The organism is Kribbella sp. NPDC059898, assembly GCF_042730855.1.
GTDB lineage: Bacteria > Actinomycetota > Actinomycetes > Propionibacteriales > Kribbellaceae > Kribbella.
Map to the genome: position 1 here is coordinate 1 of NZ_JBHWKR010000015.1, position 55038 is coordinate 55038.

Annotated in this window: 61 protein-coding genes; 37 read left to right on the forward strand and 24 right to left on the reverse strand. The window is 70.1% G+C overall.

Going from position 1 to position 55038, the window contains the following annotated elements; all coding sequences use genetic code 11:
• Positions 1 to 403: 403 nt before the first annotated feature.
• Positions 404 to 778, reverse strand: coding sequence for a DMT family transporter (locus ACFV9C_RS35100; RefSeq protein ID WP_380200470.1), 375 nt, complete (start codon positions 776 to 778; stop codon positions 404 to 406).
• Positions 775 to 1095: a DMT family transporter gene (locus ACFV9C_RS35105; RefSeq protein WP_380200472.1), complete on the reverse strand. Its 321-nt coding sequence runs from the start codon at positions 1093 to 1095 to the stop codon at positions 775 to 777. The genes ACFV9C_RS35100 and ACFV9C_RS35105 overlap by 4 nt, the downstream gene beginning before the upstream one ends.
• 74 nt (positions 1096 to 1169) lie before the next feature.
• On the opposite strand from ACFV9C_RS35105, the gene ACFV9C_RS35110 reads away from it, so the two are divergent.
• Positions 1170 to 1514 (forward strand): MerR family transcriptional regulator, encoded by a 345-nt coding sequence (locus tag ACFV9C_RS35110; RefSeq protein ID WP_380200474.1) that lies wholly within the window; start codon positions 1170 to 1172, stop codon positions 1512 to 1514.
• On the opposite strand, the gene ACFV9C_RS35115 is transcribed toward ACFV9C_RS35110, so the two are convergent.
• Both ACFV9C_RS35115 and def (ACFV9C_RS35120) read right to left on the reverse strand, forming a co-directional pair.
• Complete coding sequence (locus tag ACFV9C_RS35115; RefSeq protein WP_380200476.1) at positions 1504 to 1635, reverse strand: hypothetical protein; 132 nt, start codon at positions 1633 to 1635, stop codon at positions 1504 to 1506. The genes ACFV9C_RS35110 and ACFV9C_RS35115 overlap by 11 nt on opposite strands.
• Positions 1636 to 1965: 330 nt before the next feature.
• Complete coding sequence (gene def, locus ACFV9C_RS35120; protein WP_380200478.1) at positions 1966 to 2595, reverse strand: peptide deformylase; 630 nt, start codon at positions 2593 to 2595, stop codon at positions 1966 to 1968.
• A 54-nt stretch (positions 2596 to 2649) separates the two neighbouring features.
• Here def (ACFV9C_RS35120) and ACFV9C_RS35125 point away from each other — a divergent pair, with 54 nt between their 5' ends.
• The 5 genes from ACFV9C_RS35125 (at position 2650) to ACFV9C_RS35145 (ending at position 5344) form a co-directional block, all read left to right on the forward strand.
• Positions 2650 to 3117: a helix-turn-helix domain-containing protein gene (locus ACFV9C_RS35125; protein ID WP_380200480.1), complete on the forward strand. Its 468-nt coding sequence runs from the start codon at positions 2650 to 2652 to the stop codon at positions 3115 to 3117.
• Between the two features lie 68 nt (positions 3118 to 3185).
• The gene (locus ACFV9C_RS35130) at positions 3186 to 3563 is read left to right on the forward strand and encodes a hypothetical protein (RefSeq protein ID WP_380200482.1); all 378 of its coding nucleotides are present in this window, start codon (positions 3186 to 3188) and stop codon (positions 3561 to 3563) included.
• A 44-nt stretch (positions 3564 to 3607) separates the two neighbouring features.
• Entirely contained in the window at positions 3608 to 4654 is a 1047-nt protein-coding gene (locus tag ACFV9C_RS35135) for a DNA glycosylase AlkZ-like family protein (protein WP_380200484.1), read from the forward strand.
• A complete protein-coding gene (locus tag ACFV9C_RS35140; RefSeq protein WP_380200486.1) occupies positions 4654 to 4917 on the forward strand; it encodes a YchJ family protein in 264 nt (87 codons plus the stop codon). The genes ACFV9C_RS35135 and ACFV9C_RS35140 overlap by 1 nt, the downstream gene beginning before the upstream one ends.
• Before the next feature lie 76 nt (positions 4918 to 4993).
• Positions 4994 to 5344, forward strand: a complete 351-nt coding sequence (locus ACFV9C_RS35145; RefSeq protein ID WP_380200488.1) for a hypothetical protein — start codon at positions 4994 to 4996, stop codon at positions 5342 to 5344.
• Here ACFV9C_RS35145 and ACFV9C_RS35150 read toward each other — a convergent pair whose 3' ends face one another.
• Positions 5345 to 5875, reverse strand: coding sequence for a YbhB/YbcL family Raf kinase inhibitor-like protein (locus ACFV9C_RS35150; protein ID WP_380200490.1), 531 nt, complete (start codon positions 5873 to 5875; stop codon positions 5345 to 5347).
• A gap of 316 nt (positions 5876 to 6191) precedes the next feature.
• Here ACFV9C_RS35150 and tnpB point away from each other — a divergent pair, with 316 nt between their 5' ends.
• The 6 genes from tnpB (at position 6192) to ACFV9C_RS35180 (ending at position 11697) form a co-directional block, all read left to right on the forward strand.
• Complete coding sequence (gene tnpB, locus ACFV9C_RS35155) at positions 6192 to 7532, forward strand: IS607 family element RNA-guided endonuclease TnpB (RefSeq protein ID WP_380200492.1); 1341 nt, start codon at positions 6192 to 6194, stop codon at positions 7530 to 7532.
• Positions 7533 to 7593: 61 nt separating this feature from the next.
• Positions 7594 to 8628: a nicotinate-nucleotide--dimethylbenzimidazole phosphoribosyltransferase gene (gene cobT / locus ACFV9C_RS35160; protein WP_380200494.1), complete on the forward strand. Its 1035-nt coding sequence runs from the start codon at positions 7594 to 7596 to the stop codon at positions 8626 to 8628.
• Positions 8625 to 9833: a uroporphyrinogen-III C-methyltransferase gene (gene cobA, locus ACFV9C_RS35165; RefSeq protein WP_380200496.1), complete on the forward strand. Its 1209-nt coding sequence runs from the start codon at positions 8625 to 8627 to the stop codon at positions 9831 to 9833. The genes cobT and cobA overlap by 4 nt, the downstream gene beginning before the upstream one ends.
• Positions 9830 to 10633 carry a TrmH family RNA methyltransferase gene (locus tag ACFV9C_RS35170; RefSeq protein ID WP_380200498.1) on the forward strand — a complete coding sequence of 268 codons (804 nt, stop codon included), beginning with the start codon at positions 9830 to 9832 and terminating at the stop codon, positions 10631 to 10633. Before cobA ends, ACFV9C_RS35170 begins: the two co-directional genes overlap by 4 nt.
• A 9-nt stretch (positions 10634 to 10642) precedes the next feature.
• A complete protein-coding gene (locus ACFV9C_RS35175) occupies positions 10643 to 11161 on the forward strand; it encodes a GNAT family N-acetyltransferase (protein WP_380200500.1) in 519 nt (172 codons plus the stop codon).
• Positions 11149 to 11697 carry a hypothetical protein gene (locus ACFV9C_RS35180; protein ID WP_380200502.1) on the forward strand — a complete coding sequence of 183 codons (549 nt, stop codon included), beginning with the start codon at positions 11149 to 11151 and terminating at the stop codon, positions 11695 to 11697. Before ACFV9C_RS35175 ends, ACFV9C_RS35180 begins: the two co-directional genes overlap by 13 nt.
• Before the next feature lie 4 nt (positions 11698 to 11701).
• On the opposite strand, the gene def (ACFV9C_RS35185) is transcribed toward ACFV9C_RS35180, so the two are convergent.
• On the reverse strand, positions 11702 to 12304 hold the full coding sequence (gene def, locus ACFV9C_RS35185; protein WP_380200504.1) for a peptide deformylase: 603 nt from the start codon (positions 12302 to 12304) through the stop codon (positions 11702 to 11704).
• A 52-nt stretch (positions 12305 to 12356) separates the two neighbouring features.
• The gene (locus ACFV9C_RS35190) at positions 12357 to 13172 is read right to left on the reverse strand and encodes an LLM class F420-dependent oxidoreductase (protein ID WP_380200506.1); all 816 of its coding nucleotides are present in this window, start codon (positions 13170 to 13172) and stop codon (positions 12357 to 12359) included.
• A gap of 70 nt (positions 13173 to 13242) precedes the next feature.
• Between ACFV9C_RS35190 and ACFV9C_RS35195 the strand changes: the two genes are divergently transcribed.
• Positions 13243 to 14628, forward strand: coding sequence for an AAA family ATPase (locus ACFV9C_RS35195; protein ID WP_380200508.1), 1386 nt, complete (start codon positions 13243 to 13245; stop codon positions 14626 to 14628).
• Between the two features lie 111 nt (positions 14629 to 14739).
• Here the strand turns inward: ACFV9C_RS35195 and ACFV9C_RS35200 are convergent, their stop codons facing one another.
• Both ACFV9C_RS35200 and ACFV9C_RS35205 read right to left on the reverse strand, forming a co-directional pair.
• Positions 14740 to 15153 carry an SRPBCC domain-containing protein gene (locus ACFV9C_RS35200; RefSeq protein WP_380200510.1) on the reverse strand — a complete coding sequence of 138 codons (414 nt, stop codon included), beginning with the start codon at positions 15151 to 15153 and terminating at the stop codon, positions 14740 to 14742.
• A 38-nt stretch (positions 15154 to 15191) separates the two neighbouring features.
• Entirely contained in the window at positions 15192 to 15530 is a 339-nt protein-coding gene (locus ACFV9C_RS35205; protein ID WP_380200512.1) for a winged helix-turn-helix transcriptional regulator, read from the reverse strand.
• Positions 15531 to 15595: 65 nt separating this feature from the next.
• Between ACFV9C_RS35205 and ACFV9C_RS35210 the strand changes: the two genes are divergently transcribed.
• Positions 15596 to 16231, forward strand: coding sequence for an NADPH-dependent F420 reductase (locus ACFV9C_RS35210; protein ID WP_380200514.1), 636 nt, complete (start codon positions 15596 to 15598; stop codon positions 16229 to 16231).
• Here the strand turns inward: ACFV9C_RS35210 and ACFV9C_RS35215 are convergent.
• Genes ACFV9C_RS35215 through tkt form a run of 8 tightly spaced genes read right to left on the reverse strand, consistent with a single transcriptional unit; the run spans position 16169 to position 25805 of the window.
• Complete coding sequence (locus ACFV9C_RS35215; RefSeq protein ID WP_380200516.1) at positions 16169 to 16693, reverse strand: hypothetical protein; 525 nt, start codon at positions 16691 to 16693, stop codon at positions 16169 to 16171. The two genes, ACFV9C_RS35210 and ACFV9C_RS35215, sit on opposite strands and share 63 nt — an antisense overlap.
• On the reverse strand, positions 16683 to 17510 hold the full coding sequence (locus tag ACFV9C_RS35220; protein ID WP_380200518.1) for an isocitrate lyase/phosphoenolpyruvate mutase family protein: 828 nt from the start codon (positions 17508 to 17510) through the stop codon (positions 16683 to 16685). Before ACFV9C_RS35220 ends, ACFV9C_RS35215 begins: the two co-directional genes overlap by 11 nt.
• A gap of 33 nt (positions 17511 to 17543) precedes the next feature.
• Complete coding sequence (pgl, locus tag ACFV9C_RS35225) at positions 17544 to 18263, reverse strand: 6-phosphogluconolactonase (protein ID WP_380200520.1); 720 nt, start codon at positions 18261 to 18263, stop codon at positions 17544 to 17546.
• Positions 18260 to 19348 carry a glucose-6-phosphate dehydrogenase assembly protein OpcA gene (locus ACFV9C_RS35230; RefSeq protein WP_380200522.1) on the reverse strand — a complete coding sequence of 363 codons (1089 nt, stop codon included), beginning with the start codon at positions 19346 to 19348 and terminating at the stop codon, positions 18260 to 18262. The genes pgl and ACFV9C_RS35230 overlap by 4 nt, the downstream gene beginning before the upstream one ends.
• Positions 19345 to 20895, reverse strand: coding sequence for a glucose-6-phosphate dehydrogenase (zwf, locus tag ACFV9C_RS35235; RefSeq protein WP_380200524.1), 1551 nt, complete (start codon positions 20893 to 20895; stop codon positions 19345 to 19347). The genes ACFV9C_RS35230 and zwf overlap by 4 nt, the downstream gene beginning before the upstream one ends.
• A gap of 28 nt (positions 20896 to 20923) precedes the next feature.
• Positions 20924 to 22498, reverse strand: coding sequence for a glucose-6-phosphate isomerase (locus ACFV9C_RS35240; RefSeq protein ID WP_380200526.1), 1575 nt, complete (start codon positions 22496 to 22498; stop codon positions 20924 to 20926).
• Positions 22495 to 23604, reverse strand: coding sequence for a transaldolase (tal, locus tag ACFV9C_RS35245; protein ID WP_380200528.1), 1110 nt, complete (start codon positions 23602 to 23604; stop codon positions 22495 to 22497). Before tal ends, ACFV9C_RS35240 begins: the two co-directional genes overlap by 4 nt.
• A gap of 38 nt (positions 23605 to 23642) precedes the next feature.
• A complete protein-coding gene (gene tkt / locus ACFV9C_RS35250) occupies positions 23643 to 25805 on the reverse strand; it encodes a transketolase (protein WP_380200530.1) in 2163 nt (720 codons plus the stop codon).
• A gap of 230 nt (positions 25806 to 26035) precedes the next feature.
• Here tkt and ACFV9C_RS35255 point away from each other — a divergent pair, with 230 nt between their 5' ends.
• Positions 26036 to 27013, forward strand: a complete 978-nt coding sequence (locus ACFV9C_RS35255) for a heme o synthase (protein ID WP_380200868.1) — start codon at positions 26036 to 26038, stop codon at positions 27011 to 27013.
• A 102-nt stretch (positions 27014 to 27115) separates the two neighbouring features.
• Positions 27116 to 28195 (forward strand): ScyD/ScyE family protein, encoded by a 1080-nt coding sequence (locus ACFV9C_RS35260; RefSeq protein WP_380200532.1) that lies wholly within the window; start codon positions 27116 to 27118, stop codon positions 28193 to 28195.
• Here ACFV9C_RS35260 and ACFV9C_RS35265 read toward each other — a convergent pair whose 3' ends face one another.
• Positions 28196 to 28726: a helix-turn-helix domain-containing protein gene (locus ACFV9C_RS35265; RefSeq protein WP_380200534.1), complete on the reverse strand. Its 531-nt coding sequence runs from the start codon at positions 28724 to 28726 to the stop codon at positions 28196 to 28198.
• Positions 28727 to 28799: 73 nt separating this feature from the next.
• On the opposite strand from ACFV9C_RS35265, the gene ACFV9C_RS35270 reads away from it, so the two are divergent.
• Positions 28800 to 29513 carry an ABC transporter ATP-binding protein gene (locus ACFV9C_RS35270; protein ID WP_380200536.1) on the forward strand — a complete coding sequence of 238 codons (714 nt, stop codon included), beginning with the start codon at positions 28800 to 28802 and terminating at the stop codon, positions 29511 to 29513.
• Positions 29510 to 30307, forward strand: coding sequence for an ABC transporter permease subunit (locus tag ACFV9C_RS35275; protein ID WP_380200538.1), 798 nt, complete (start codon positions 29510 to 29512; stop codon positions 30305 to 30307). The genes ACFV9C_RS35270 and ACFV9C_RS35275 overlap by 4 nt, the downstream gene beginning before the upstream one ends.
• Here the strand turns inward: ACFV9C_RS35275 and ACFV9C_RS35280 are convergent.
• Genes ACFV9C_RS35280 through ACFV9C_RS35290 form a run of 3 tightly spaced genes read right to left on the reverse strand, consistent with a single transcriptional unit; the run spans position 30304 to position 32742 of the window.
• On the reverse strand, positions 30304 to 31230 hold the full coding sequence (locus ACFV9C_RS35280; RefSeq protein ID WP_380200870.1) for a heme A synthase: 927 nt from the start codon (positions 31228 to 31230) through the stop codon (positions 30304 to 30306). The genes ACFV9C_RS35275 and ACFV9C_RS35280 overlap by 4 nt on opposite strands.
• A gap of 19 nt (positions 31231 to 31249) precedes the next feature.
• Complete coding sequence (locus tag ACFV9C_RS35285; protein WP_380200540.1) at positions 31250 to 32026, reverse strand: ABC transporter permease; 777 nt, start codon at positions 32024 to 32026, stop codon at positions 31250 to 31252.
• Positions 32023 to 32742: an ABC transporter ATP-binding protein gene (locus ACFV9C_RS35290; RefSeq protein WP_380200542.1), complete on the reverse strand. Its 720-nt coding sequence runs from the start codon at positions 32740 to 32742 to the stop codon at positions 32023 to 32025. The genes ACFV9C_RS35285 and ACFV9C_RS35290 overlap by 4 nt, the downstream gene beginning before the upstream one ends.
• Before the next feature lie 127 nt (positions 32743 to 32869).
• Here ACFV9C_RS35290 and ACFV9C_RS35295 point away from each other — a divergent pair, with 127 nt between their 5' ends.
• The 11 genes from ACFV9C_RS35295 to ACFV9C_RS35345 are packed head-to-tail and all read left to right on the forward strand — an operon-like array spanning position 32870 to position 40780.
• A complete protein-coding gene (locus ACFV9C_RS35295; protein WP_380200544.1) occupies positions 32870 to 33595 on the forward strand; it encodes a helix-turn-helix transcriptional regulator in 726 nt (241 codons plus the stop codon).
• A complete protein-coding gene (sufB, locus tag ACFV9C_RS35300; RefSeq protein WP_380200546.1) occupies positions 33592 to 35004 on the forward strand; it encodes a Fe-S cluster assembly protein SufB in 1413 nt (470 codons plus the stop codon). Before ACFV9C_RS35295 ends, sufB begins: the two co-directional genes overlap by 4 nt.
• Complete coding sequence (gene sufD, locus ACFV9C_RS35305; protein ID WP_380200548.1) at positions 35004 to 36206, forward strand: Fe-S cluster assembly protein SufD; 1203 nt, start codon at positions 35004 to 35006, stop codon at positions 36204 to 36206. The genes sufB and sufD overlap by 1 nt, the downstream gene beginning before the upstream one ends.
• Before the next feature lie 58 nt (positions 36207 to 36264).
• Positions 36265 to 36603: a non-heme iron oxygenase ferredoxin subunit gene (locus ACFV9C_RS35310; protein WP_325041444.1), complete on the forward strand. Its 339-nt coding sequence runs from the start codon at positions 36265 to 36267 to the stop codon at positions 36601 to 36603.
• A 23-nt stretch (positions 36604 to 36626) separates the two neighbouring features.
• Positions 36627 to 37388 (forward strand): Fe-S cluster assembly ATPase SufC, encoded by a 762-nt coding sequence (sufC, locus tag ACFV9C_RS35315; RefSeq protein ID WP_380200551.1) that lies wholly within the window; start codon positions 36627 to 36629, stop codon positions 37386 to 37388.
• On the forward strand, positions 37385 to 38641 hold the full coding sequence (locus tag ACFV9C_RS35320; RefSeq protein ID WP_380200553.1) for a cysteine desulfurase: 1257 nt from the start codon (positions 37385 to 37387) through the stop codon (positions 38639 to 38641). Before sufC ends, ACFV9C_RS35320 begins: the two co-directional genes overlap by 4 nt.
• Position 38642: 1 nt before the next feature.
• Entirely contained in the window at positions 38643 to 39101 is a 459-nt protein-coding gene (sufU, locus tag ACFV9C_RS35325) for a Fe-S cluster assembly sulfur transfer protein SufU (protein ID WP_380200555.1), read from the forward strand.
• A complete protein-coding gene (locus ACFV9C_RS35330) occupies positions 39094 to 39465 on the forward strand; it encodes a metal-sulfur cluster assembly factor (RefSeq protein WP_380200557.1) in 372 nt (123 codons plus the stop codon). The genes sufU and ACFV9C_RS35330 overlap by 8 nt, the downstream gene beginning before the upstream one ends.
• A gap of 57 nt (positions 39466 to 39522) precedes the next feature.
• Positions 39523 to 39750 carry a plasmid stabilization protein gene (locus ACFV9C_RS35335; RefSeq protein WP_380200559.1) on the forward strand — a complete coding sequence of 76 codons (228 nt, stop codon included), beginning with the start codon at positions 39523 to 39525 and terminating at the stop codon, positions 39748 to 39750.
• Positions 39747 to 40160, forward strand: coding sequence for a type II toxin-antitoxin system VapC family toxin (locus ACFV9C_RS35340; protein WP_380200561.1), 414 nt, complete (start codon positions 39747 to 39749; stop codon positions 40158 to 40160). Before ACFV9C_RS35335 ends, ACFV9C_RS35340 begins: the two co-directional genes overlap by 4 nt.
• A complete protein-coding gene (locus ACFV9C_RS35345; protein ID WP_380200563.1) occupies positions 40148 to 40780 on the forward strand; it encodes an acVLRF1 family peptidyl-tRNA hydrolase in 633 nt (210 codons plus the stop codon). Before ACFV9C_RS35340 ends, ACFV9C_RS35345 begins: the two co-directional genes overlap by 13 nt.
• Here the strand turns inward: ACFV9C_RS35345 and ACFV9C_RS35350 are convergent.
• From ACFV9C_RS35350 to ACFV9C_RS35360, 3 genes are read right to left on the reverse strand one after another with little or no spacing between them, the layout of a single operon-like run.
• Entirely contained in the window at positions 40762 to 41349 is a 588-nt protein-coding gene (locus ACFV9C_RS35350) for a hypothetical protein (protein ID WP_380200565.1), read from the reverse strand. The genes ACFV9C_RS35345 and ACFV9C_RS35350 overlap by 19 nt on opposite strands.
• 9 nt (positions 41350 to 41358) lie before the next feature.
• Complete coding sequence (locus tag ACFV9C_RS35355; RefSeq protein WP_380200567.1) at positions 41359 to 41889, reverse strand: hypothetical protein; 531 nt, start codon at positions 41887 to 41889, stop codon at positions 41359 to 41361.
• Positions 41890 to 41933: 44 nt separating this feature from the next.
• A complete protein-coding gene (locus ACFV9C_RS35360; RefSeq protein ID WP_380200569.1) occupies positions 41934 to 48986 on the reverse strand; it encodes a hypothetical protein in 7053 nt (2350 codons plus the stop codon).
• A 147-nt stretch (positions 48987 to 49133) separates the two neighbouring features.
• Between ACFV9C_RS35360 and ACFV9C_RS35365 the strand changes: the two genes are divergently transcribed.
• Genes ACFV9C_RS35365 through ACFV9C_RS35400 form a run of 8 tightly spaced genes read left to right on the forward strand, consistent with a single transcriptional unit; the run spans position 49134 to position 55030 of the window.
• The gene (locus tag ACFV9C_RS35365; RefSeq protein WP_380200571.1) at positions 49134 to 49613 is read left to right on the forward strand and encodes a hypothetical protein; all 480 of its coding nucleotides are present in this window, start codon (positions 49134 to 49136) and stop codon (positions 49611 to 49613) included.
• 52 nt (positions 49614 to 49665) lie between these two features.
• Complete coding sequence (locus ACFV9C_RS35370; protein WP_380200573.1) at positions 49666 to 50403, forward strand: hypothetical protein; 738 nt, start codon at positions 49666 to 49668, stop codon at positions 50401 to 50403.
• Positions 50403 to 51203 (forward strand): hypothetical protein, encoded by an 801-nt coding sequence (locus ACFV9C_RS35375; protein WP_380200575.1) that lies wholly within the window; start codon positions 50403 to 50405, stop codon positions 51201 to 51203. The genes ACFV9C_RS35370 and ACFV9C_RS35375 overlap by 1 nt, the downstream gene beginning before the upstream one ends.
• Positions 51200 to 52510, forward strand: a complete 1311-nt coding sequence (locus ACFV9C_RS35380; RefSeq protein WP_380200577.1) for a CpaF family protein — start codon at positions 51200 to 51202, stop codon at positions 52508 to 52510. The genes ACFV9C_RS35375 and ACFV9C_RS35380 overlap by 4 nt, the downstream gene beginning before the upstream one ends.
• A gap of 4 nt (positions 52511 to 52514) precedes the next feature.
• Positions 52515 to 53420, forward strand: coding sequence for a type II secretion system F family protein (locus tag ACFV9C_RS35385; RefSeq protein WP_380200579.1), 906 nt, complete (start codon positions 52515 to 52517; stop codon positions 53418 to 53420).
• Entirely contained in the window at positions 53417 to 54337 is a 921-nt protein-coding gene (locus ACFV9C_RS35390; RefSeq protein ID WP_380200581.1) for a type II secretion system F family protein, read from the forward strand. Before ACFV9C_RS35385 ends, ACFV9C_RS35390 begins: the two co-directional genes overlap by 4 nt.
• Before the next feature lie 43 nt (positions 54338 to 54380).
• Positions 54381 to 54599, forward strand: coding sequence for a hypothetical protein (locus ACFV9C_RS35395; protein WP_380200583.1), 219 nt, complete (start codon positions 54381 to 54383; stop codon positions 54597 to 54599).
• 8 nt (positions 54600 to 54607) lie between these two features.
• Complete coding sequence (locus ACFV9C_RS35400; RefSeq protein WP_380200585.1) at positions 54608 to 55030, forward strand: TadE/TadG family type IV pilus assembly protein; 423 nt, start codon at positions 54608 to 54610, stop codon at positions 55028 to 55030.
• Positions 55031 to 55038 lie beyond the last annotated feature (8 nt).

Below are 55038 nucleotides of genomic sequence, written 5' to 3' on the forward strand. Positions count from 1 at the left end.
GAACAAGCAATTGCTTGTTCCGCGCACCCATTGCCTGTGGTCAGTCCGGGGGTGGTGGGGTGCGCGTACGTGTTGGTGCGGGGTTCGCCAGCAGATGGGTGAGCGGTGGGGGTGTGGGCCGGTTGTCGGGGACTGGTACTGGCGATAGGCAGTGGGGACTGTGAACACGGCATGGCTTGTTCACAGTCCCCGCCGGGGATGGCGAGTCCCGTTGGGTCGGTCCGCCGTGTGGGTCCAGGTCCGCTGTGTGGGTGCGGGTCGGGCGTGTGGGATGCGGTCGGGTGAGGGCGGGTCAGTGGGGAGGTAGGGCGGGCTGACCCCGATGTTCGACGCGGTGGGGTGGTTCGTCTGGCGGGGCGGGCGGGGCTGGGCTGTTGGTTGGGTGCCGGTCAGGTGGTGTGGTTTATGCGGGCGGGGTGGGGGTCGGGGCTGGCGGGTTGGGCGTGGGGCGGTCGGCGAGTTTTAGCCAGATGACGCCGGTGATGGTGATGGTTAGGCAGGTGGCTTTGGAGAGGGTTAGGGGTTCGTGGAAGAAGATCGGGCCTAGGAGGGAGGTGCCGGCGGCGCCGATGCCGGCCCAGGTGGCGTAGCCGATGCTTACTTCGATGGTGCGTAGGGCGAGGCTCAGCGCCCATAGGGTCAGGAGGAAGAACGCCGCGGCGGTTACGGACCAGGTCCAGACGGTGAAGGCGTGGCTGCCGGCGACTGACAGGGCGTAGCCGATTTCGAAGGTGCCGGCCAGGAGGAGGGTCAGCCACGCGGTACGGCGGGTGCTCACGAGGCGCTCGTCAACTGCAGGCCGACTACTCCGCCGATGACCAGCGCGATGCCGACCGCCTTGTGCCAGGTGAGCTGCTGGCCGAAGACGAGGGTGCCGAGCAGGGTGATGCCGACGCCGGCGAGGGACGTCCACAGCGCGTAGCCGACGCCGACGTCGAAGGTGAGCAGGGCTCGGCTGAGGAAGTATGTGCCTAGGGCGCCGGTGAGGAGCGTTGCCGCTGTCCATCCGCGGTGTTTGAAGCCTTGGGCTTTGCCGGCCGAGACCGCGACGGCGATCTCGAAGACGACGGCGATCGCCAGGTAGAGCCAGTGCATGAGGGTCCTTCCACGAAGGGTGCGGTCGGGCCATCGTGGAACTTCACACTGGTGTCAGATGCAACACTGGGCGCATGCGAATCGGGGAGCTGGCGAGCGCCGCCGGCGTGAGTACGCGCTCCTTGCGGTACTACGAAGCGCAGGGCCTGATCCGCTCGAGCCGTACGCCCGGTGGGTGGCGGGATTTCGACGGGGCGATGGTCGAACGGGTCGTGATGATCCAGCATCTACTGGCGGCGGGTCTGTCGAGTACGACGATCGGCGAGCTGCTCCCGTGCCTGGAGGCGCCTCCCGAGGAGCGCACCGGCGTACTCGAGGTCTTGCTCGCCCAGGAAGTGCAAAGGCTGGAATCGAAGCGCCGCGAGATAGACCGCGAACTCGACGTACTCCAGGCGCTCCGCCAAGACGTCAGCGTTTAGCCGCCCAGAACAGCGCGTGGCCGCCGGAGCCTTCCGGTACGAAGGACTCCGCCTCGACGGTCAACCCGGCGGCAACGAGCCAACGCCGGTACGTCGTCACATCGGCCTGGCTCCACCACATCTCAGTCCCACCGCCAAGCCAGTCGTCCTCGGTCCCGGTCCACGCGGTGTGCCCCGTCGTACACAAGAAGAGCCCACCAGGCCATCGGTTCGAGCAGCACCTGCTGTTCGTTCAGTAGCCTGCATCTCGTCCATGAGCAGTTGGATCAGCCTCTATTAGCCTCGCTGATGTCCACGCCGAGCAGGTGATGCCCGGCGGTCCGTCAGTTTGGCGATTCAGGTTGTGTACTTCGAGTCCGCGGCGGTGGCGGCGTCGTAGTGGTGGGAGAGTACGTCGTACCCGCGGCGGACGATGTCCTTCGGGTCTTCCATTCGTTGGACGGTAGTGCGTTCAGCGGACGCTGGTCAGGTGGTTTTCGCGGGACGTGCGTCGGGTGAACACCGACGGGCGGTTGGTTGCCGACTGCAAGAGCGCCTCGTCGCGGGTGAGCTGCGACAGGTGGTCGACGTACACGGTGCCGGCCAGGTGCTGGGTCTCGTGGATGAGGCAGCGCGCGAAGTACCCGGACGCCTCGACGGTGAACGGGTTGCCGTCCACGTCGTACGCGTGCAGAACGGCGTGGGTCGGCCGGGGGAGTGGTGCGTTGGCGCCGGGCACCGACAGGCAGCCCTCGGTGCCGCCCTGGGTGCCGAGCAGCGCCGTACTCGTCTCCACGCGCGGGTTGAACGCATGCCCGACGTGCCGGTCGCCCTGCTCGTCAGTGAGGTCGTACACGAACAACTGCGCGTCGACGTCGACCTGGTTCGCCGCGAGCCCGCAGCCCTCGGCGATCCACATCGTCGCGAACATGTCGTCGATCAGCCCGCCCCACCGCTCCGCCCCGAACTCGGTGACGGGCCGGCAAGCCCGGTGCAGGATCTCCTCGCCGTACTCCGTGACGCGCAGCGGCGTGCCCCGTCGCACCTCGTCCAGCAGCTCAGGCAGGCGACGACTCAACCGCCCTTGGATGTACGTCGGCATACAAAGACCGTACTATGCAAAGTCGAGGCTTTGCAAAGCCACTAGGATGCCGCCATGACCACGAACCGCCGGGACGTCGTCCGCGCGCATCCACTGCGCGAGGAGCTGCTGCGGCTGATCGACCGGGACGGCGCGACGACGTCGACGATCGCCGCGCGGGAACTGGGGGAGAGCACCGGGTCGTGCTCGTTCCACCTCCGCCGGCTGGAGGCGCTCGGCGTGATCGAGGCGGTGCCGGGCGCGCCGGGCCGGGTCAAGCCGTGGCGGCGGGCGCGGGCCGAGCAGGCGACGCTGAACTGCGAGCTCGAGGACACGGCGTACGCGAGCTGGCTGGCCGCGAAGACCTCCGACGACGAGGACTTCGCGTTCAGCGCGGTCGTCACGCTCGCCGACGGCGAACTCGCCGAACTCCGCGCCCGCCTGCACCGCGTCCTGCACGACTTCGTCAGCTCAGAACCCGCCGCGGAGTCCGCCACTCCGACCGCCGTGATCATCCGCGCGTTCCCGCTCCACGAGGAGTAGCCCGCCGGGAACCGCGCGCCGCGCCGCCGCGTCAGGACTGTGGACGGCAACCCGAACGTGGAGCACCTATGACCAACAGCCAGCCGACGGACCAGCGCTCCGGATATCCGCAGCAGCTCTGGCCGGACTACGCGCAGGCACGGGCCCAGCAGCACGCTCGCAGCTGGCCTGCCGGACCGGTGGCGGCGCAGCGGCCACGCTCGGCGGTCTTGGGGATGGTCGGGCTGATCGTCGGCCTCGCTGCCCTGGTGGCTCCGTTCCTGCCCCCGGTGGAGATGACGACCTTGCGGCAGTACGGCACGGTGCTGCTGGCGATACCAGGACTCGCGCTGGCCGTCGTTGGCCTGGACCGCCGGCGGCGCGGTCGGCCGGTCGCGGCGATCGGGCTGGCGATCAATCTGTTCGCGCTGGCGATCCTGGCGCCGTTGGCGTTGGCATTCCCGTGAAAACAAGCCAGTCGATGGCGTGATTTGTCCGTACGGTCGTCGCCATGCGAAGCGTGACGCGGGAACAGGCCATCGCCTATCGGCTGGACATGAACCATCTGGTGCACCGGCTCCCACCCGGCTCGCAGGCGCAGGCGGCGTACGTCGGCCTGCAGGACACCGCGCCGCGAGACGCCCTGCTCGGGATGGCCGCGAGGATGGAAGGGACGACACTGCCGGACTGGGAGCACCCGTCGCTGATCCAGACGTACAGCCCGCGCCAGGCGGTGTACGTGCTGCCGGCTCGTGACTTCGGCGTGTTCACGCTCGGCCGGTTGCCGCCCGATCCGGCCGCGGTACGGCGGGTCGACGAGCTCGCGGACTCCGTGTGCGACGTACTCGCCGGACAGGAACGGCGCGGCGCCTACATCGACGGTCTGCGTGAGGCCTGCGCCAGCGGGCGGATCGCGCTCCGGTGGGACACCACCTCGCTGTACGCCCGCGAGGTCCCGCGCCCGGAGATCGACGTACCAGAGGCACGCCGTGAGCTCTGCCGGCGCCACGTCCGGTACTTCGGACCCACGACGCCGAAGGTGTACGCCTGGTGGTCGGGGCTGTCACCTGCCGACGCCCGCGCCGTGTGGGATCAGGTGGCGGACGAGCTGGTTGAGGTCGACTTCGCCGGCGTACCGGCGTGGGTACTGCGAACCGCCGAGGCCCCGCCGGCGCCCCACGGCGTACGGCTCCTGGTCGCTTCCGACCTGCGGCTGCTCGGCCGCGACCGCGACGCCCGCTTCATCGCCCCCGGCCTCCGCAAGCTAGCCCCGGTCGCCGACACCTTCCATCCCAACGGCCTGCTCGTCGACGGTCAGATAGCCGGCGCCTGGGGTCGCAAGAGTGGACGGGTGGACGTCCTGCTGTCGCAAGACCTCACACCGGACCAGTACGACGCCCTGGACGCCGAGGTGGCAGCCCTGCCGCTCAAGAGCTCGGAGCTGTCCGTAAGAATCAAGGCATGCTCAACTGCCCCTGTGGTCAGCCCCAGCCGTACGCCGCGTGTTGCGGCCCGCTCCACCAGGGCAAGGTCACCGCGGCGACGGCCGAGCAGTTGATGCGCTCCAGGTACACCGCCTTCGTGATGCACGACGCGGCGTACCTGCGACGCACCTGGTCCCTGGCGACCCGCCCCGCCACCATCGAGTTCGACCCGAACCGCCGGTGGACCCGCCTGCAGATCCTCGGCACCACCGGCGGCAGCCCCTTCCACACCGAGGGCACCGTCGAGTTCAACGCCCACCACAACACCGGCGTACAACACGAAAACAGCACCTTCATCCGCGAAGCCGGCGAGTGGGTGTACGTCGCCGCCCTCTGACATGACCGAACAACACACCTGGCGCCCACCCCGGGCAATCCGAATCCTGGCCGGACTCATCGTCCTTGCCGGGCTCGTGACGACTGTCCTGCTGCCGGAGTTCTGGCCGTCGATCCCGCTCAGCCTGGTGATGCTGGCCGTGGTGCTCCGCGAAGAGCTGCGGTTGACCGACGACGACCTGGTGTTCCGGACCATCTTCGGCACGACCCGGATCCCGCGCGCCGAGATCGAGTCGGCCCGGTTCGACTACCACCTCGTCGGCGGTGTCTACCTGGAGATCCACCGGCGCGACGGACGGGTCGAGAAGCTGCGGGTCTCGCCGAAGGCGACGTCGACGGAGCTGAGTGGTGACCCGCCGGCGCCGGACAGTGCGGCGTACCAGATCACTCGGTGGGCCGCGGACGGTCGGTCCACCGAGGCGGGTTAGTTACTCGGCGACCTGGTACGTCGGGGTGATGATTGCGCGGGCCAGGGTGTGGAAGGCGAGGTTGAAGCCGACGACGGCCGGGGTGGCGTCGGAGTCGACGTCCAGGGCCTCTACGTCGATGGCGTGGACGACGAAGTAGTAGCGGTGGATCTGGTCGCCCGCGGGCGGGGCGGCGCCGCCGAAGGACTTGGAGCCGAAGTCGTTGCGGACGTGGAAGGCGCCGTTGTCGAGGCGCTCGGTGGTGCCGGCGCCGGCCGGGAGCTCGGTGACCGTGGCGGGAAGGTTGACCAGCACCCAGTGCCAGAAGCCGGACACGATCGGCGCGTCCGGGTCGAAGCAGGTGACGACGAAGGCCCTGGTCTCCGCGGGGAACCCGGACCAGCTGAGCTGCGGCGACGTGTTCCCGCCCGCGAACGCGTGCGCGTCGGCCAGCGGCTCGCCGTCGCTGACGTCGGTGCTGGTGACGGTGAACCCGCCGACCTCCGGGAGCAGCTTGTACGGGTCCGGTGTGACGGGACGATCGAGCGACATCTGTGAGCCCTCCAACGGCGAGCGACGTGTGGTGATCCCGACATTACTGTCCAGGGATCGCCGGTCCTCCGATGGGTCGATTGGTTCTTGCAGCCGACTCGTTGGTTGCCAGCGTGTGCGGATGGCTCTGTGATGGCGGCGCGTGCTTTCGGCGGCTGAATTGTGTCGGTGGTCTCGGTCAGACTGCTCCTGTGCCCGACGATGCCGCCTTGCTCGCAACAACTTGGCCTTCCGTACCGCGCAGTGCGGTGCGGGACGACGCTGAGCTCCTGCTGGCGCTGATAAGGCGCGCCATCGCATTGCCGTGGGACGCGTCGTGAGGTTGCGGGCATACAAGTATGCGCTGAACCCCACTTCCCGTCAGGCGCGGTACCTCGAAGGTCACTGCGGCGCGGCGCGGAAGGCGTTCAACTGGGGTCTTGGCCGGGTGAAAGCGAACCTCGGTCAACGAGCGGCGGAACGCACCTACGGGATCCCGAACGAGCTGTTGACTCCGACGATCTCGTGGACGATGTACTCGCTGCGCACAGCGTGGAACCAGGTCAAGGACGACGTGGCGCCGTGGTGGGCCGAGTACTCGAAGGAGGCCTACGCCTCAGGCCTGACCCAGTTGGCCGCCGCGCTGAAGAACTGGGACGCATGCCACAGGGGTAAGCGTGTCGGTCGCAGGATGGGATTTCCGCGGTTCAAGTCCAAGCACAAGGCGGTCAAGTCGTGCCGGTTCACCACCGGAGCCATCGGCTGCGACGAGCGGCATGCTGTCCTGCCGCGGATCGGCCGGGTCCGGCTGCACGAGAGCCCGGCACCGGAGTTGCTGGACGGCACGGCCCGGATCCTGGCGGCGACGATCCGATTCGAACGCGGCCGGTGGTTCGTTTCCTTCACCGTCGCGCAAGAGTTGGCTGACTGTCAGCCGAGGCGTCCAGAGGCCGCGGTTGGCGTGGACCTGGGCATCAAGTGCCTGGCAGTCCTGGCCCAGCCAGGCGGTAGCCCTCGGACGGTGCCTAACCCGAAGCGCCTCGACGAGGCTCTGCGCAAGCTCGGCAAGCTGTCGCGTCGCGTGTCCCGCCGGGTCGGTCCGGACCGCCGCACCGGCCAGGCGCCGTCGAAGCGGTGGAAGCGCGCTGACGCCCACCGCAATCGTGTCCATCACCGGCTTGCCTGCCAGCGAGGCGACGCGCTCCACAAACTCACCACGAAGATCGCCGCCGAGTACGGCACAGTCGTCGTGGAAGATCTCAACGTTGCCGGGATGCTGCGGAACCGTCGCCTCGCTCGCCGGATCGGGGATGTGGGTTTCGGCGAGATCCGGCGACAATTGGCGTACAAGACCGAGTGGAACGGCGGACGGCTGGTCGTGGCCGACCGGTGGTTTCCCTCTAGTAAGACCTGTTCGGGCTGTGGAGTGGTGAAAGCCAAGCTGCTCTTGTCCGAACGCGAGTACAGGTGTGAGTCCTGCGGTCTGTGCATGGATCGTGACGAGAACGCGGCGAGGAATCTTGCCGCGCTGGCGGTCGCCGCGAGTGGTGCGGAGACGTTAAACGGACGTGGAGCCGACCAGAAGACCCGGGATCTCGGGCAGGTGGCTGTGAAACGTCTACCCGGCAGCCCAGAGCGTGAGACCGGGACCGCCTCGCCAGAGGCTGTAGGTGTGTAGCCGATGACTACTCACTTTCAACGGATGCGAAGATCGTCCGGAGGCTACGAGTGGAGGACTGGTGGACGAGTACCTGGAGCGGATCGCTCCCGCTGATCAGCCGGCGATGCGGGCGGCCGCGGAACGGCATGCGCGGCTGACCAAACCGGCCGGCTCCCTCGGCGTCCTCGAGGAGCTGTCGGTGAAACTCGCCGGGATGACCGGCGCGCCCGCCGTACCGGGGCCAGCGGTCGTCACGGTGTTCGCGGCCGACCACGGGGTGCACGCGCAGAACGTCTCCCCGTGGCCGCAGGAGGTGACCGCCGCGATGCTGGCGAACTTCGCCGCCGGTGGCGCCGCGGTCAACGCGTTCGCGAAGAACAACGGCGTCGACGTACGCGTGGTCGACGTCGGCGTCGCGACCCCGGTCGACGGGCTCGACATCGTGCACGCGAAGGTCCGCCCGGGCACCCGTGACCTCTCCCAGGGCGACGCGCTCACCGAGGACGAGGCGCGCCAGGCGATCGCGGTCGGGTTCGGCCTCGCGGACAAGCTGGTCCAGGACGGGTACCGCTGCCTGTTGACCGGCGACATGGGCATCGCCAACACGACCGCCTCGGCTGCGCTGATCGCCACCTTCACCGGCGCGACCGCCGACGCGGTGACCGGCCGCGGTACGGGCATCGACGACGCGGCGCTCGCGCACAAGACCGCCGTCGTACGGGAGGCACTCGCGCGGCACGGCGTACCGCCGACCGAGCCGCTCCAGGCACTCCAGGCGTACGGCGGACTCGAACACGCCGCGCTCGCCGGGTACATCCTGGGCGCGGCCGCGAACAAGGTCCCGGTCATCCTGGACGGCGTGATCGCGGGCGCCGCGGCGCTCGTCGCGCAGGCGTTCCACCCGGCGGTCATCGACTACTGCGTCGCAGGGCACCGGTCCGCGGAGCCGGGGCACGCGGTCGCGCTCAAGCAGCTCGGCCTGCAGCCGCTGGTCGATCTCGACCTGCGGCTCGGGGAGGGGACCGGCGCGGTGCTCGCGTACCCGATCCTCACCTGTGCGGCCCGGGCGCTCGCCGAGATGGCCACCTTCGAGGACGCGGGGATCGATTCGTGACCCAGCAGTACCTGTCCGGGCTCGTCCTCGACGGACGGCGCGTGGTCGTCGTCGGCGGGGGCGGCGTCGCCCAGCGGCGGCTGCCGCGGCTGCTCGAGTCCGGCGCGCGGATCGACCTGATCTCGCCGTCGATCACGCCGACGATCGAAGGACTGCTCGGCAACCCGTCGCTGACCTGGATCCGGCGCGGGTACGAGTCAGGGGACCTCGAGGGTGCCTGGTACGTCGTGGTCGCGACGGACGATGCCCTGGTCAACGATCAGGTGTCGGCGGAGGCGGAGGAGCTGCGGATCTTCTGCGTACGGTCGGACGACCGGTCCCGCGCGACCGCGTGGACGCCCGCGTCGGGGCAGCACGACAACATCACGATCGGGGTCCTCGGCGGCGGCGATCACCGCCGGTCGGCCGCCGTACGGGACTCGATCCTGGAGGGTCTGCGGACCGGTGAGCTGGCGGCGCGGGACGCGGAGCGGCGGCCCGGGGTGTACCTCGTCGGCGGCGGGCCGGGCGATCCGGACCTGATCACGGTGCGCGGGCGGCGGCTGCTGGCCGAGGCGGACGTGGTGGTCGCGGATCGGCTCGCGCCGCAGCAGTTGCTGGACGAACTGCACCCGGACGTGGAGCTGTTCGACGCCGCGAAGCTGCCGCGCGGGCGGGCGGCGCTGCAGGAGGAGATCAACCGGATCCTGATCGACCGCGGGCAGCAGGGGAAGGTCGTCGTACGGCTGAAGGGCGGCGATCCGTACGTCTTCGGGCGCGGGTTCGAGGAGGCGATCGCCTGCGCCGCGGCCGGTGTGCCGTGGACGGTGGTGCCGGGCATCACGAGCTCGATCTCGGTGCCCGCCGTGTCCGGGATCCCCGTCACGCATCGCGGCGTCACGCACGAGTTCACGGTGGTGTCCGGGCACATCCCGCCGTCGCACCCGGACTCGCTGGTGAACTGGGACGCGCTGGCGCAGCTGCACGGGACGCTCGTACTGCTGATGGCGGTCGAGAACCTGCCCGCGATCACTGCCCGGCTGATCGAGGCCGGCCGGCCGGCCGATACCCCCGCCGCGGCGATTGCCGACGGCACCCTTCCCGGCCAGCGGATGGTGACGTCCGACCTCGCCGGGATCGCCGGCGCGATGCAGCAGAACGGCGTGGGCGCGCCCGCGATCGTTGTCATCGGCAGCGTGGTCCAGGTGGCTGCCGAACTGCGATGAGAGTCTCGATCGAGGAGCCAGGTGACGACCGGCTGGCCGACTACGTGCAGCTGCGGGAGGTGAACCTGCGGCGGCTGCTCGAGGAAGAGCACGGGCTGTTCATCGCCGAGGGCGACAAGGTGATCCGCCGCGCGGCCGACGCCGGGTTCGAGCCGCGGTCGTTCCTGCTGGCGCCGCGCTGGCTCGACTCGCTGCGGGACGTGCTGGCGAAGTGGCCGGACAAGCCCGTGTACGTCGTGTCGGAGGAGCTGGCCGAGCAGGTCACCGGATTCCACGTGCACCGCGGCGCGCTGGCGTCGTACAAGCGCCAGGCCGCCGTACCACTGTCCCAACTCTTGACAACAGACGTCTCGCGGATCGCGATCTTCGACGACATCGTTGACCACACCAACGTCGGCGCCGGGTTCCGGGCCGCGGCCGCGCTCGGCGTCGGGCTCGTCCTGGTCACGCCGACCTGCGCGGACCCGCTGTACCGGCGCTCGATCAAGGTCTCGATGGGCACCGTCTTCCAGGTCCCGTGGACCCGCCTGCAGAGCTGGCCGGGCGACCTGAAACTCCTGCAGGAGCACGGGTACGTCGCCGCCGCGATGGCGCTCACCGACGACTCGATCACCCTCGACGACCTCGCCGCCCGCAAGGACGAGAAGCTCGCGCTGATCTTCGGCACCGAAGGCCACGGCCTCAAGCCGAACGTCCTCCGCCAGGCCGACCTGACCGTCAGGATCCCGATGACCGGCGGCGTCGACTCCCTCAACGTGGCATCCTCGGCGGCAGTAGCGTTCTACGCCACCCGACGCTGAGGGGGAGCCGTGCGTACGACGGAACGCCTGGTGCTGCGGCCGTTTCGGGAGTCCGATCTCGGGCCGTGGGCTGTGCTGAACGCGGATCCTGAGGTGACGCGGTACCTCGGGCCGGCACTGACCCGGGAAGAGTCCGACCGGATCTCGGCGGCGGTGAACGCGGCGTACGAGCGGAACGGGTACGGGTTCCTGGCGGTCGAGCGGCGGTCGGACGGGGCGTTCCTCGGTGCGGCCGGGTTGTCCCGCGAGGAGTTCTACCCGGACGACCTGGAGATCGGCTGGCGGCTCGCCCGGGAGTACTGGGGCCACGGATACGCGACCGAGGCGGCGGCGTCCTGGCTGGATTACGCGTTCGGCGAGGCCGGGCTGCCCCGGGTTATTGCGGTGACCGACACTCCGAACGTCCGTAGCATCGCGGTCATGCGCCGGCTCGGGATGAGGTTCGACCACGAGGCGGTGCTGACGGAGGACGGCGTACCGTTCGACGCCACCATCTACTCCCTGAAGGCGGAGGAATGGCGAAGGTAGTACTGGTGACCGGGATGCAGGCCGCCGGGAAGTCCACGATCGCGCCGCTGCTGGCCGCCCGGATGGGGCCGCCGGCCGCGACCCTCGACGGGGACGTGTTCTACCGCGGCGTCGTCGCGGGCGCAGAGGTGATGACGCCGGACCCGTCGCCCGAGGCGGTCCGGCAACTGGAGTTGCGGTACGACGCCAGCGCCCTGATCGCGCAGCACTACGCCGACGCCGGGTTCGACTTCGTCTGCAGCGACATCGTGCTGGGCGAGCACGTCGAACGCTGGTTCGCCCGGCTGCGGAACGTCGACCCGTACCTCGTCGTCCTCGTCCCGACTGTCGAGTCGATCGTGGTCCGGGAGGTCGAGCGCGGCGGCGGGAACGCGTACCGCGACTGGGAGGAGCCTGGCGGCTCACTGGCGGACGCCGTACGGGCCTTGCAGGCCGGCCTGGAGGAGATCCCGCGGCGGGGTCTGTGGCTGGACAGCACCGGCCAGACCCCGGCCGAGACGGTCGACGCGATCGACCTGGAGAAGGCCCGCTGGTGACCGATCAGGTCGCGGGGGTCTCTTCCTCTTGGTCGTGGTCGACCATGGGGGAGACCGGCCAGTCGCTCGGGTAGTCCGGGGCGAACTCCTCGGCCTCGGCGTACAGCCGCTTGCGGTACTTGCGGGACAGCCGGTCGCCGAACACCATGCCCTGCGTGTGGTCGGTCTCGTGCTGCAGGCACCGCGCGAGCAGACCGTCGCCCTCGTACGTCACCGGCTGGTTGTGGTGGTCGACGCCGGTGACCTTCGCGTAGTCGGGCCGGGCGCACTTGGTGAACGCGCCGGGCAGCGACAGGCAGCCCTCGTCGCCCTCGTCGAGGTTGCGGTCCTTGCCCTCCGGAAGCTCCAGCGTCGGGTTGCAGACCACACCCTGGACGTGGTTGCCGTCCTTGTCCGGGCAGTCGAACACGTACAGCTGCAGGTCCACCCCGACCTGGTTCGCGGCCAGGCCCACGCCCTCGGCCGCGCGCATCGTCGCGACCATGTCGGCGACCAGCGTCTGCAACTCGTCGCCGAAGTCGGTGACGGGCTTGTTGACCCGGTGCATGACGTCCTCACCCCAGCGGGTGATCGGCCGCACCGAACCGTTCTCAGGCAACGTAGACATGCGGGAAAGTGTAGGCCGGGTGACCGGTACGGCGGCCACCCGGCCGGTGGTACTACTTGGCGTTGGCCTCGTCGCGCCACGCGACCCAGTCGCGGAGCAGGCCGAGGTCGTAGTCCGGGCCGGAGGCGTGCACGGTGAACAGCCGGGTGCCGACGTCGAGCAGCTGCTTGCCGACCTCCTCCGGCTTCTTGTCGCCGACGCCAACCGACCGCTCGATCTCGCCCGGGTCGCGGCCGATCGTCGTGCAGTGCTCGTCCAGGACGGCGTGCTTGTGCGCGATCGTCTCGGCGTCGCCGAAGCCGTGCCAGATGTTCGCGTGCTGGGCGACCAGCTTCAACGTCTTCTTCTCGCCGCCGCCGCCGATCAGCACCGGGATGTCCCGGGTCGGCTTCGGGTTGAGCTTCTCCCAGCGCGCCTCGATCCGCGGCAGCGCCTCGCCGAGGGCGTCCAGCCGGCCGCCCGCCGTACCGAAGTCGTAGCCGTACTCGTCGTAGTCCTTCTCGAACCAGCCGGAGCCGATGCCGAAGATCAGCCGGCCGTCGCTGATGTGGTCGACGGTGCGCGCCATGTCGGCGAGCAGGTCGGGGTTGCGGTAGGAGTTGCAGGTGACCAGGGCGCCGATCTCGACCCGCTCGGTCGCCTCGGCCCAGGCGGCCAGCATGGTCCAGCACTCGAAGTGCAGGCCCTCGGGCTCACCGCTGAGCGGGTAGAAGTGGTCCCAGTTGAACACCACGTCGACGCCGATCTCCTCGGCCGCGGCGACGGTCCGCCGGATGTCGGCGTACTGGGCGTGCTGGGGCTGGACCTGCAGACCGATCCGGACGGGAAAGGCGCCGTACGGCCGGTCGGTGGACTCGGAAGCTGTCATGGTGGAGATCTTATCCGGCTTTGCGGAGGACCCTCCGGATAGACCGGAATCCTGGATGGGGTACGGCGGGATGGACGACGTCGACGAGTTCGCGCGGTTGTTCACGCGGTTCCTGGAGCGGATGCAGGCGGCCGGCGGGCCGGGGGTGGCGCGGGAGAGCCTGCGGGAGCGGCTCCGGGAGCATCTCGGCGTGGATCCGGAGCAGGTGCCGGTGGTCGCGTCGTCGTACCCGTCCTACGACCTGCCGAACGTGCAGCGCGCGGTCGAGTCGTGGTTCGACTCGTTCGAGGTGGTCGGGCTGGCGGGGTCGAACCGCGGCCATCACACGCTCGGTGAGCTGCTGGAGCTGGCGGAGTACGACCGGTTCGGGATCGGGGCGGTCGACTACCAGCGGGTGCAGATCGACGTCGACGCGGAGGCGGACTGCGTCGCGTTCGGGTTCTACCTCGGGGTGAAGGGCGCGGACCGGTACGTCGCGTTGCTGCGGGCGGCGAACCCGCAGTACGGGCGGAACAACGTCGACCTGGAGATCCTGGTGGCGGCGAAGGAGGCGCGCGATCGGTTCCTGGGGGCGCTGCCGGAGCTGATCCGGGAGCACAACGTGTTCCGCGGCAAGGTGGTGTCGTTCGAGGGGCACGAGTTCGGGCAGGGGGTCGGGCCGTTCCGGCTGCACCCGCGGCCGGGGCTCAGCCGGGATGATGTCGTACTGCCCGACGGAGTGCTGGAGCGGATCGAGCGGGAGGTCGTCGGGATCGCAGAGCATCGGGAGACGCTGCTGACGGCCGGGCAGCACCTCCGGCGGGGCGTCCTGCTCTACGGCCCGCCCGGCACCGGGAAGACACATACCATACGGTATGTCCTGTCGCAGTTGCCGGAGTTCACCGTCGTACTGCTGGCCGGGACGAGTATCCATTTCATCGCGCAGGCGTGTGCGTTGGCGCGGATGTTGCAGCCGGCGTTGGTGGTGCTCGAGGACTGCGATCTCGTCGCGGAGGCGCGCGACTTCTCGCGGGGCGCGGAGAACCCGCTGTTGTTCCAGGTGCTGAACGAGATGGACGGGTTGGCGCAGGACGCGGACGTCGCGTTCCTGCTGACGACGAACCGGGCGGATCTGCTGGAGCCGGCGCTGGTGCAGCGTCCGGGGCGGGTGGACATGGCCGTCGAGGTGCCGCTGCCCGACGCCGACGGCCGGGCGCGGCTGCTGCGGCTCTACGGCCCCGGTCTGGACCTGCCGGCCGAGCTGGTGGACGAGATCGTCGAACAGACGGCCGGTACGACGGCGTCGTTCATGAAGGAACTGGTACGCCGGACCATCCTCCTGGCGGCCGAGGCAGCCGAGCCGCCCGCCCCGCAGCACCTCCGCGCGGCCGTGGCCGACCTTCTCTCCTCCCAGGACACCCTCACCCGCCGCCTCCTCGGCGCCACCCCACCCCCGGGACCCGGGACGACCGGCTGAGGGTGCGGACCTGGGGGGACCCACCAGCCCGCGTGGGCGGGTCCTCGCACGCTCGACCGCGGTTGTCGGCCGGCCTTGCGAGGGAGTTGCTGAGTGGTGGAGGTCCGCCTCTCAGCTGAAGTACGCCGCGAGGTGGGTGAGCATGGTGGCGACGCCGGGCTTGATGGGCGCCTGTTGCTCGTCGGTGAGACCCACGCTGCGGTAGTCGAGTTGGGTGCGGCCGTCGGGGAGTTCGGTGAGGTTGACGGTGATCTCCTCGGCGGGGTCGTCGAAGCGGAGTTCGACGTGGTGGGGGAGGTCGAGCGCGCCGAAGTGCAGGGTGAAGGGGACCTCGGCGTCGCCGACGAAGACCGCGGCGATCTGGCCTCCGGGGCGTACGTCGATGCGGACGCGGTCGGCCGGTGTCCGGAACCCTTCGGCGACGAACCAGGCGGCGAACGGCTCGGGCTCGGTGAACGCGCGGACGACCTCGCTGGGCGGGGCGTCGACGAACTGCTGCAGGGTGAACATCACAGGCACCTCCATCGGAATCAAGCTGACTCCGTCAGCATGCCGCGAGGCGTTTACGGTTTGTTTTCGGTGGGGAGCTGGGCGGCGTAGGTGTCGGCCCAGGCGCCCAGGGCGCGGATGGGGACCAGCAGGTCGGTGCCGGCGGTGGTCAGGGAGTACTCGACGCGTGGGGGCGCTTCCGCGTAGCGCTGGCGTTCGACGAGGCCGTTGTGTTCGAGGCGGCGGAGGGTCTCGGTGAGGACCTTCTGGCTGATGCCGCCGATCTGGCGGCGGAGTTCGCCGGGGCGGGCGGGGCCTTGGGCGAGGGAGTACAGGACGACCATCGGCCAGCGCCCGCTGATCAGGTCGGCGGCGACGCGTGCCTGGCAGTCGGCGAAGAATCTCGGCTCCACCGGTCCATTGTGCGTCGCCCGTTGGGCACCAGGAGGTGCGCATCGATCTGGCTACGGTCGGGACCATGCGAATTGGGACATTGGGCAACGGAATGATGGCCGAGGCACTCGCGAGCGGATGGGTCCGCGCCGGGCACGAGGTGATGATCGGCGGGCGGTCCGTCGAGCGGGCGGCTGCGGTGGCTGAGCGGGTCGGTGCGGCGGCCGGCACGCTCGAGGACGCGGCGGCGTACGGCGAGGTCGTACTGCTGGCTGTGCCGGGTGAGAACGCGGTGGAGGTCGCCCGCCTGGTGCCTGGGGGCAGGACGCTCGTCGATTGCACGAATGCTCTAGATCACAGGAACTTCACGTTGGCCCAGGACTGTATTACGGAAGCGGTCAGTGCGGTGACTGACGCGGTGGTGGTGAAGGCGTTCAATCTGGCGGCGGACACCGTGTGGAGGAATCCGCCGCGCGGGCTGGGGGTGCCGCTGTGTGGGGACGAAGGCGTCGAGCAGGTGGCGGAGCTGGTGCGGGATCTGGGGTGTGTGCCGGTGCCGGCCGGTGGGCTGGTACGGGCGAAGTTGCTGGAGGCAACTGCCGCCTTGGTGATCGGGATCTGGGTCGCTGGGGGAGACGTGCGTGGGATGTTCCCGCCGCTAGAGGCTGCTTTCGGTACGGTCCCGCCGGGCGAGCCGCAGGCTCCAGGCCGGGAACAGTAGGTACGTCCCCGCCCAGCTGACGCCCGCCGCGAACGTCCACCCCGGCGCGCTGCTCATGTCGTCGAGCCCCATCAGGATCCCCGGTACGCCGACCAGCCCGAGCAGCATCACCACACCGGGCAGAAACCCGCGCACCCCGACCAGCCAGACCCCGACGAGCGCGAACCCGAAGCTCGACCACAGCCCCGCGAGATAGAACCCGGTGATACCCCCGAGGACGAGGACCGTCCCGACAACGGTCACCACCGCGCCGACGGCGGCGAACCCGACCAGGACGGCACGACGTGGCACCAGAACCCAGGCCAGACCGAAGCTGAGCACACCCAGCACCGCATTACCGACATCGTTGATCGGTCCGAACGCCGACGCCCCGGTGTAGAAGACGATCAGGCACAGGCAGGTGGCGAACCCGACGACCGCGTGCGTCAGCGCCACCTGCCGCACGGTCCGATCAATGCTCACCCCTGGATGATCGCGCAAAGAGCTCGTTCAGGTCAGCCTGTGGGATCTGATCCGCGGCGAAGCTGATGGTCCCGCGGGTCGCCAGCTCCTCCGCACTCCGCCGGACGAAGCCGAGCGCGGCCCGGGCGATCGATCCGCCCAGGCTGATCCGCGCGACGCCGGCGGCCTGCAGCTCGCCGACGTTCAACGTCGACGTACCAAGGCCGATCACCACGTTGAGCGGCCCGTCGATCTCCTGCACCAGCGTGCGGATCGTGGTCACATCGGTGACGCCCGGCACGTACAGGCAGTCCGCCCCGGCCGCGCGGAACCGGTTCGCGCGGTCGATCGAGTCCGCCAGCGGTACCGGCGTACGCAGCAACTGTCCGTCGGTACGAGCCGTCAGGACGAAGGACGGCCCGCCCGCCTCCCGGGCCGCGGCGATCCGTTCCACCGCGAGTGAGACGTCGTACAGCTCCCGCCCGTCGTAGTCCTCGATGTTCCCGCCGGCCAACCCGGCGTCCCGCGCCAGCCCGATCGTGTCGGCGACCCGCGACGGCGCGGCGCCGTACCCGTCCTCGAGGTCTCCGTTCACCGGTACGTCGACGGCCGCGGTGATCTCCCGGACCCGCGCGAACATCTCGTCCCGCGACACCGCGGGCGCGCCGTCCGGCAGCGTGTGGTCGCCCTTCGCCAGCGAGAACGCGATCCCCGCGCTCGTCGTGGCGATCGCCGGGAACCCGGCGGCCGCGAGCAGCACCGCGCTCCCGGCGTCCCACGCGTTCGGCATCACGAACCGGCCGGCATGCAACTCTCGGAACGTGCCTCGGAGCGTCATGGCCCCGAGTCTGTCACCGCGACAGTTCGGAGCTCACCGAACCTGCCGCGCTGCCTTCTCGTCCAGCAGCCAGAGCGTGCGGTTCTGCCCCTTCGGACGGGCCGCCGGTACGTCGCCCTCGGCCAGCGCCTTCGCGACCGCGTCGGCCTTGTCCTCGCCCGACACCACGAACCAGACCTCGCGCGCCCGGTCGAGCAACGGCATCGTCAGCGACACCCGCGTCGGCGGCGGCTTCGGCGAGTCGTGCACCGCGACCGCCGCCACGTCCGTCACCTCGACCTGCGGGTACCCCGGGAACAACGAAGCGACATGCCCGTCGGGCCCGACCCCGAGCATCACTACGTCGAACGTAGGCGAACCGGCCGCTTCGAGCTCGGCGCCGTACGCCGCGGCCGCCGCCTCCGCGCCCTGACCGGTGTCGGCCGCCATCGGGTGCACCCGTGCCGGGTCGACGTCCAGGGCCGACAGGAACGCGTCCCGCGCCTGGGTCTCGTTCCGTTCGGGGTCGCCGGCCGGCAGGAACCGTTCGTCGCCCCACCAGAACTCGACCCGCTGCCAGTCGACCTCGACGCGCGCCGGCGACTCGGCGACCGCCTGGTACACCTTCGCGGCCACCCGCCCGCCGGTCAGCACCACCTGCGCGACGCCGCCGGTGCTCTGCGCGTCGACGATCGCGGTGATCAGCCGGCCCGCCACCGAGAACGCCAGGTCCTCGGCATCGGGATGAATCACCAGCTCAGGATCCACAGTCATCGCTTCGCAGCCTTCTTCGCAACGGTCTTCTTGACAGCGGTCTTCTTGGCAACGCTCTTCTTCGCGGCGGCAGCCTTCTTGGCCGGAGCTTTCTTCGTCACAACCTTCTTGGCCGCGGCAGCCGCCTTCACCGGCGCCGACTTCCGCGCCGTCTCCGCAACCTTCTTCTTCTCGGCCGGCATGCTGTCCCGCTCCACCATGCACGCGAGCGTCTTCGCATACACATCGTCCGGGTCCAGCCGCCGCAGTTCCTCGCTGAGGAGCTCAGACGTCGTACGCCGCTTCAACGCCACCGGCCGATCCGGCTGCCCCGGCACGCTGAACGTCGCCACCGCGCCGTCCGGCCGGGTCAACGCGATCGGCCCCGACGGCGTGAACAGCCGTACGGCGGTCACGCCCGGACCGCGAGACGTCCGCTGCTCCACCGGAACCTTCAACCGGGACTGCAGCCACGCCGCCATCAGGTCCGCGCTCGGGTTGCCACGCGCCGCCGACACCTCGGCGCCGGTCACGCGCGTCGGGTACTGGTCCAGGGCGGCCGCCATCAACGCCCGCCACGGCGTCAGCCGCGTCCACGCGAAGTCGGTGTCGCCGGGCGCGTACCCCTCGGCCCGGGCGCTGTAGTCCACCGACGCTCGCCGCGTCGCCGCCGCGTCGGTCACCCGCCGCCGGCCGAGCTTGCCGAGCGGATCCTCGGCCGGAACCCGCGGTCCGCCGCCCGGCCACCACACGATCACGGGGGAGTCCGGCAGCAGCAGCGGCGTGATCACGGACTCCGGCACCTTCGCCAGCTCCCCGTGCAGCCGCAGCAGCACCGCCTCGCCCGGAATCCCTTCACCCACACGGACTTCGGCGTCCAGCCCGGGCGCACCCTTGCCGGGTCGCAGGATCGCCACCAGCACCCGCGAGGGGTGCTCACGGCCGGCCTCGTTCGCGGCCTTCATCGCGTCGTGGTGGGACGCCTCGTCGACGACCACCACGATCGTGCCGACCATGCCCATCGCCGGCGATCCGGCGTTCCGCCGCGCCTTCAGCAGCGCGGACGCGATCTCGCTCGACGTGGTGTCGGTCAGGTCGATGATCATGGCCGCCTCCAGCTACGTCCGTCGCGGGCGAGCATCTCGTGCGCCGAGTCCGGGCCCCAGTCGCCGGACGCGTACTGCTCCGGCTTCCGGTGCCGGGCCCAGTAGTCGAGCACCGGGTCGAGGATCTTCCAGCCGAGCTCGACCTCGGTGTGCTGCGGGAACAGCGGCGGATCACCGAGCAGTACGTCGAGGATCAGTCGCTCGTACGCCTCGGGCGAGGACTCGGTGAACGATCCGCCGTACGCGAAGTCCATGTTCACGTCGCGGATCTCCATCGAGGTCCCCGGTACCTTGGCGCCGAACCGGACCGTGATGCCCTCGTCCGGCTGGATCCGCAGCACCAGGGCGTTCTGTCCCAGCTCCTCGGTCTCCGTCTTGGTGAACGGCAGGTGCGGCGCGCGCTTGAACATCACCGCGACCTCCGTGACCCGGCGGCCGAGCCGCTTGCCGGTCCGCAGGTAGAACGGGACGCCCGCCCAGCGCCGGGTGTCGACGTCGACCCGGAGCGCCGCGAACGTCTCGGTCGCGGAGTCCGACGGGATGCCGTCCTCCTGCAGGTAGCCCTTGACCTTCACGCCGCCCGCCCAGCCGGCGGCGTACTGCCCGCGGGCCGTGTGCAGGTCCAGCCGCTCCGGCAGCGTGACCGCGTTCAGAACCTTCTTCTTCTCCTGCCGCAGCGACCACGCGTCGAAGCTCACCGGCTCCTCCATCGCGATCAGCGCGAGCAGTTGGAGCAGGTGGTTCTGGATCACGTCGCGGGCGGCGCCGATGCCGTCGTAGTACCCGGCGCGGCCGCCGATGCCGATGTCCTCGGCCATCGTGATCTGCACGTGGTCGACGTAGTTGCTGTTCCAGATCGGCTCGAACATCGCGTTCGCGAACCGCAGCGCGAGGATGTTCTGGACCGTCTCCTTGCCCAGGTAGTGGTCGATCCGGAAGACCGCCTCGGGCGGGAAGACCGACTCGACCACGTGGTTCAGCTCGCGGGCGCTCTTCAGGTCGTGCCCGAACGGCTTCTCGATCACCACCCGCCGCCAGGACCCGGGCTTCTCGTCGGTCAGCCCGTGCTCGGACAGCTGCCGGACCACCTCCGGGAACAACCCCGGCGGGATCGACAGGTAGAACGCGTGGTTCCCGCCGGTACCGCGGGTGACGTCGAGCTCGTCGACCGTCTGCCGCAGCCGCTCGAACGCCTCGTCGTCGGTCAGGTCACCGGGCACGAACCGGAAGCCCTCGGACAGCTGCTGCCAGACCTCCTCGCGGAACGGCGTCCGGGCGTGCTCCTTCACCGAGTCGTGCACGATTTGGGCGAAGTCCTGGTTGGTGTAGTCCCGGCGGGCGAACCCGACCAGGGCGAAACCCGGGGGCAGCAGCCCCCGGTTCGCCAGGTCGTAGACCGCCGGCATCAGCTTCTTCCGGGCGAGGTCGCCGGTCACCCCGAAGATCACCAGGCCGCACGGCCCGGCGATCCTCGGCAGCCGCCGATCCTGCGGATCGCGCAGCGGATTGACCGGACCTGTCGGCTCTTCGTCGAGCTCAGCGGTCATAGCCACTTTCCTCCCGTGTCAGGTGGCTCTACTCGAACAGGGACAGCAACTGCGGTACGCCGGCAGCCACGTCGGTCAGGTGCAACCGCAGCACCGGACGCCCGCGTTCGGCCAGTACGTTCGCGTCCCCGGCGGCCTGCGCCGAGATCAGCGTGCCGAACGTGAACGGCCGGTCCGGGATCTCCACGTCCACCGGGTGCGCACCGGTGATCTGCAGGTACACGCCCTCCGGGTGCCCACCCTTGTGGTACTGCCCGGTCGAGTGCAGGAACCGCGGGCCCCAGCCGAAGGTCGTCGGGCGACCCGTCGTGGTCGCCAGCGCCGGCCGGACCGCCAGCAGGTCGGCGTCCCGCTCGGAGTCGAGGTACGCCATGACTGCTACGTAGCCCTTGTCGTCGAGCTTGCCGAGCAACGCGTCCACCGCGCCCTTCAGCGAGGCGACACCGTCCAGCAGACCCGCGGAACCACGAACCTCGACAGCCCCCTCGGTGAAGGCGGCCGCCTCCGGCTCCGGCTGCGCGTCGAGCAGCCCGCGGGCCGCCTTCTTCGCGCTCTCCACGTCCGGCTGGTCGAACGGGTTGATGCCGAGCAGGTAACCCGCCACCGCCGTCGCCGTCTCCCAGAGCAACATCTGCCCGCCGAGCGACCCCGACGTCAGCGCCGTCGGCACCCCGCTGGTCGCCTTGTCCGCGAGCAGCGCGTTGGTCAGGTCGGCCGCTTCGCTGCGCAGCTCCGGCGCGGTCACCTCGACCGCGACCGGGAGTACGCCGGTGCCGTTCTTGCCGGTGCTCTCCGCGATCAGCTGCTCGGCCCAGTCCGGGAACCCGACGATGTCGGACCCGTCCGCCGTGATGATCGCCTTGTCCCGGCCCGCGCTCGCCGCGAGAACCGCACCCAGCCACAGCGCCGGGTTGTCGGTCGAGTCGGCCTGCAGCGAAGGTGCGGCCTCGGCCGCCTGGTCGAGCAGCTCGGCGATGTCGGCACCGGCCAGACCGGACGGCACCAGGCCGAACGCGGTCAGCGCGCTGTACCGGCCGCCGATGTTCGGGTCGGCGAGGAACGTCTTGCGGTAGCCCTCGTCCTTCGACAGCTTCTCGAACGGCGACCCCGGATCCGTCACGACAACGATCCGCGAGGCCGCGTCGATGCCGGCGTCGGTGAAGGCCTTGGCGAAGGTACGCCGGTGGCTGTCGGTCTCGACCGTACCGCCGGACTTGCTGGACACCACGATCACGGTCTTCGACAGGTCGCCGTCGAGCGCGCGCTTCACGACACTCGGGTCGGTCGAGTCCAGGACGACGAGCTCGACGCCCGCCGTCCGGGTGATGACCTCGGGAGCCAGCGAGGAACCGCCCATGCCGGACAGCACGATCCGGGTCAGCCCTTCGGACCGCAGGTCCGCGAGCAGCGACTCGACCTCGGCCAGCAACGGCCGGGACGTCTCGTGCAGGTCCACCCAGCCGAGCCGGATGGAGGCCTCGTGCTCGGCCTCGGGGCCCCAGATCGTCGCGTCCTTCGCGGCGATCCGGGAGGCAATCTTCTCTTCGACGAGCTTGCCGACGACGTCGGTCCAGTCGCCGTTCTGGGTGGTTACAGCGGTCACTTGGCAGCACCCTTCAGAGCGGCGGTGACGGTGTCCTGCAGCTCCGACCAGGACGCGTCGAACTTCGCGACACCCTCGTCCTCGAGGATCTGCACGACCTCGTCGTACGAGATGCCCAGCCGCTCCAGGTCGTCGATCACCTTGCGGTCGGCCGCGTAGTCGCCGCGGACGGTGTCACCGGAGAACTCGCTGTGCTCCTCGGCCGCCTTGATCGTTGCCTCCGGCATCGTGTTCACGACGCCCTTGGTGACCAGGTTGTCGACGTACAGGGTGGGGGAGTACGACGGGTCCTTGGTGCCGGTCGACGCCCACAGCGGGCGCTGCGGCTTCGCGCCGGCGGTCTCCAGCTCGCGCCAGCGGTCGGTGTCGAAGATCTCCTCGTACGCCTGGAACGCGAGCCGGGCGTTGGCGATCGCGGCCTTGCCCTTCAGCGCCTTGGCCTCGTCGGTACCGATCGCGTCCAGCCGCTTGTCCACCTCGGTGTCCACCCGGCTGACGAAGAACGAGGCGACGCTGGCCATCTTGGTGACGTCGTGGCCGTTCTCGACGGCCTGCTCGAGGCCGGTCAGGAACGCATCGGCGACGGCCTTGTAGCGCTCCAGCGAGAAGATCAGCGTCACGTTCACGCTGATCCCGGCGGCCAGCGTCTGGGTGATTGCGGGCAGGCCCTCCTTGGTGGCCGGGATCTTGATGAAGACGTTCTCCCGGCCGACGATCTCCCACAGCTGCTTGGCCTGCTCGACCGTCTTCGCGGTGTCGTGCGCGAGCGTCGGCTCGACCTCGATCGACACCCGGCCGTCCTGGCCCTCCGTGTCGTCGTACGTCGGCTTGAACACGTCGGCGCCGTCGCGGACGTCGCTGGTGGTGATCACCCGGATCGCCTCGTCGGTGGACACCCCCTGCGCGGCCAGCTTGCCGATCACCTCGGCGTACGCGTCCGCGTCCGAGATCGCCTTGGCGAAGATCGTCGGGTTCGTGGTCACGCCGGTGACGTGCTTGTCCTCGATCAGCGCCTGCAGGCTGCCGCTGGTCAGCCGCTCGCGGGACAGGTCGTCGAGCCAGATGGAGACACCCGCGTCGGCGAGTGCTTTCAAGCGATCGTTCATGTTCCGATGCCTTCTTCCGGAATGTTCTCGGGTGGGTGTCAGTTGGCGTCGGCCGGTCCGACCGGCCCGGCGGCGGAACGTCCGGGCGGGACACCCGGACCGCTGATCTGTGCGGCGGCGGCGATGCTGTCCTTGGCGGCCTGCACGACCGCGTCGGTCGTGATGCCGAACTCGTCGTACAGGGTCTGGTACGCCGCGGAGGCGCCGTAGTGCTCGAGGCTGACCGACCGGCCGGCGTCGCCGACGATGTCGTGCCAGCTGAGCGCGATCCCGGCCTCGACCGAGACCCGGGCCCGGACGTCCGCGGGGATCACGGTCTCGCGGTAGGCGTCGTCCTGCTCGTCGAACCACTCGCGGGAGACCATCGAGACCACCCGGGCCTTGATGCCTTCCTCAGCGAGCTTGGCGCGCGCCTGGACGGCGAGCTGGACCTCCGAGCCAGTGCCGATCAGAACCACGTCCGGCGTGCCGTCGGTGTCGAGCAGGACGTACCCGCCCTTGCGGACGTTCTCCGTGGTCGCGTAGCCGTCGGCGCCGCGCGGGAAGGTCGGCACGTTCTGCCGGGTCAGGATCAGGCCGGCCGGACGGTCGGTGTGCTCGAGGACGGTCGCCCAGGCGGCGGCCGTCTCGTTCGCGTCACCGGGGCGGACGACGTCCAGGCCCGGGATCGCGCGCAGCGCGGACAGGTGCTCGATCGGCTGGTGCGTCGGGCCGTCCTCGCCGAGGCCGATCGAGTCGTGCGTCCACACGTACGTGACCGGCAGCTTCATCAGCGCGGCCAGCCGCACCGACGGACGCATGTAGTCGGAGAAGACCAGGAAGGTACCGCCGTACGGCCGGGTCAGCCCGTGCAGGGCGATGCCGTTCAGGATCGAGCCCATCGCGTGCTCACGAATACCGAAGTGCAGCACCCGGCCGTACTCGTCGCCCTGGAACTCCTCGGTGGAGTGCTCCTTGGGGATGAACGACGGCTGCCCCTTCGGGGTGGTGTTGTTCGAGCCGGCCAGGTCGGCGGAGCCGCCCCACAGCTCGGGCAACTCGGGCGCCAGCTTCGTCAGCACCTCGCCGGAGGCGGCCCGGGTCGCGATGCCCTTGGCGTCGGCGTCCCAGCTCGGCAGTGCCTGCCGCCAGCCCGCCGGCAGCTCCCGCTTGGAGAGCCGGTCGAACAGCGCGGCACGCTCGGCGTTCGCGCCCTTCCACGCCTCGTACTTGGCGGTCCAGGCGGACTCCAGCGTCTTGCCCCGCTCGAGCGCCTGCCGGGTGTGGGCGAGCACCTCGTCGGCGACCTGGAAGGTCTGCTCCGGGTCCCAGCCGAGGATCTGCTTGGTCGCCGCGACCTCCTCGGCGCCGAGCGCGTTGCCGTGCACCTTGCCGGTGCCCTTCTTGGTGGCTGCCGGCCAGCCGATGATCGTGCGCAGCTTGATGAAGGTGGGCTTGTCGGTGACCGTGTTGCCGGCTTCGATCGCGTCGTAGAGCGCCTGCACGTCTTCGTGGTAGCCGGTTCCGCCGTCGGTCCAGTCGACGGTCCGGACATCCCAGCCGTAGGCCGCGTAGCGGGCGGCGACGTCCTCGGAGAACGCGATGTTGGTGTCGTCCTCGATCGAGATCTTGTTGTCGTCCCAGATGACGGTGAGGTTGCCGAGCTGCTGGTGACCGGCCAGCGACGATGCCTCCGCGGAGACACCCTCCTCCAGGTCGCCGTCGGAGGCGATCACGTACACGTGGTGGTCGAACACACCGTCGCCGGGTGCGGCCTCCGGCTCCAGCAGGCCGCGCTCGCGGCGGGCCGCCATCGCCATCCCGACCGCGTTGCCGACACCCTGGCCGAGCGGGCCGGTGGTGGTCTCGACGCCGGCCGTGTGCCGGTACTCCGGGTGGCCGGGGGTCTTGCTGCCCCAGGTCCGCAGCGACTTCAGGTCGTCCAGCTCGAGGCCGAAGCCGGCCAGGTACAGCTGAATGTACAGGGTCAGGCTGGAGTGGCCCGCGGACAGCACGAAGCGGTCGCGACCGGCCCAGTGCGGGTCGGCCGGGTTGTGCCGCATCACCTTCTGGAACAGCAGGTACGCCGCCGGCGCCAGGCTCATCGCCGTACCGGGGTGCCCGTTGCCGACCTTCTCGACCGCGTCCATCGCGAGCACCCGCACGGTGTCGACCGCGCGCTGGTCGAGCTCGGTCCATTCAAGCTTGGTCTTCTCCGTCACGCCGCCGGCGCTCCTCTCGAGGAAAGTCTTCTGGGTACTCACTCAGGATGAGCCTACTGTGGCGAGGACCGTCCGCTGGGTACCACTCGACTGTTTGTCAACCGTTCAGCGTCCGACCCTGTTCCCCGATCCCGAAGGGGGGTGTGCGAACCCTCCTACGGGGCGTCGTAGACTGCTGAATCGTCAGCGCCGGTCAGCCGGCGTCAACCCAGATTCTGTTCGAGGTGTTCGTGACGGCCGTCGACCCGCGTCCCGCCGCGACGACGTCGTACCCGACGCCGCTGCCGGACGCTCCCGCTGTGTCAGCCGCAACAGCGAGTCCGTCGGTGCGCGACGTGGTGAAGGCGTACGTCGGTCTGACCAAGCCGCGCATCATCGAGCTGCTGCTGGTGACCACGGTGCCGGTGATGTTCCTGGCCGCGGACGGCGTGCCGGGGCTCCGGATCGTGGTGGCGACGCTGATCGGCGGCATCCTTGCCTCCGGCAGCGCGAACACGATCAACTGCGTGTTCGACCGGGACATCGACGAGCAGATGCGCCGGACCCGGCGCCGCCCGCTGCCGCGGCACGCGGTCAGCCCGCGCTCGGCGACGATCTTCGGGGTCGTGCTCGGCGTGCTGGCCACCCTGGAGCTCGGCTTCTTCGTGAACTGGCTGTCCTCCGGCTTGGCGCTGGCGGCGAACCTGTTCTACGTCTTCGGGTACACGATGGTGCTCAAGCGCCGGACCGTGCAGAACATCGTCTGGGGCGGCATCGCCGGCTGCTTCCCGACCCTGATCGGCTGGACCGCGGTCACCGGCAAGCTGGCCTGGACGCCGGTCGTGCTGTTCCTGGTGGTGTTCTTCTGGACCCCGCCGCACACCTGGTCGCTGGCGATGCGGTACCGCGAGGACTACGCGGCGGTCGACGTGCCGATGCTGCCCGTGGTCGCCACCCCGGTCGCCACCGCCCGGCAGATCATGGCGTACTCGGTGATCATGGTCGCCACCTCGATCGCGCTCTGGCCGATCGGCGGCACCGGCTACGTGTACCCGCTGGCCGCGATCGTGCTCGGCTTCGTGTTCCTCCGCGAGGCCCGCCGGCTGTTGCTCCGGGCCCACACCGGCGCGGACGGCGCGGCGCTGCGGCCGATGCGGCTGTTCCACTTCTCCAACATCTACCTCGCACTGCTGTTCATCGCCGCCGCGATCGACCCCTTGCTGCGCTGAGTTTCCGCTGAGTGTTGACCTCGCCGTGATCTTTTGTTGCGATGGTCCGGTCTGTGGAGGGGGATTCCACGCCTGGGGAGACGTGGCTTCAGGGGGAAACACATGGGGGTACGAACACGCATCGCCGCGCTCGCGGCGCTCGCACTGACAGGGTCGCTCCTGCTCGCGGGGCAGGCCGACGCCGGCGGCAACCATTCGGGACTGCGGCCGGTGGCGACCGGGCTGGACGGGCCGCGCGGCGTCTCGACGTACCGGAACCAGGTCATCTACAGCGTCACGGACGGTTCCGTGTACGCGACCGACGGGCACAGGACGTGGAAGCTCGGCACAGTGCCGGGCACCGGCGGGTTCCCGCCGGCGATCGACACCAGTCACCGGGGCGTCACGTACGCACTGACCGGCGCGGGCGGCGAGCCGGGGCAGCCACCGGTGCCGGGCAGCTCGACGCTGTACAAGCTGTGGCGCGGGAAGGCGATCAAGGTCGCCGACATCGCCGCGTACCAGGCGCACGACCCGGATCCGTACGACCTCGAGAACAATCCGACCGACTCGAACCCGTTCGGGGTCGCCGCGCTCGCGGACGGCACCGTCCTGGTGTCCGACGCGGCCGGCAACGACCTGCTGCGGGTCTGGCCGAACGGCCACATCGCGACGGTCGCACGGCTCAAGCCACGCACGGTGACGGTTCCGCCGGGCCTGCCGCCCGAGTTCGGGCTGCCGCCGGCCGGTTCGAAGGTCCCGGCCGAGGCGGTCGCGACGTCGGTCACGGTCGGGTCGGACGGGTACTGGTACGTCGGTGAGCTCCGCGGCGTGCCGGCGACACCGGGGACGTCGGAAATCTGGCGGATCGGGCCGGGCTCGGTGGGCGCGGTGTGCGACCCGGAGAACCCGTCCAAGGGGAGCTGCAAGCGGTACGCCGACGGCTACACGTCGATCGTGGACCTGGCCGGCGGGCCGCACGGGAAGCTCGCCGTGGTCGAGCTGGCGAAGGCGAGCTGGCTGCAGTTCGAGCTCAGCGGCCAGCCCCAGGTCGGCGCGCTGTTCGTGCAGACCCGGGGGCATCGGACCGAGCTGGCGAAGGACAAGCTGATCCTGCCCGCCGGGGCGGCGTTCAGCCGGCGAGGTGACCTGTATGTGTCCGGCCCGGTCTTCGGCCCGGGCGCGGTCTACCAGGTGCGGTAGCTATTCGGCTTCCGGTATGAGGATGGTGGCGAGAGCGACCCGGCGGCGGGTGCCGGGTCGCTCCTCCCGGTACGGCGCGAGTACGTCGTTGAGCTGGTTCTGCAGCGCGGGCAGATCGCCGTCCGCGACGTACAGCTGGCCCATCCCGAAGCCGAGGTAGTCACGCAGCTCCTGGTCCTCCGCGGCCAGGAACTTGTCGAACGTCTCGCCGACCAGGCCGAGGAAGGTCAGGAAGCTCGTGCGCAGCTGGGCCGCGTCCATCGCCCGGATCTCGTCCAGGTCGGCGATCGCGAGCCGTTCGCCGAGCGCCAGCGTCCGCTCGGTGGTACCGCGGACCTTGCGTTCGGCGACCACCGCGAGGATGCCGGCGTCGATCAGCGCCGCGACGTGCCGGTAGAGCGTCGCCTGGGTGATCTCGGGCAGGGCCGCGCGGAGCTGGGTGGTGGTGAGCTCGCGGCCGCCGAGCTGCTGGATGATCCGCAGCCGGGCCGGATGCATGACCACGTCGGCGATCGGTGAGTCCTTCGGCACAGTGTCTCCTGATCATTATCAGTCTGATAATGTTATCGCTCTCAGGTTGATAATAGTCGGAGAGGGGACAGTCATGGTGCCGATTCGGGTGTCCGGGCTGAGCAAGAGTTTCGGGGCGGTGCAGGCCGTGCGGGACGTGACGTTCACCGCGGCCGCCGGCCGGGTCACGGGATTCGTCGGGCCGAACGGGGCCGGGAAGTCGACCACACTGCGGATGCTGCTGGGCCTGATCCGGCCGGACGCGGGCAGCGCGTTGTTCGGCGGCACGCCGTACCGGGAGCTGCCCGACCCCACCGGAGCGGTCGGCGCCGTACTCGATCTCGCGGCCGCGCATCCGGCGACGAGTGCCAGGGCGCATCTGCGGACCGTGTGCGACCTGAGTGGTCACGACCGCGCGCGGGTCGAGGCGGTGATCGAGGCGGTGGAGCTGACCGGGTACGCCGATCGCAAGGTGCGCGGGTTCTCCACCGGGATGCGGCAGCGGCTCGCGCTGGCGACAGCGTTGCTGGGAGATCCGGGCGTACTGGTGCTGGACGAGCCGTCGAACGGCCTGGATCCCGCGGGCATCGTCTGGCTGCGGACGTTCCTGCGGTCGCTCGCCGACGAAGGGCGGACCGTACTGATCTCCAGCCATGTGCTGACCGAGTTGCAGTACAGCGTCGACGACCTGGTGCTGATCGACCAGGGGCGGATCGCGTGGTCGGGCGGCCTGGCCGACTTCACCAGCCACGGAACGACGCTCGAGCAGGCCTTCCTCACGCTGACCACGAAGGAGCTGACGGCATGACCACCCTGATCCGCGGCGAAATCACCCGGTTGTTCTCGACCCGCCTGCCGCTCTGGGCGCTGATCGCCGCGGTGGCCTCGGGCGGCGGACTGACCGGCATCCTCGCGCTGACCGGTCCGGAGAACGCGACCCCGCCGATGCCCGCGATCGACACCCCGGCCGGCGCCGGTCTGACGGTGGGGCTGACCGGCCTGCTGCTGTTCGTCCCGGCGCTCTTCGGCACGATCGCGGTCACCAGCGAGTACCGGCACCGCACGATCGGTACGACGTTCCTCGCGGCACCGCGGCGCGGCCGGGTGCTGTCCGCGAAGCTGATCGTCTACGGCGTCGGCGGCCTCTGCTACGGCCTGATCGCGTCCGTGACGTCCGGTCTCGCCCTGCTCGGCGCGGCCCTCGTCCGCGGCGTCACGCTGACGGTCGACCCGGCGGACCTGCTGCTCCTGCTGACGAAACTCGCCGTGGTCGCGGCCGTCTACGTCGTGATCGGCGTCGCCGTCGGCGCACTGGCCCGCCACCAACTCGTTGCCGTCGGCATCGTCCTGGGGTATTTCTACTTCCTCGAGTACGTGCTGATGATCCTGCCCGGCGTGAACCGGCTGTACCCGTATCTGCCCGGCGGCGCGACGTCCTCGCTGACCAGCTTCACGTTCCTCACCGACACGATCGCCGACCAGACCTCCAGCCACCTCGGCGCACCATTGCCCCCGGCGTACGCCGCCTTGGTCCTGATCGGGTACGCCGCCGTCGGCGCGATCGTCGCCGCCGTCGTACCGCTGCGGCGCGACCTCGTCTAGGTCGCCGGCGTACCGCGCTCGCCGTACACGGCGGTGACGAGCGCGATCAGCAGGCCGGCCAGGAACATGTGGACGAGTACGACGCCCCACGGCAGGCCGGTGAAGTACTGCGTGAAGCCGACCGCGCCCTGCAGCAGCTCGATCGCCAGCAGCCAGGCCGCGAGCTTGCGCAACGTCCGCGAGGTCGCGGTCACCCGGGTCGCGATCACCAGCGCGATCGTGATGCCGAGCAGGCCGAACACGACGTCCGCGTGCAGCTGGCTGACCAGCTCCGGGTCGAACCCGTTCCGGCCGGTCTCCGGATCACCCGAGTGCGGGCCGGCCCCGGTGACAATGGTGCCCAGGGCAACGGTCAGCCAGACCGCCACCACCGCGGCGGTCGCGAGCGCGCGGACGACCGGGGGAGTGTGCGGGTACGGGCTGGTGCGGGATCGGCGCATCATCGAGACCGTGAGCGTGATGATCACCGGCGAGACCAGGAAGTGCGCCGACACGATCCACGGGTTCAGGCCGGTGAGCACGCTGATGCCGCCGATCACGCCCTGCAGCGGGACCCCGAGCGCGGCCGCGGTCGCGAGCCGGCGCAGGTCGCGGCGGATCGGGCGGTAGCGCATCACGACCAGCCAGGTGATGATCGCGACGATCGCGACCACGAACCCGAGCATCCGGTTCGTGAACTCGATCGCACCGTGGTAGCCGAGTGCCGCGTGCGGTACGTACGAGTCGTCGGTGCAGGACGGCCAGGTAGGGCAGCCGAGACCGGACCCGGTCAGCCGGACCAGTCCGCCGGTCACCACGATGCCGATGTTGACCGCCACCGAGGCCCAGCCCCAGCGCCGGACGACGTCCAGGCTCGGCTCGGGGATCAGGCGCCAGAACTTGCTGACCGGCTCGCTCTCCTGGGGCGGGGTATCCGTGCTCATCACCGGCACACTCTAAAGCTCAGTCCCATTTGAACGTCCGGGAGACCAGGTATCCCAGCACCGCGGCCCACAGCGCGAGCGACAGCGCCGCGGTCCACGGCACCACGCCGTGGACGGTCGAGTTCGAGATTCCGCTCGCCAGCGCGGCGCTCGGCAGCAGCCGTACGACGGCCTGCATGCCGTGCGGGTACTCGTCGACAGGGGTCATGATCGCGCCGCCTACGAGCAGGAGCAGGTACAGCAGGTTGGCGGCGGCCAGGGTGGCCTCGGCCCGCAGTACGCCGGCCATCAGGAGGCCGAGGGAGGCGAAGGCGGCTGTTCCGCACAGGACGGTGAGGAGGACGCCTACGACGGCGACGAATCCTCCGACAGGTTTCCACCCGAGTGCGAACCCGGCACCGATCAGGACGATCAGCTGGATCGCCTGGACGAGGAGGACCGCGCCGATCTTGCCGGCGAGGAGGCCCGTACGGGACAGGGGTGAGGCGCCGAGGCGTTTGATGACGCCGTACCGGCGTTCGAAGCCGGTGGCGATGGCCAGCGAGGTGAAGGACGAGGACAAGACCGCCAGCGCCAGGACGCGGGGGACCGCTTCGTCGATCGGGCGGCCGCTGCCGAGGGGCAGGCGGTCGCCGAGGCCGGTCGCGCCGAGCAGCAGCAGGACGCCGAGCGGGATGACCAGGGCCAGCAGCAACTGCTCGCCGTTCCGGACCAGGAGCTTGAACTCCATCCGGGTGTGCGAGAGCACTTTCTGTGCCCAGGGCGCGCTGCCGGGCTGCGGTGCGTACGTCGTCATTTCTCGTGCCTAGGAGAGGTGAGCTCGAGGAACACGTCCTCGAGCGACTTGGTGTGGTGTTCGGTGAGCGAGTCGGGCGTACCGGAGGCGATCACCTTGCCGGCCGACACGACGTGCACCTGGTCGGACAGCTGCTCGGCCTCGTCCATCGCGTGCGTCGTCAGTACGACGGTGACGCCGTCGTCGCGGAGGTCCCGGATCAGCTGCCAGATCTCGCGCCGCCCGTGCGGGTCGAGCCCGGTGGTCGGCTCGTCCAGGAACGCCAGCTCCGGCCGCCCGACGATCGCCAGTGCGAACGACAGCCGCTGCTTCTGCCCACCGGACAGCCTCCGGTACGGCGTACGCCCGCAGCTGCCGAGGTCCAGCCGCTCCACGAGCGCGGGGACGTCGAGCGGATGCGTGTGCAGCGTCGCGACGTACCGGAGCATCTCGACGGCGCGGACGCCGGACCAGGCGCCGCCCTCCTGGAGCATCACGCCGATCTTCGGCATCAGCTCGTCGTGGTCGGCGAGCGGGTCCAGGCCGAGCACCCGGACACTGCCCGAGTCGGGGCGCCGGAAGCCCTCGCACGTCTCCACGGTCGTGGTCTTGCCGGCACCGTTCGGGCCGAGCACGGCTGTCACCGTGCCGGCGGTTACGGTGAGACTGAGACCGTCGACCGCGGTCTTCTCGCCGTACCGCACGACGAGCTTGTCGATCTCCACCGCGACTGGCACAAACGGCAGCATAGAGAACGGGGCGGAGTGACCTCGCTCACGCCTCCCTCTGAGTCCCGCCTGAGTCCGGGAACCGGTTAGGTGAGCCTTATTTGAAGGCCCCGGGGAATTACGCGACACTGATGTTGTGAAAACTCCTGCGAGCACTCCCGCGCCGGGCTCCGGCGCCAGTGTCGCGCGGGACGAGTCCACCCGGGACCGGGTCGCCCGCTCGATCCTGACCAACGGCCCGTCCAGCGCCGCGGTCCTGGCGGAGCGGCTCGAGCTGACCCCGGCGGCGGTTCGCCGGCACCTGGACCACCTGCTCGACGAGGGCCTGGTGGAGTCCCGCGAGGAGCGCGTCTACGGCCCCCGCGGCCGCGGCCGCCCCGCGAAGGTGTTCGTGCTGACCGACACCGGCCGGCACGCCTTCCACACGGCGTACGACGACCTGGCGGCGACCGCGATGCGGTTCATCGCCGAGGCCGGCGGTGACGACGCGGTGACGGAGTTCGCCCGCCGCCGGGTCGCCGAGGTGGAAGAGCGCTACCGGGACCTGCTCGCGCAGGCTCCGGAGGGCAAGAAGACGGAGGTGCTCGCCCAGGCTCTGACGGCCGACGGGTACGCCGCCTCCACGGCGCAGGCGGCGCACGGCGCGCAGCTCTGCCAGCACCACTGCCCGGTCGCGCACGTGGCCGAGCAGTTCCCCCAGCTGTGCGAGGCCGAGACCGAGGTGTTCTCGAGACTCCTCGGCAAGCACGTACAGCGACTGGCCACCATCGCCCACGGTGATGGTGTGTGTACGACGCATATCCCGGGTGCGACCCCCGTTACCCCTGTAACCGACGGCGAATCTGCGAGGACTGCACGATGACGCAAACCGCTCACCCCGAACTGGAAGGCCTCGGCAACTACCAGTACGGCTGGTCCGACTCCGACGCCGCCGGCGCGGTCGCTCAGCGCGGCCTGAGTGAGGACGTGGTGAGAGGCATCTCCGCCCTCAAGAGCGAGCCGGAATGGATGCTCGAGCTGCGGCTGAAGGGCCTGAAGCTCTTCGGCCGCAAGCCGATGCCGTCCTGGGGCGCCGACCTGTCCGGGATCGACTTCGACAACATCAAGTACTTCGTCCGGTCCACCGAGAAGCAGGCCACCTCGTGGGAGGAACTGCCGCCGGACATCAAGAACACCTACGACAAGCTCGGCATCCCGGAGGCGGAGAAGCAGCGCCTGGTCGCCGGCGTCGCCGCGCAGTACGAGTCCGAGGTCGTCTACCACCAGATCCGTGAGGACCTGGAGGCGCAGGGCGTCATCTTCCTGGACACCGACACCGGCCTGAAGGAGCACCCGGAGCTCTTCAAGGAGTACTTCGGCTCGGTCATCCCGGTCGGCGACAACAAGTTCGCCTCGCTGAACACGGCGGTCTGGTCCGGCGGCTCGTTCATCTACGTCCCCAAGGGCGTCAAGGTGGACATCCCGCTGCAGGCCTACTTCCGGATCAACACCGAGAACATGGGCCAGTTCGAGCGGACCCTGATCATCGTCGACGAGGACGCCTACGTGCACTACGTCGAGGGCTGCACGGCGCCGATCTACAAGTCGGACTCGCTGCACTCCGCGGTCGTCGAGATCATCGTGAAGAAGGGCGCCCGCTGCCGCTACACGACGATCCAGAACTGGTCCAACAACGTCTACAACCTGGTCACCAAGCGCGCCACCTGCGAAGAGGGCGCGACGATGGAGTGGATCGACGGCAACATCGGTTCCAAGGTGACGATGAAGTACCCGGCCGTGTACCTGATGGGCGAGCACGCCAAGGGCGAGACCCTGTCGGTCGCGTTCGCGGGTGAGGGCCAGCACCAGGACGCCGGTTCGAAGATGGTGCACAACGCGCCGTACACCTCCAGCTCGATCGTGTCGAAGTCGGTGGCCCGCGGCGGCGGCCGGACGTCGTACCGCGGTCTGGTCGAGGTGGCGCCGGGCTCGCACCACAGCAAGTCCACGGTGCGCTGTGACGCGCTGCTGGTCGACACCATCAGCCGTTCGGACACCTACCCGTACGTCGACGTCCGCGAGGACGACGTGGCGATGGGGCACGAGGCGACCGTGTCCAAGGTCAGCGACGACCAGCTCTTCTACCTGATGAGCCGGGGCATGGCCGAGGACGAGGCGATGGCGATGATCGTCCGCGGCTTCATCGAGCCGATCGCCCGCGAGCTCCCGATGGAGTACGCGCTGGAACTGAACCGTTTGATCGAGCTGCAGATGGAAGGGGCCGTCGGCTGATGTCGTCGTCTGACACCCTTGTTGCGACCGGCAACAAGGCGCACTCCCACGGGCCGGGTTCGCCCGTTCCGCTCCAGGCGCGCAGTGAGCGGCCGACGTCGTACGACGTGGCCGACTTCGCCGTGCCGAATGGACGCGAGGAGGAGTGGCGCTTCACGCCGGTCAAGCAGCTGAAGGCCCTGTTCGAGGACGCGGCCGGCACCGAGACACCGAAGATCGACGCCTCCGGGCCGGACGGCGTGGTCTTCGAGACCGTCGCCGCGGACTCGCTCAAGGTAGGAACGCCGCAGGACCGCTCCGCGGCCGTCGCCTGGCAGCACGCCGGCGACGCGTTCGCGGTCCGGATCCCGGTCGAGGCCGAGCTGGCCCAGCCGGTGCACGTGAACGTCGCGAGCCTCGGCGCCCGCGGCTTCAGCCACCTGATCGTGGACGCCGGCCGGCACAGCAGGTCGATCGTGATCATCGACCACACCGGCGCCGGTGAGCTGAGCAGCAACGTCGAGATCGTCGTCGGCGACGGCGCCGACCTGCGGGTCGTCTCGATCCAGCAGGCCGACCACGAGTCGATCCACCTCGGCCAGCACGACGCGCTGGTCGGCCGGGACGCCCGGCTGCACCACGTCGCGGTCACCCTCGGCGGCAAGGTCGTCCGGATCGGCACCAACGTCCGGTACGCCGGACCGGGCGGCGACGCGGAACTCGTCGGGGTGTACTTCGCCGAAGGTGGTCAGCACCACGAGCACCGGCTGTTCGTCGACCACGAGGCCACGCACTGCAAGAGCAACGTGGTCTACAAGGGCGCGCTGGCCGGCGACAACGCCCGCTCGGTGTGGATCGGCGACGTGCTGATCCGGGCCGCGGCCGAGGGCACCGACACCTTCGAGCTGAACCGGAACCTGGTCCTCACCGACGGCGCCCGCGCCGACTCGGTGCCGAACCTGGAGATCGAGACCGGCGAGATCGAGGGTGCCGGGCACGCGTCCGCGACCGGCCGGTTCGACGACGAGCAGCTGTTCTACCTGCAGGCCCGCGGCATCCCCGAGGACGCCGCCCGCCGGCTGGTCGTGTCCGGCTTCTTCAACGACATCATCGGCAAGATCGGCGTACCCGAGGTGTCCGACCACCTGCACGAGGTGATCGAGGAGAAGCTCGCCCGCGCGGCCGAGCTGAGCGACGCCGCCAAGGCGGTCGTCGGCCAATGAGAGCGGCCATGAGAGCGGCACTGAGAGCGGCACTGAGAGCGGCACTGAGAGCGGCACTGTGAGCGACACGTTCGAGCGCGCCTGCGCCGCCGCCGACGTCCCCGACGAGGGAGTGATCCCGGTCGAGGTCGGCGGTGTCGAGGTCGCGGTCGTGAAGAGCGAGGGACAGTACTTCGCGGTCCGGGACGAGTGCTCGCACGCGCAGATCCAGCTGTCCGAGGGCGACGTCGGCGAGTGCGAGATCGAGTGCTGGCTGCACGGGTCCCGCTTCGACCTGCGGACCGGCGAGCCGACCAGCTTGCCGGCGTACGACCCGGTGCCGATCTACCCGGTGCGCCTCGACGGCGACGACGTACTCGTCGACGTGAAGAACCCCATCAATCAGGCTTCCCTGTAAAACCGACGGAGGTAGAAGAAACCATGGCGACACTCGAGATCCGCGACCTGCACGTGTCGGTCGACACCGAGAGCGGCCCGAAGCAGATCCTGCGCGGCGTCGACCTGACCATCGCCGGTGGCCAGACGCACGCGATCATGGGCCCGAACGGCTCCGGCAAGTCGACGTTGGCGTACTCGATCGCCGGGCACCCGAAGTACAACGTCACCAGCGGCACCGTGACGCTGGACGGCGAGGACGTACTCGACATGAAGGTCGACGAGCGCGCCCGGGCCGGCCTGTTCCTGGCGATGCAGTACCCGGTCGAGGTTCCCGGCGTGTCGGTGGCGAACTTCCTGCGCACCGCGAAGACCGCGATCGACGGCGAGGCGCCGAAGCTGCGCACCTGGGTCAAGGACGTCAACAAGGCGCTCGCCGACCTGGACATGGACGCCGACTTCGGTACCCGGAACGTCAACGAGGGCTTCTCCGGCGGTGAGAAGAAGCGGCACGAGATTGTCCAGCTGGAGCTGCTGAACCCGAAGGTCGCGATCCTTGACGAGACCGACTCCGGCCTCGACATCGACGCGCTGAAGATCGTCTCCGAGGGCGTCAACCGGTTCGCCTCCCAGGGCGACAAGGGTGTCCTGCTGATCACGCACTACACGCGGATCCTGCGCTACATCAAGCCGGACTTCGTGCACGTCTTCGTCGACGGCCGCGTCGCCGAGGAGGGCGGCCCGGAGCTCGCCGAGGAGCTTGAGGCCAACGGGTACGAGCGGTTCCTGAAGGCCGGCGCCAAGTGACCGACGCCCGGACGTTCAGCAGTCCCCTGGACCTGCAGTCGGTCCGGGCGGACTTTCCCATCCTGTCCCGCGAGCTCGCGGGCGGGTTCCCGCTGGTGTACCTGGACTCGGCGAACTCCTCGCAGAAGCCGCGCCAGGTCGTCCAGGCTCTTGAGGACCACTACCTCAAGCACAACGCCAACGTCGCCCGCGCCATGCACCAGCTCGGTGCCGAGGCCACCGCGGCGTACGAGAGCGGTCGCGACAAGGTTGCCGCGTTCATCGGTGCCCCGTCGCGGGACGAGATCGTGTTCACCAAGAACGCGTCCGAGGCGCTCAACCTCGCCGCGCACACACTCGGCGCGTCGCTGAAGCCGGGCGATGTCGTGGTGGTCTCCGAGATGGAGCACCACAGCAACATCGTCCCGTGGCAGCTGGCGTGTGAGCGGACCGGTGCGACGCTGAAGTGGTTCGGCGTGACCGAGGACGGCCGGCTCGACCTGTCGAACATCGACGAGCTGCTCACCCCGGACACCAAGGTCGTCGCGCTGACCTGGGTCTCGAACGCGCTCGGCACGATCAACCCGATCAGCGACATCGCCGCCAAGGCGCACGCGGTCGGCGCGACCGTTGTCGTCGACGCTTCGCAGGCCGTTCCGCAGTTCCCGGTCGACGTCTCGACGCTGGGTGCCGACCTGCTGGCCTTCACCGGTCACAAGGTCGTCGGCCCGACCGGGATCGGCGTGCTCTGGGGCCGGTACGACCTGCTCGCGTCGCTGCCGCCGTTCCTCGGTGGCGGCGAGATGATCGAGGTCGTCCGGATGACCGGTTCGACGTACGCCGCTCCGCCGGCCAGGTTCGAGGCGGGGACGCCGCCGATCGCGCAGGCGGTCGGGCTCGGTGCGGCCGTCGACTACCTGTCCGGGATCGGGATGGACAAGATCGCCGCGCACGAGCACGCGATCGTGGAGTACGCGCTGGAGGGGCTGAAGACCGTTCCCGGCCTGAAGCTGCTCGGCCCGACGGACGCCAAGGATCACGGCGGCGCGATCAGCTTCGCGCTGGACGGCGTCCACCCGCACGACGTGTCGACCGTACTGGACACCCGGGGCATCGCGGTCCGGGCCGGGCACCACTGCGCGCGGCCGGTGCACGAGCGGTTCGGAATGCAATCGTCGACCAGAGCGTCTTTCTATCTGTACACGACCCCCGAGGAGATCGAGGCGCTCGTGGACGGACTGGGATTCGTGCGCAAGTACTTCAAGGTGGATTGACATGCAGCTCGACAGCCTCTACCAGGAGATCATCCTGGACCACTACCGCAGCCCGCACCACGCGGGGCTGTCGGACCCGTACGACGTGGAGGTGCACCACGTGAACCCGTCCTGCGGGGACGAGGTCACGCTCCGGGTCGAGCTCGACGGCGACACGGTGAAGTCCGTGACGCACGACAGCGTCGGCTGCTCGATCAGCCAGGCGGCGACCTCGGTGATGTCGGACCTGGTGATCGGCAAACCGGTCGCCGAGGGTATGGCGACGTACGAGAAGTTCCTCGAACTGATGCAGGGCCGGGGGAATGTCGAACCCGACGAAGAGGTTCTGGAGGACGGTGTGGCGTTCGCTGGCGTCGCGCAGTTCCCGGCCCGGGTGAAGTGTGCACTGCTGGGCTGGTCCGCGTGGCGCGACGCCACCGCCCAGGCCCTCGCAGCCGACCAAGGAGTGAGCAATGGCTGACCAGACCGACGAGAAGATCGAGCTGCCCGAGGTCGACCTCGCGGCCGGCTCCTCCCCGGCGAAGGTCGAGGACGTCACCGAGGCCCTGAAGGACGTCGTCGACCCCGAACTCGGCATCAACGTCGTCGACCTCGGCCTGATCTACGGCATCACCGTCGACGACACCAGTACGGCGATCATCGACATGACCCTGACGTCGGCGGCCTGCCCGCTGACCGACGTGATCGAGGACCAGACCCGAATGGCCCTCGACGGCCTCGTCAACGATTTCCGCATCAACTGGGTCTGGATGCCACCGTGGGGCCCCGAAAAGATCACCGACGACGGCCGCGACCAACTCCGCGCCCTCGGCTTCAACGTGTGATCCCCAGCAATCTGCTAGCATTGACAGCAGATTGCTGGAGTCGCAAGGGGGCAGCGGATGGCTACACTCACGCTTCGTAATGTGCCTGAGGAGACCAGGCGTGCACTGAAACGACGTGCGGCTCAGCACAACCGGTCGATGGAGGCGGAGGCCCGGGCGATCCTGGACGCGGCCGTGGTTCCGCGGAACTTCATCGAGGACTGGCTGGACACCGCGGAAGAGCTTCGGGGCGACGAACTGGAACTCCCCGAGCGGTCCGTGCCCCGTGAGCTCGATCTGTCGTGATCGTTGCTGACACGAACGTCTTGTCCGAGCCGCTCAGGAAGGAACCGGACAAGGCGGTGCTCAGGTGGCTGGCCGACAACGGGTCGGATCTCGCCATCACGTCGGTGACGGTTCACGAACTGCTGTACGGCGTCCTTCGTCTCCCCGAGGGACGCCGCAGGACGGCGCTGGGGGCGGCTGTCGATCGGTTGATCGCCGCCGCGCAGGACCGCTTGCTGAGTTACGACGAAAGCGCAGCCAGGGCTCACGCGCAGCTTCGCCGCACGCGGTCGACGGCCGGGAAGCCGACCTCGCTGGAGGATGGGATGATCGCCGCCATCGCGCTCTCACACGGAGCGCCGGTCGCGACCCGGAACGTCGCGCACTTCACGGGATTCGGCGTCGAAGTCGTGGATCCATGGAACGAATGACCCGGGTCGTCCACGTCGCGCCGGAGCGGTTGGACGGGTGGTTGACGGGGTTCGGTGAGCGGCATGGTGAGGTTCGGTATGACGTGACGGCCGCGGTGGTCACGTTGGTGGCTGAGGACGGTGAGAGGGCCGTTGTCACGGTGCCTTTCGAGCCTCTTGCGGAGTTGTCGCGCGAGGGGCTTGTCGCGCATGTGCTGCGGGCGCGGCGGCTCGGCGTACTGCTGGTTCGTCGGGGCGGGTACGGCGCCGGGGTGTTTGCTGGCGGCAACCTTGTCGACTCGAAGGTCGGGTCGCGGCACGTGCAGGGTACGACGAAGGCCGGTGGCTGGTCGCAGCAGCGGTACGCGCGCCGCCGGGACAACCAGGCGCGTGAGGCGTTCGCCGCCGCGACCGAGGTGGCGGTGCGGATCCTCGCCCCGGCGAAGCTCGACGTACTCGTCTGCGGGGGAGACCGGCGGGCCGTCGACACCGTGCTCGAGGACCCGCGGCTGCGTGAGCTCGTACCGCTGGTGCGGGCGCCGTTCCTCGGCGTACCGGACCCGAAACAGAAGGTCCTGGAACAGGCCGGGGCGGACGCCCGCGCGATCCGGATCGAGCTGACTCAGGGCGTTTCTTCGTAGAACCCGATGAAGTCCTCGTTCACGCCGCGCCAGTACTCGAGCTCCTCCTCCATCTTGGCGCGGGTGACCACGTCCGGGTTCGCGTCCTTGACGCCGGCGCCGAACGTCGACCAGATCTCCCCGTCCGGGACCACGTCCTCGCCGTCGGGCAGGAACGCCATCGCCTGCAGCGTGGCGTCGACGGCGAGCTCGAAGCCGAGCGAGATCGACCGGCGCCGTTCCTGGTCCTGGAAGTCGCCCTTCGGGTGCTCGTCACCGGCGTACTCCATCATGTCCGCGATCGCCCGTTCGCCGTACAGGTGGGCGACGTGGATCCACTCCGCGGCGTCGATCAGCCGGGACCGGCCGAGCCCGAACGGCGCGCCGACCTGGACCGTCGTCTTCTCGGACACGTACGGGATCGCGATGTCGCCGATCGGGGAGTGCCAGGTCCAGCCGTCCGGACCCTCCGTCATGTTCTCGCCCACCTTCGGCGCCGGCGTCGGCGACACCAGGCCCTCCGGACGGGGTGTGGTCTCCGCGAGCCGGAGGTTCACGTAGGTCTCGGCCTCCCAGAGGCTCCGTGCCATCAGCATCGACTATCTCGCTCCCAGTTGTTCGGCCAGCTCCGCGTACCTGTCCCGGGTCAGCAGCAGCCGCTGCAACCGGAACCGGCCGGGGTCGGTCTCCCGGTTGGCCCGGCCCTCCACCGTCCAGAACTCCTCGTCCGGTACGGCGTCCAGGCCCTCCGGGACGAACTTGATCACCTCGGCGACCGCGGCGCGCGCGATCGCCAGCGCGCGGCCGGCCTCGGTCCGGTCCGTGGGCACCGCCGCGACCAGCCGCTCCGCGACCTCGAGCCACTGCCCGGCGTCGATGACATCGGACGGCTCCGGCCCGCCGAACGTCGGCCAGCCCCGCACCGGCGTCTCCCGGTCCGGTACGCCGAACAGGTACTCCCGTTCGGCGCCGCAGCCCGGGCAGACCGCGCTGTAGCTGATCGACAGCTCACCGTCGACGTCGACCAGCGCCTGCTGCCAGGGTGCCTCGTCGGTCCCGCAGTCCGGGCACGAATGCAACTCCAGGTACAGGTGCGCCTCGTCCCGGGTACGTACCACCGAGAATCCCATGAAGCCCCTCTCGCTCCCGAAGTCCAGCAGTATTCATCATCGGCTCAGGGTCCGGCCAGTGACGTGCCGTGGGACGGTGAAATCGTGTGCCCGGCCGAGCCGCCCGAATGGGTGCGGGCCGAGTGGCTCACGACGTACGCCATCTGCTGCACCGTCGTCTGGTAGTCCAGCCCCTTGAGCACGTCCCGCGGTACGCCGTTGTCCATCAGCGCCTGGGCCACCTGCCCGTTGAAGTTGCCGGGCGGCGCGGTGTTGTGCAGCTCGTGCAGGTCCACCCGTCCCTCGGCCATCCGGACGACGGTCGGGTGCAACCGTTCGAACGCCGGGCCGAACCGCGGGTCGCCCTCGCACTCCAGCAGGCCGTCCTTGGTGGCCCGGTACTTCTGCTCCTGGCCGTCGGCCTGCCTGACCAGCAGCACCAGGGTCCGCTCCTCGGCTTGTGCCTGCTGGATCAGCTCGAGCACCGGCGTGTACGGCCGGCTGACCATGCCGGACTTGCCCGGCTGGAGCTCGTCGACGACGCGGTCGGGCCGCCCGAAGTCCGCCGGCTCCGCGCGTAGCTGGGCATCGGCGATCGCGGTGTCGAGGTCGGAGCCACGCTCCATCTGCCGGAGTACGTCGAGGTACTGGTGCCCGAGCATCCGGACGAAGACCTCGCCGCGGGCCAGGTCCCGGACCTTGGTGGAGTGCCGGGGGACCGGTTCGCCGCGGCCGTTGTCGGTGCTGGTCCGGATGGTCGCGTCGTATCGGACCGGGATCCGGACCGTGACCAGCTGACCCTCCAGGAACCTGCTGGTCTCCAGCCTGGTGCCGTTCGCGTCGGACGCCTGTTCCTTGACCTGCTCGCCGACCGAGCCGCCGACCGAGACCAGACCGCCGTCGACACCGGCGGTCGCGGTCACCGGCGTCAGCCGGTTGCCGGAGTTGGAGGTCTTGTACGTCTTCTGGTGCCGCCAGACCCGGCCGACCTGGCCCTCGACCTCCGGACCGTGCAGCTCGAACCCGATCGCGGTCGCCTGCAGATGCACGTTGACCGTCTTCTTCCCGTTCCCGGGTCTGGCCATCGGCTGCAGGTCGATGCCCGGGCCGAACATCCGCGAGGTCTTCGCCGCCAGGGCGGTCGGGGTCAGGCTCGTGTGCAGGAGATGCTCGTACGCCGCGGCGCCGTGCTTGCCGAGCAGACCCGGCTGCTCGAGGTGCCGGGTGAGGTTCTCCAGCAGCTCGTGCCGGCGTTCGCGGTCCCGGGCGTGCAGCTGGATCCGGATCGGGACCGCGCCTTCCGGCAGTTCGATCCGCCGGTGGTCGGGTAGCACCGGCGTTTCCGGCCCGGTGTCCGGCGCCGGGCCGTCGAGCAGGTCGCCGCGCGGGATCCACTGGGTCAGGTCGGCGCGGACGCTCTTGAGGTCCGACACCGTGGTGATGTCGGCCGGGTCGATCCGGCCGAGCCGCCAGCGCAGACCCGTCTGCGCCGCGGCCCCGGCGTTCCGGATCCGGACGACCTCGGTGGTGAAGACCGCGGCCCGGTGGGTCTTGACCAGGTCGAAGTGGCCGAGCCGGTCGATGGTGGTGTTCTGCTCGCCGCTGCCGGCCGTCTGGTTCTTGGTCTGGTCGGTGGACAGGCCACCGGACAGGTCGGTTCCGCCGCCGGCGGCACCCTTCCCGTCGAGGCCGACGGTCACCGAGGTGGTGTGCCCGACCTGCCGGTCGATGGACTGGTAGTCGTACTTCTGCCGCACCTTCCCGACCGACTCGCCCGGGATGTCGGGCTGGGTGCCGGCGTCCGGGTTCTGCTCGTCGACCGGCTTGTCCGGCACGTTGTCCATCGTGCGCTCGCCGGTGAACCGGGCCCGGACCCGGACGAACAGCACGTCCGGCCGGGCCTGCCCCGGCACCGGGACCTCGATCGGCGCGTAGAACCCGCCGGGCCCGAGCATGTCGTTCAGGTGGCCCTGGAAGCTGCGCGGGTCGAGGTCGACGTCGAGGGCGTTCTGCAGTTGCGGACTGGCCGCCAGCAGCCCCGGTGCGACGGACTCGATCTGCGCCCGGACCTGCTCGCGTGGGTCGAACGGCTTGTCGTTCACCCGCACCGACTCGACCGCGGACGCCCCGAGGCTGTCCTCGAACGCCTGCGAGGTGTGCACCACGCGGCGTTCGTCGGCGCGGTCGATGACCTTCTGGGTCAGCTCCGCGAACTGCTCCTCGGCGGTCTTCGCCTGCGCGGTCTTGCCGGACTCGAGCCGGCTCTGCTCGGCCAGCTTCGTCATCAGCCGCCGGGTGGTGTGCTCCGCGGCCAGGCCGGTCGTCACGCCGCGCTTCTCGTGCTGGTAGCGGAGCAGCACCGCGGCCGCGGTCCGGTGGCTGATCGGCAGCCGGTCGTTCAGGTACCGCTCGGCCGCGTCGGACACCACCCAGAGCGGCAGGTCGAGCTTCTTCGCCGCGTACAGCTCCAGCGCCCGGCGCTCGGCCATCGCCTTCTGCACCCGGGCGTCGGGCAGCTCGACCTGACCGACCACCTTGCCGTTGCGGAGGATGTCGGCGGTCATCTTGAACCGCTCGACGAACTCGTGGTGGGTGCCGGGGTTGATCAGCAGTTCCTCGTCGCCGCCGGTCTCGCTGATCGTCGTCGACTGCGCCGTACTGCCGGTCCGCGACAGCGACGTCCCGCCGCCGTGGCCGGTGCCGTCCGCGCCGACCGTTCCGCCGCCGGCGGAGCCCCCGATCCCGCCGGACGACGAAGTACCGGAGGTGGAGCCGACGTCGTCCATCGTGAAGTTGATGTCGACGGTGTTCTGCTGGCTCATCGCGCGGTGCGTCTGGCTGATCGCCGTACCGCGGATGACGACCTGGTACTCGGCCGGCAGCATCGTCCGGTCCTGCACCATCTGCGCCGGGTTGCCGGGGGCGCGGACCACGCTGAACGGCAGCTTGTACTCGCCGTTCAGCCACTCGCGGTTCGCGACCAGGCTGGCGGGCGAGAGCGCCTTGTGCAGCGACGCCAGCGCGGTCGAGTCGGCCCGGAACGCCGGGATCGCCTTGTGCAGCTCGTCGGCGATGTTGCCGGCGTCGACGGCGACCGGGATGGCCTGCTGGACGGCGTCGTCGTGCGGCGGTTTCGGATCCGTCGCCTCGGCCGTCGTCCGGTCGGCCCTGGACATCGAGCTGTCGTAGGCCACCTGCATGCTGCCGCGGACCTCGGCCAGCGGGGTCGCGTCGCCGTCGTCGGTGATCTCCGCGAACTTCATCGTGATGCCCTGGGCGAGCCGGTCGAGCGGCTCGGTGGACTCGCTCAGCGTGACCCGGTTGACGCGCCGTCCGGCGTTGAAACCGAAGTTCCGGCCGCGGGCCGTGCGGGTGAAGTTCAGGCCGAGCCGGCCCATCAGGCCGCTGATCCCGGTGGCCGGGCCGCGGGTGCCGCCGATTCCGGCCGACAGCGGCAGCGCCTTCGACCGCCCGGACGTCCGCCCGGTGGCCCGGGAGCTGATGCCGAGCAGTACGACGTTCTCGTTCTCGCTGACGCCGGCGCCGGCGTTCCGCAGCTCGCCGGTGGTCTCGTCGTGGTCCTGGGTGACCGTCAGCCGGAACGGCCGCCACTTCGGCGTACCGGCGAGCCCGCGGTCCTCGAGCATCACGATCACGCCGCCCTGGCAGGCCTCGTTCATGTCGGCCCCGAGCCGTGCCGCGTCGATGCTCTCGACGACGCGCTGGTAGTTCCGGTTCTGCAGGTCGTCGGGACCGGTCTTGCCGTGCGGCGGGACGAGGCCGAGCTTGCGGAGCCCGCGAATCGCCTGTGCCTGGAGCTGCGGAGCGCCCCGGACGTTCTGCGGCAGCGCCTTGCCGACACCGCGGAGTTGGTCCGGGCCGTACCCCATCCACGGCGGCGCGTGCTGCTCTTCGGTGGTCGGCGCCGGATCCCCGCGGAGCACCAGCCGGCCGTCCGGCTCGAACTTCACCGAGCCGTCGGGATTACGCGGTACGGCGTTCGTGTCCGCCCGGCCGCCGGCCCGCAGCAGGTCGTTCTCCGGCACCCGCAGCATCGCCTTGCAGTTGTCGGTCTCGACGATCGGGGACGCCTTGCGGTCGTCCACCTTGCGCAGCGTGGCGCGGACGTTCAGGCCGACCAGGACGCCCTGGGTCGGCCCCTGGCAGCGGTGCACGGCCGGGGTGATCGCGGTGCTGCTGACGTTCTGGCCGCCGGAGCGGGAGACGTTGCGGCCGGCCGACACGGTCGGCGCGAGGTTCGCGCCGCTGCCGCCGACGTTGCTGAGCGCGGTGACGGCGGTGCCCGCGGACAGCCCGGCGGTCACGGTCGCCGACGTACCGGACGTCTGGCTGCTGTTGGTTCCGGCGAAGTCGACCTGGACGTTCTCCTGCCACATGTCGAAGCTGGATTCGCCGACCAGTTCGGCGTCGGCCCAGACCGGCTCGACCTCCCAGGTGAGCTCGTACTCCGTCGCGCCGGCGGTCGGGATCCGCCGGGTGATGCCGCCGGGCAGACTCATCTCGCCGAGCAGCCGGTGCGAGTCGTTCACGATCAGGCCCGCGATGTGGTCGTACGCGACCCGGTCCAGGTCGCCGTACTGCTGCTGGGCCCGGCGGACCAGCCGGTCGGTGACGTCCTGCAGGCCGTCGATGCCGGTGACCGTGTGCCGCGGGAACTCGGGGCTGACGTCGCGCCCGCGGCCGATCTCGTCGAGCGAGACGGTCTCCCGCGCGGCCGGCACCGAGTACGCGCTGGACACCCAGGTCTGGTTCCGCCCGGCCTCGACGGCCTCGAGCGGCGACCACTCGTCGGTGGGGGACTTGCGGACCTCGATCTCCCAGGTCCCGGACCACTCGTACAGCAAGGACTCGCCGCGGTTGTCGTCGACACCGCCGCGCTTGGCGTGCGTCGTGAACCCGCTGGCGTCGGCCTCGGTGGCGCCGACCGAGGCGTCCAGCCGCGGCGACGCCACCTGCGCGGCGAGGTGCAGCGGCGTACCGGGGGCGGCCACCGCGATGGCCGGCCCCAGGTTGACGCCGAAGTTCGCGCTGGTGGAGTGCGTGTTGGTGGTGCCGAAGCTGTTGCCGCCCTCGCCGAGGGCGCCGGTCATCGCCTCGGCCATCTCGTAGTCGCGGTTGGTGATCTCGGTGAGGTCCCGCGGCACCAGCCGCAACCGGACCTGCGGCAGCGTCGCGATGCCGGCGTCCGGGTCGTTGCCGACGTCGAACACCACGCCGTCGCGGGACAGCACCCGGCGGTACTCGGCCTCGGTCAGCGGGGCCGGTCCGCGGGCCGGGATCCGCCGGCCGATGCCGTGCGCGGCCAGGATCCGGTTGATGTCGTCGGTCGGTGCCGCGGGTGGCTGCCCGTCCGGCGTACCGCTGAGCAACAGGTCCTTGACCGGCATCGCCGTGTCGAGGCTGCGCTCGTACGCCTGGACCTGGCGCTCGGCCGCGGCGGAGAGCTCGGCGATCCGGGCCGGCGAGGCGCCCTGGTCGATCTCGGTCAGCAGTTGCCGGTAGCCGGCCAGCGTCTGCCGGGCGGTGCCGGCCGCCCGCTCGTAGCCGTCGGCGATCGTGGTGTGCCGGACGGCCTTACGCTGTGCGGCGGCGGCCCGGACGCGGAACTGACGGGCGCGCTCGGGCGCACCGCGGTCGCGCTGCAGGTCCTCGTCGGCGGCGTCCTGGTCGGCCTTGGCAGCCTCGGCGGTGGCGTCGAGGGAGCTGTTCCGCTTGGTGGCGACGTCCATCTCGAGGTCGTCGGCCGCGGCCCGGAGAACCTCGATCTGCCGTACCACCTCACCCCGGAGGTGCTCGGACGTGTGCGGGGCGGCGTTGGCGGACGCGTACACGCGGCCGGCCTCGACACCGAACGCCGCGACCTGCGGGTCGACAACCAGGCCGCCCTTCCAGGGCAGCGCCGGTTCGTAGCCGCCGTGGCGCTTGATCGTCCGAGCCAGACCCTCGATGTCGCGCTGCAGATCCGCGACCGGCTGCCCGTCGGCCCGGGCCTGGTGCCAGTCCCGGAGCAGCAGCTGGAGGCTCGCGTCGTCGGCCTGGACGCGGCGGTCCCGGCGCTCGCTGCCGAAAGCGGAGCGGAGCTTGCCGAGCAGGCCGTGCGGCCGCTCGGCGGTGACGTCCTGCGAGAGCTGCGAGGTCTGGTTCGCCCAGACCACCCGCAGTTGCTCGTCGGTGAGCCTCGACGACAGCTGGACCACATGCGGGTCGGTCGCCGTACCGGCATGGCGCACGCTGCTCGCAAGAGCTCCGAGCGGGGCGTCGCCGACCTCGACACGCACGTACTGCGGGTCGTCGGCACCGGGCATCCGCAGTACCGCGACCTCGTCTGTCGGCGGCAGGCCCGCGAGCGGCGCGGGCAGGTGCGCCTGGTTCATCGACGCGACGACGTCCAGCGCGTGTACGGCGGTCAGCTCGCCCTGGGCCGCCGGGCGTTCCCGTCGTTCGAGCCCGGTGCCCCGGATCTGCGACGTCCAGAGCCGACGACCACCGGTGCTCTGCTGCCTGCTGCGTTGCGGTGCGCGGTGCCGCCCGCCGACGTGGCCGCGCTGCCTGCGGTGCGACGTGGGAGTACGGCGCGGGGCGCCCAGCTGCTCCGCGTCGAGGTTGATCCGGCCCGCGGTGCCGACGATCTCCGAGGTGCGGACGACCGGTCCCGGCTGCGGCAGCCGGCGGAGGCGTTCGGCCGCGGCCGGATCGTTCGCGGCGGCGCCGGCGAGCGCTACCGGCAGCATCGCCTGGGCCTCGGCACGTTGCGACCGGGTCAGGCCGGGGCCTGCGAGATAGCGATCGAGCGCGGCGGTCGCTCCGGCGCCCGGTTCCTGGCCGCGGGCGCGCGCGACCTCGGCACCGAGAATGGCGACGGACTGGGCCAGCAGCCGGTCGTCGGAGACCCGGTTGCCGGCCCGGCGGGCGAGCTGCTGCTCCAATCCGCGCGCGACCTGCGCGTCCAGCAGGTCGCGCCGGGTGCTCAACCGGATCCGTCCGTCGCGCAGCGACACCGCCGACGGATGCAGGATGCCGAGCGCAGTCGCGATCGCCCAGCGGGCCCGAATCGTCGCTTCTGCGGCGGCCACCATGGGTGTGGACAGCCGAATCACCGCCTCCCCGTCAGTTCCCTGGTGCTCACCAGTTGTCACCAGGACCCTCAGGTTCCGGAATCTAGCAAACAATCGGTTACTTGCCAGCAAGCCGAAGCACACGGGCTGTTAACAATTTACGCCTGTCTGTTCACCTAGGGTCGGCTCATGACTGAGGCCATGGGTGAGTCGGACTGGACGGTGAGCGAGGCGCGCTACCTGATCCGCGAGCTGCTGCGGACCGCGCCCGACGACCGCGGGTACGACGGCATCGAACTGTTCCTCGCTCTGTGTGAGTACCTCGACGAGCTGCACGGCATGGATCGCGCCCGCGGCCGGTTCGGATTCGGCTCCTTCTACACCGGTGCACACCTCGACGAACTGGCCGCCGCCGTCCAGGCCGCGCGCGGCCCGCGCACCGCGTGGGACCCGGACTCCTACCGCCTGGAGCAGCCCGTCAACGCGGCCGTCACGCTGGCGGAGGGGCGGGAGCTGACCGAGTGGCTGGTGGGACGCCAGGCCTGGGAGCGGCAGGTCGGCCTCTGCCTGCGGGCGCTCTATGCCTATCTAGACCAGTTGTACGGCGGCGAGGGTCTGTTCAACCAGCTGCTGACGCCGCCGGAGCGCCAGCAGGTAGCCGCGCGGTAAACGGCAACGGGCTGTTGGCACTTTTGGTACTCGCTGCCATTACGGTAGGCGGGTGAGTCTCTCGTCCTCCACGCGTACCTCCTCCCAAGGGTCCCGGGCTGCGGGCCGATCGGCGGGTGGCGGCTCGACCCGCCTCCCGAGCGGGCGGGAACGACGTCCTGCGCTGGCCGCGCTCGCGGTCATCCTGATCCTGCTCGGTGCTGCCGGATCGGCGCTGATCGCGCTGAACAGCGGCAACCGCACCGACTTCGTCGCGATCTCCGCCGACGCGTTGCCGCCCGGCCACAAGATCGAGGCCAAGGACTTCTCCCGCGGCGACCTGGCCGGCGCCACCGGCGGCCTGGTCCCGTGGTCACAGGCGGGCAAGTACGTCGGCCGCTACACGACCAGCTGGCTGTACAAGGACCAGTTCGTCACGCCCGAGAACTTCACCAAGGACGGCCAGCAGCCGATCCCGCAAGGTGCCGCGCTGGTCGGTGTCAGCCTGGACGCCGGGCACGCCCCGTCCGACGGGCTGAACGTCGGCGACGTGGTCCAGATCGTCCGGGTCCCGGGCGGCAACGACGGCGGCGGCAACTCGGTGGAGCTGGTCGGTGCGGCCTCGGTGACGTCGACCGCGGGCGCGATCACCGACAGCAAGACGAGTGCGAACAGCTCGCTCAACGTGACGTTGCTGGTCCCGCAGTCCAAGGTCACCCTGGTCGCCGCGGCCGCTGCCGCGAAGACGCTGTCGGTGGCGAAGCTGCCGCCGGGGACGACGGCGGACGCGCTCCGCAGCGGGTCCAACTGATGGCACTCGTGGCGCTGGCGAGCGCGAAGGGCTCTCCAGGCGTGACGACGGCGAGCCTGGTGTTCGGTGCGCTCTGGCCGCGGCAGGTGCTGCTGGCCGAGTGCGACCCGGCCGGCAGCGACGTCGCGATCCGGATGACAGGTCCGGCCGGTGCGGCGCTCGACTCCGACCGCGGGCTGGTCAGCCTGGCCGCCGCGAGCCGGAAGGGCCTGGGCGACGAGGTGATCCTCGCGCACAGCCAGCAGCTCGACGGCGGGCTCGACGTACTGCTCGGCGTGCGTTCGCCGGAGCAGGTCGGCGGGATGGGCGGGCTGTGGCATCCGCTCGGCATCTCGTTCAACCAGATGCACCAGAGCGACGTACTGGCCGACTGTGGGCGGATCGGCGCGTCGTCGCCGCAGCTCCCGGTGATCCAGTCCGCGCGGCTGGTCGTGATGGTGTGTACGGCGACCGGCTCGTCGGTGGCGCACCTGCGTGAGCGACTGTCGACGCTGGTGCACCACGTGGACGCCCAGCTCGGCGTCGTCGTGGTGGCCGACCCGAAGCAGCGCGACGGCGTGAAGCAGGTGTGGTCCGTGCTGGACGCGATGTCGCTGCCGGTGCGGCACCGCTGGCACCTGGCGTACGACCCGGCCGGCGCGGCGTTCTTCGACGGCCGCGGGCACGGCCGGCTGGACAAGACCCAGCTGATCCGGTCCGCGAGCGTGATCACCGCGGAGATGGCGTCGCTGGTCGCCGCCCCGCCGCCGCAGGACTTCGACATGGCGAACGCGGCGTTCCCGCCAGGTGACTACAGATGAGTGCTGACCAGGAGCTGGTTCGCCGGTTGCGGGTGCAGGTCGCGGAGCGGCTGAACGAGCAGCGCCGCCGTGACCAGGTGAACGGTGTACCTCCGATGAGCGCGGAGGACGAGCGGGAGTACGCCCGGTCGCTGATCGTGCAGGTGCTCGAGGACCACGCGCGCTACGAGCTGGCCGAGGGCCGTACGCCGCCGACGCCGGACGACGACGCGCAGATCGCCGGCGCGATCCATTCCGCGCTGTTCGGCGTCGGCCGGCTGCAGCCGCTGATCGACGACCCCGACGTCGAGAACATCGACATCAACGGCTGCGACCAGGTCTTCGTGCAGTACGGCGACGGCCGCGAGGAGACGCCCGGCCCAGTGGCCGAGAGCGACGACGAGCTGATCGAGCTGATCCAGGTGCTGGCGTCGCACGCCGGCCTGACCAGCCGGCCGTTCGACTCCGCGAACCCGCAGCTCGACCTGCGGCTGCCGGACGGTTCCCGGCTCTCGGCCGTGATGGGCGTGACCGCGCGGCCGGCGGTGTCGATCCGGCGGGCCCGGCTGGGCCGGGTGTTCCTGAAGGACCTGGTTGCCAACGGCACCATCAGCGACGACGTCGGCTCGTTCCTGCGGGCGGCGGTCTCGGCCCGGAAGAACATCATGATCGCCGGCGCGACGAACTCCGGGAAGACGACGCTGCTGCGGGCGCTGGCCAACGAGATCCAGCCGCACGAGCGACTGATCACGGTCGAGCGCTCGCTCGAGCTCGGGCTGGGGGAGTTCAAGGACCTGCACCCGAACGTGGTCTCGTTCGAGGAGCGGCTGCCGAACTCCGAAGGCGTCGGCGAGGTCACGATGGCCGATCTGGTCCGTCGTTCGCTGCGGATGAACCCGAGCCGCGTCATCGTCGGTGAGGTGCTCGGCGACGAGATCGTGACGATGCTGAACGCGATGAGCCAGGGCAACGACGGTTCGCTGTCGACGATCCACTCGAACAGCTCGATGGAGGTGTTCAACCGGATCAGTACGTACGCCATCCAGGCGAGCGAGCGGCTGCCGATGGACGCCACCCAGATGCTGATCTCCGGGGCGCTCGACTTCGTGGTGTTCGTCCGCCGGCACAACGACTACCAGCGCGGCGGCGGCGTCAGCCGGTACATCGAGAGCATCCGCGAGGTGACCGGCTGGGACGGGCGGGTGCTGTCCGGCGAGGTGTTCGCGCCGGGTCCGGACGGCCGGGCCGCGGCGCACGCGCCGATCGCGTGCATGGACGAGCTCGAGCACTTCGGGTACCAGCCCCTCGTGCACGGAACCTGGGCGTGATGCGATGAGCACGAATACGCTGGCGGCGCTGCTGTGCGGCGCGGTGGTGGGTGGCGCGGTACTGCTGCTGATCGTCGCGATCCGCGGCACCGAGCCGCGGGACGAGACGCCGTCGCTGTTCCGGAACCGGAGCGCCGAGAACCGCAAGAACCTGATCCGGCTCGGTGCCGCAATCGGCGTCGGCCTGCTGGTGCTGGTGGTGACCCGCTGGCTCGTGCTCGCGGTCGCCCTCGGCCTGCTCGCCGCGATGGCGGACCGGTTCTTCGGCGGCAGCGGCGAGGAGCGCCGGGCGATCGACCGGCTGGACGCGCTGGCCACCTGGACCGAGGCGCTGCGCGACACGATCGCCGGCGCGGTCGGCCTGGAGCAGGCCATCCCGGCCACCGCGGTGAACGCCGCGCCCGCGATCAAGCCCGGCCTCAACCTGCTGGTCGACCGGCTGCGGATCCGGGAACCGTTGCCGTCGGCCCTGATGCGGTTCGCCGACGACCTCGACGACCCGTCCGCGGACCTGATCGTCGCGGCCCTGGTACTGAACGCCCGGCTCCGCGGACCCGGTCTGCGCGAGGTGCTCAGCGCACTGGCGGACTCGGCCCGCGAGGAGCTCGACGTACGCCGGAAGGTCGCGGCGGAACGCCGGTCCACCCGGCGCAGTGTGCAGGTGGTGGTCGCGATCACGCTGATCATGGCGGCCGGTCTGGTGCTGTTCAACCCGACGTACATGGCGCCGTACACCAGCTTCATCGGGCAGGTCGTGCTCGCCGTGGTGATCGGCCTGTACGCGCTCGGCCTGCTGTGGCTGCGGCGGCTGGCGAAGATCGAGGTGCCGGAGCGGTTCCTGATCGGCGTCTCCAAGGACCACGCGATCCACCGGCCGGGTGACGAGCGGATGGAGGTGGTGAACGGATGACGTGGGCCTTCATCACCGGCGCGATCGCCGGGCTCGGCGTGTACGTGCTGGTACGGATGTTCATCAAGCCGCGGGCGAACGTGCTGTCCACGATCGCCCGGATCGACGCCGGCCGTGGCGGGTTCGCCGGCGGGGCCACCACGAGTGCCGCCGGTGAGCGTGTGCTCGGCGGCGTGGACCGGGCCCGGGCGACCCTCGGCCGCCGGCTGGAGGCGGAGGCGAACGCCCGCGGCTGGGCGTTCGGCAAGCTCCGCCGGGACCTCGCGGTGATGAACCAGCCGTTCGCCGCGATGCTCGCCACCAAGGTGTTCTTCGCGCTCGGCGCGATGCTGTTCATCCCGATCGTGCTGTTCCTGTTCGCCGCGATCGGGCTGCCCGCGCCCGGCGCCACGCCGGCGATCGTCACGCTGGCGTTCATGGCGGTCGCGTTCTTCCTGCCGGACCTGGCCCTGCGCCAGGAGGCGGAGAAGCGGCGCCGGGACTTCCGGCACGTGGTCGGCAGCTTCCTGGACCTGGTCGCGATGAACCTGGCCGGCGGCCGCGGCCTGCCGGAGGCGCTGATGACCGCGTCAACGATCGGCGAGCACTGGGCGATGGCGCGGATCCGGCAGGCGCTCGCGAACGCGCGGCTGATCGGCATCACGCCGTGGGACGCGATGGCCCGGCTCGGCGAGGACCTCGGGGTCGAGGAGCTCCGGGACCTGGCGTCGGCGCTCGCGCTGGCCGGCGACGAGGGCGCGAAGATCCGGTCCTCGCTGCTCGCCCGGGCGGCGTCGCTGCGCCGCAAGGAGCTGGCCGACGTCGAGGGCAAGGCGGGCGAGCGGTCGCAGTCCATGCTGGTCGCGCAGCTCGTGATGATCGCGGCCTTCTTTCTGTTCCTGGCCTTCCCGGCAGGCGTGGCGATCCTCAGCAGTTGACATACTGGGGCCGGTTTCGGCTTCACGAATCGGAAGGCATGCGATGACCTCGGAGTTGATGTTCTGGCGGGCGATGGCCGGCTACGCGGTGGCGCGGGCCCAGGCGCAGCGCGCCCGCCAACGCGTCGGACAGACCGAGCTGGGCGCGTCCGCCCTGGAGTGGGCGATCATCTCGGCGATCCTGGTCGCGGCCGCGCTGGCGATCGGCGTGGTGGTGAAGCGCGTGATCAGCAAGCGCACGTCCGAGATCGACCAGGGCTGACGTCCACCGTGCCGCGGCGTGCCACCCGGCGACGATCGGAGCGGGGGGTCAGCACACTCGAGCTGGCCATCCTCGCCCCGGCCATCCTGGCCCTGATCTTCGTCTCGATCCAGACCGCCCTGTGGCTGTACGGGCGGTCGGTCGCGCTGAACGCCGCACAGGAAGGCGTGTCCCGGCTGCGGCTGGTGCAGCCGACGCTCTACACAGACGCGGTGGGGGAGAAGGTGCGCTCGGACATCCAGTCCTACGCCCAGCAGCTGGGCGGTACGACGTTGCAGAACACCGCGGTGCCGTTCCCGTCGTACAACAGCCCGGAAGGCATGGTCTCGTTCACCGTCACCGGTGACACCGTCTCGCTGGTGCCCGGTCTGACGCTGAAGGTGAGCCGGACCGCCACGGGCCCGATCGAGCAGTTCCAGGCCGACAAATGAGGATTCGG

Coding starts and splice junctions, on each gene's coding strand:
- ACFV9C_RS35105 (WP_380200472.1), bottom strand. CDS start 1,095: ATGCACTGGCTCTACCTGGCGATCGCCGTCGTCTTCGAGATCGCCGTC.
- ACFV9C_RS35110 (WP_380200474.1), top strand. CDS start 1,170: ATGCGAATCGGGGAGCTGGCGAGCGCCGCCGGCGTGAGTACGCGCTCC.
- ACFV9C_RS35115 (WP_380200476.1), bottom strand. CDS start 1,635: ATGTGGTGGAGCCAGGCCGATGTGACGACGTACCGGCGTTGGCTCGTT.
- def (WP_380200478.1), bottom strand. CDS start 2,595: ATGCCGACGTACATCCAAGGGCGGTTGAGTCGTCGCCTGCCTGAGCTG.
- ACFV9C_RS35125 (WP_380200480.1), top strand. CDS start 2,650: ATGACCACGAACCGCCGGGACGTCGTCCGCGCGCATCCACTGCGCGAG.
- ACFV9C_RS35130 (WP_380200482.1), top strand. CDS start 3,186: ATGACCAACAGCCAGCCGACGGACCAGCGCTCCGGATATCCGCAGCAG.
- ACFV9C_RS35135 (WP_380200484.1), top strand. CDS start 3,608: ATGCGAAGCGTGACGCGGGAACAGGCCATCGCCTATCGGCTGGACATG.
- ACFV9C_RS35140 (WP_380200486.1), top strand. CDS start 4,654: ATGCGCTCCAGGTACACCGCCTTCGTGATGCACGACGCGGCGTACCTG.
- ACFV9C_RS35150 (WP_380200490.1), bottom strand. CDS start 5,875: ATGTCGCTCGATCGTCCCGTCACACCGGACCCGTACAAGCTGCTCCCG.
- ACFV9C_RS35170 (WP_380200498.1), top strand. CDS start 9,830: ATGAGAGTCTCGATCGAGGAGCCAGGTGACGACCGGCTGGCCGACTAC.
- ACFV9C_RS35180 (WP_380200502.1), top strand. CDS start 11,149: ATGGCGAAGGTAGTACTGGTGACCGGGATGCAGGCCGCCGGGAAGTCC.
- def (WP_380200504.1), bottom strand. CDS start 12,304: ATGTCTACGTTGCCTGAGAACGGTTCGGTGCGGCCGATCACCCGCTGG.
- ACFV9C_RS35190 (WP_380200506.1), bottom strand. CDS start 13,172: ATGACAGCTTCCGAGTCCACCGACCGGCCGTACGGCGCCTTTCCCGTC.
- ACFV9C_RS35195 (WP_380200508.1), top strand. CDS start 13,243: ATGGACGACGTCGACGAGTTCGCGCGGTTGTTCACGCGGTTCCTGGAG.
- ACFV9C_RS35200 (WP_380200510.1), bottom strand. CDS start 15,153: ATGGAGGTGCCTGTGATGTTCACCCTGCAGCAGTTCGTCGACGCCCCG.
- ACFV9C_RS35210 (WP_380200514.1), top strand. CDS start 15,596: ATGCGAATTGGGACATTGGGCAACGGAATGATGGCCGAGGCACTCGCG.
- ACFV9C_RS35220 (WP_380200518.1), bottom strand. CDS start 17,510: ATGACGCTCCGAGGCACGTTCCGAGAGTTGCATGCCGGCCGGTTCGTG.
- pgl (WP_380200520.1), bottom strand. CDS start 18,263: ATGACTGTGGATCCTGAGCTGGTGATTCATCCCGATGCCGAGGACCTG.
- ACFV9C_RS35230 (WP_380200522.1), bottom strand. CDS start 19,348: ATGATCATCGACCTGACCGACACCACGTCGAGCGAGATCGCGTCCGCG.
- zwf (WP_380200524.1), bottom strand. CDS start 20,895: ATGACCGCTGAGCTCGACGAAGAGCCGACAGGTCCGGTCAATCCGCTG.
- tal (WP_380200528.1), bottom strand. CDS start 23,604: ATGAACGATCGCTTGAAAGCACTCGCCGACGCGGGTGTCTCCATCTGG.
- ACFV9C_RS35260 (WP_380200532.1), top strand. CDS start 27,116: ATGGGGGTACGAACACGCATCGCCGCGCTCGCGGCGCTCGCACTGACA.
- ACFV9C_RS35270 (WP_380200536.1), top strand. CDS start 28,800: ATGGTGCCGATTCGGGTGTCCGGGCTGAGCAAGAGTTTCGGGGCGGTG.
- ACFV9C_RS35275 (WP_380200538.1), top strand. CDS start 29,510: ATGACCACCCTGATCCGCGGCGAAATCACCCGGTTGTTCTCGACCCGC.
- ACFV9C_RS35280 (WP_380200870.1), bottom strand. CDS start 31,230: ATGAGCACGGATACCCCGCCCCAGGAGAGCGAGCCGGTCAGCAAGTTC.
- ACFV9C_RS35285 (WP_380200540.1), bottom strand. CDS start 32,026: ATGACGACGTACGCACCGCAGCCCGGCAGCGCGCCCTGGGCACAGAAA.
- sufB (WP_380200546.1), top strand. CDS start 33,592: ATGACGCAAACCGCTCACCCCGAACTGGAAGGCCTCGGCAACTACCAG.
- sufD (WP_380200548.1), top strand. CDS start 35,004: ATGTCGTCGTCTGACACCCTTGTTGCGACCGGCAACAAGGCGCACTCC.
- sufC (WP_380200551.1), top strand. CDS start 36,627: ATGGCGACACTCGAGATCCGCGACCTGCACGTGTCGGTCGACACCGAG.
- sufU (WP_380200555.1), top strand. CDS start 38,643: ATGCAGCTCGACAGCCTCTACCAGGAGATCATCCTGGACCACTACCGC.
- ACFV9C_RS35330 (WP_380200557.1), top strand. CDS start 39,094: ATGGCTGACCAGACCGACGAGAAGATCGAGCTGCCCGAGGTCGACCTC.
- ACFV9C_RS35335 (WP_380200559.1), top strand. CDS start 39,523: ATGGCTACACTCACGCTTCGTAATGTGCCTGAGGAGACCAGGCGTGCA.
- ACFV9C_RS35345 (WP_380200563.1), top strand. CDS start 40,148: ATGGAACGAATGACCCGGGTCGTCCACGTCGCGCCGGAGCGGTTGGAC.
- ACFV9C_RS35350 (WP_380200565.1), bottom strand. CDS start 41,349: ATGGCACGGAGCCTCTGGGAGGCCGAGACCTACGTGAACCTCCGGCTC.
- ACFV9C_RS35355 (WP_380200567.1), bottom strand. CDS start 41,889: ATGGGATTCTCGGTGGTACGTACCCGGGACGAGGCGCACCTGTACCTG.
- ACFV9C_RS35365 (WP_380200571.1), top strand. CDS start 49,134: ATGACTGAGGCCATGGGTGAGTCGGACTGGACGGTGAGCGAGGCGCGC.
- ACFV9C_RS35375 (WP_380200575.1), top strand. CDS start 50,403: ATGGCACTCGTGGCGCTGGCGAGCGCGAAGGGCTCTCCAGGCGTGACG.
- ACFV9C_RS35380 (WP_380200577.1), top strand. CDS start 51,200: ATGAGTGCTGACCAGGAGCTGGTTCGCCGGTTGCGGGTGCAGGTCGCG.
- ACFV9C_RS35385 (WP_380200579.1), top strand. CDS start 52,515: ATGAGCACGAATACGCTGGCGGCGCTGCTGTGCGGCGCGGTGGTGGGT.
- ACFV9C_RS35390 (WP_380200581.1), top strand. CDS start 53,417: ATGACGTGGGCCTTCATCACCGGCGCGATCGCCGGGCTCGGCGTGTAC.
- ACFV9C_RS35395 (WP_380200583.1), top strand. CDS start 54,381: ATGACCTCGGAGTTGATGTTCTGGCGGGCGATGGCCGGCTACGCGGTG.